The sequence below is a fragment of the Halomonas dongshanensis genome, assembly GCF_024790395.1.
In the GTDB taxonomy this organism is placed as follows: domain Bacteria; phylum Pseudomonadota; class Gammaproteobacteria; order Pseudomonadales; family Halomonadaceae; genus Vreelandella; species Vreelandella dongshanensis.
This window is the reverse complement of sequence record NZ_JAJISC010000004.1, coordinates 169871-227541: the sequence shown is the minus strand read 5'-3', so window position 1 is coordinate 227541 and position 57671 is coordinate 169871. Positions and strand designations below refer to the sequence as shown.

Here is a 57671-nt window from a genome sequence, read left to right as displayed (position 1 = left end):
GCCTGATCGGTTGGATCAAGCGCGAGTGCTTGGATGACATCAGAACCGCGCAGTCCTGGGGCGGACTGCACCAGGTCATGCGTGACAATGGCCTGGAACTCCGGGCGCGGGGGAATGGGCTGGTTGTCGTGGCCGGTGATGACGCGGCGGTCAAGGCGAGCACCTTGGGGCGGGAATTCTCCAAACCGAAGCTGGAGGCCCGTTTCGGCCCGTTCGAGCCTGACCAGGCACAACAGGCCAAACCCCGCCGCCAGTACCGCAAAGACCCGGTACGGCTGCGCGTGAACACTACTGAGCTTTACGCCCGCTTCAAATCAGAACAGCAGAGCGCCGCAGCCAACAAGACGGCGGCCCTGGGCAAAGCCCGGCGGCAGAAAGACCGCCGGATTGAGAACGCCAAGAAGAAAGGCAAGGCCCGGCGAGCGGCCATTAAGCTCACCAGCGGCAGGCTGACCAAAAAGGTGCTGTATGCGCAGGCTAGCAGCGCCCTGAAAGCCGACATTGACGCGATCCAGAAGCAGTACCGGGAGGAACGCCAGGCGATCCATGAGGCCCACGGACGCCGCTCCTGGGCCGACTGGCTCAAACGGGAAGCCTTGCAGGGCGATACCGGGGCCCTGGTCGCGTTGCGAGCCAGAGAGGCAGCCCACGGCCTCAAGGGCAACACCTTGAAGGGTGAGGGACAGGCGAAACCCGGCCATGCGCCGGTGATCGACAACATCACCAAGAAGGGCACCATCATTTACCGGGCCGGAGCCAGCGCCGTGCGCGACGATGGCGACCGGCTACAGGTGTCCAGGGAGTCCAACCAGGCAGGCATCCAGAACGCGCTAAGGATGGCGATGGAACGCTACGGCGAGCGCATCACCGTGAACGGTTCGCCGGAGTTCAAAGCGCGGGTGATCAAGGCGGCAGCGGATGGGCAGTTGCCTATACGGTTTGCGGACGCCGGGCTGGAACGTCGCCGACAAGCCTTGGCGAACGGCGAGAACACCGCCTCGGCCAAGACCCGAAGCAAACGGGCGGGAGTGCCGCCCATCGGTCAGCCGCCACCCCCGGTGCGCCGGAACCGGTTGCAATCGCTGTCCCAGGCCGATGTGCTTCACCTTGAGGGACAAGCGGGCAAGACTCCGACACCGCCCGCACGTGGGCCGAGCGAGCAAGAGCGCCGCAAAGCCAAGTTACGGGCAGAGATGGACGCCAAGAGGGCAAAAAGACAGCAAAAGGGACGCTCACTATAGTGCTTTCCCTTTGGAAGGCGGCAACAAACAGTAGATGCGATTAACCCTTGGGAAGCCTAACCGTTCCCCAGGACAATGACACCGATGTTCAACAACCATTGGCCGCGCGTTCTGACGGTGTCGCGCAGGTCGGACGCCGGGATAGTAAGTGACGAGCTATCCCTGTAGAGGTCCACACTTCACCGCTGGGTTCTCCGGGAGGGGTAGTGGCTCGCAATCTTCATGAGCGAGCCGCTACAGGTTGGTGAGTGCAACTTAGTCACGATGAAGCTAAGAGCACTCAATCATGAGAAGAGAAAGAATTTTAGCGGCTAAAATTCCTGTCGCGGTCATGTCCTTGGCGTTAACCGCGTCCATGCCTGCCCAAGCGGGCATCCCTGTCGTCGACGGCACCAACCTTCAGCAAAACGTTATGACGGCGATGGAGTCCGTCTCACAGACTCTTAAGCAGATCGAGCAGTACCAGACGCAGTTGCAGCAGTATGAAAACCAGTTGCAAAACTCCATGGCTCCAGCGGCCTATATCTGGGACAGGGCACAATCCACGATTAATGATCTGATCCAAGCCACCAATACGCTTCAGCATTATCAGAACCAGCTCGGCAGTCTCGATGCCTACCTGGGCAAGTTCCAGGACGTGGCGAATTACCGGAGTTCCCCCTGCTTCAATGGTGGCGGTTGCACGGATGCCGAACGTGCAGCGATGGATGAAAACCGTCGCCTGGCGTCTGAATCGCAAAAAGCGGCCAACGATGCGCTCTTCCGGGGGCTGGATCAGCAACAAGATAACCTGGTCTCTGATGCTCGACAGCTTGAGCGTCTGCAATCCGCCGCCCAGGGCGCGGATGGCCAGCTTGCCGCCATTGGTTACGCCAACCAGCTCGCCAGTAACCAAGCGAACCAACTCCTGCAAATTCGCAGCTTGCTGATTGCTCAGCAGAACGCTGAAGCCGCCCGTCTCGCCGCCGAACTGGATGCTAACGCCAGAGGGGAAGCGCGGGAACGGCAGATGCGTACCTGGAATTACCAACCTAGCTCAGCAGATCGCTATTAAGGAGGCTGCGATGAAGAAGATCATTCCACTTGTGGTAGCTGTTGCCTTGGTAGGTTGTGTGCAGGAAACGGTACCGGAGGCGAGTGCGATCACGTGCGCGCCAGTTGCGTTTCAGCAGACCATCAGCGAGCTGAGCCGCGAATCGAGCCGGAAAGCCTTTACCGAAGCCTGTCGGTTGTACGAGAAGGCCCACCGCATGCGGGAATGGGAGTTCGAACCCAGCTCCCCCGACAGATATTGAAGGAGGGCGTCGTATGAAACGATTCGTTTTTGGTGGTTTGGGCGTGATGGCCGTCGTCATGCTGTCCGATACCGCAATGGCCCAGGAGCTATCCAGCAGCAACATCATGGATGATGTGTTGGATCGCTTTCATTCCGCGGCATCAACGTGGGGGCCTGCCATAGAAGCGGCCGCCAGTCGGTTGTTCTGGACCCTGGTAGTGATCTCGATGGTATGGACGTTTGGAATGATGGCGCTGCGCAAGGCCGACATTGGTGAGTTCTTTGCTGAGCTTATTCGTTTCACCATCTTTACAGGCTTTTTCTGGTGGTTGCTGACGAACGCGACTCAGGGCATGAACATCGCGGGAACCATCGTACAGTCATTGCAAACCCTTGGGGCACAAGCCGGTGGCCTCTCCAACGGCAACTTGGGGCCGTCCAGTATCCTCGATATCGGTTTTGAACTGTACGACCAGACGGTGAAGGCTACGTCAGAGTTGAGCTGGAAACAGTTTGCCACTGCGTTGGTGATGGAAGGTATGGCCTTGGCCGTATTACTGGTGTTGGCGATCATTTCCGTCAACCTGCTCCTGTTGCTAGCCGCTAGTTGGATACTGCTTTATGCGGGAGTGTTTTTCCTGGGGTTTGGCGGCTCCCGTTGGACATCAGACATGGCGATCAACTATTACAAGGCTATTCTCGGCATAGCGGCTCAGTTGATGGCAATGGTACTCCTGGTCGCCATCGGTAGGGAGTTCATTACTCACTACTACTCGCAGATGAGCGAGAACATGGCGTCCCAGGAGTTGGTCGTAATGTTGGTCGTTTCGGTGATCCTGCTATTTCTGGTTAACAAGATTCCACCGATGATTTCCGGCCTGGTGTCGGGTGGCAGCGTGGGAGCAATGGGCATCGGGTCATTTGGTGCCGGTGCTGCGGTAGGAGCAGCCATATCAGCGGCAGGTATGGCCCTCACGGCGGGCAAGATGGCTGGGAGCGCGATGTTGGGTGGCGCGGCGAATGCAGTAGGTGGCGGGTCAGCCATCAAGGCTGCTTTCGAGAAGGCCCAGTCCAATATGTCGGGGTCTGGAGCTGACATGCCGAGCTTTGGCACTGGAGGTGACAGCAGCGGTGGTGGGAGTGGCAGCAGCTTCACCGGAGATGAAGCTGGCACCGGTGACACCCCATTTGCGCAGGCGGCTGGTTTCGCTGGTTCTGGCTCCCGATCTGGTGGCGGTAGCGGATTCATGCGAGCAGCATCCTTGGGAGCTGGAACGGCTGGCGAGCTAGCTAAAGGGGTTGGGTCGAAGGTGGCTGGGAAGTTCCAGGGCAAGGTTGATCAAACCGCTGGTGGCCGCATGGCGTCATCCATCCGCGCGAGCATGAAGCCGGAAGGGGATAGTAAGGTCGCAGAAGCGGATGATTCTGTTCCCTCGTTCGACAGCGACAGCTTGGGTGGTAGTGAACGTCAGCAGGATCGTAATGACGAGATAGCTAGCTTTGTGAACCGTGGCCAGCAGAATATCTAAGGAGAGCCCACGATGAAACAACGTCATTTTATGGTAGCCCTGGATATGCTCGATGAAGGGAGGGAGGCCTACACAGAAGCCGCTTTCGTACCTGCCGTCGAGCTATCGGTCGAGGGAGAGAGGAACTTTGGGGCAGAGATTGCCGCTTTCGTGAACCGTCCGGCCCACTCGGGCCGCGAGGAGGCACCACGCAGCACGCACACTAGCAACGATGTAGGAGCTGGAACCGGAAGAACCCCGTTTTCAGAGGCGGCGGGATTTTCCGATACTGGCTTCTAACATCATGGGAGCCATTGACCAGCAATAGCTCAGGCGGCCAATGGCCGCCTTTCCGCTAGGAGGGGAATATGGGAAAACAGACACGCCGGCAACGGTGGAAAGAGCTGGAAGACAAGGCCTTCGAACAGGTCGGTGAGACGCACCCAGAAAGCGGGGAGACAGCGGTTCGGTGGCTGACTCCCGAAGAGCTGGACGAACTGCGGCGGGACATGGCCGAAGCATCTGCTTGGGCGCGGGCTGAGCTGAGGCGGCGGCGAGATAGGCGTAGACTGCCTTGCACCTAGCCTCCTGTGTTGGGCCCTGGCCCCGTCTCTATGTGTCGCGTAGACCTTGCCACGTGCGGAGCTCGCGAGACCCCGTGTCGACTCAGTCTGGTGTGGGCTCCCCGGCTCACTCTCAAGTAGTAGAACCTGGCTGCAACGGCAAGCCCGTGCCGTGTATGATTCCCTAGATTACACATAATTAGCGTTTATTACGTGAGGGAAGCATTGTGGATGCTGGATATTGTGCACGGCAATTGGTCACAGTCGGCCCTCTGGGGTCAACGAAAGCATGTGGTACAGCCGCCGAGACCAGCTCAATGGCTTGCTGGACGAGGAGGAGGGTTGGGCATGACTACGGCATGTACTTGGCTAAATGAGTTGACCAGCTGCTACGTGCCCACATCGACACAGTGAGTATTCCTATGCAACAACCGGAACAACAAGCACGAACGAGAATCGACCGGCTGCTGACTGCCTCTGGCTGGGTGCTCCAGGATCGTGACTCCTTTGACCGCAATGCGGCGCTAGGGGTGGCGGTGCGAGAGTTTCCGTTGCCAGCCGGCTTCTGTGATTACCTGCTGTTCGTCGATGGCAAGGCCGCCGGGGTGATCGAGGCGAAGAAGGCCGGCGTTACCCTTAGCGGCGTGGCCGAGCAGTCGGCCAAGTACATGACAAAGCTGCCCGAACACCTAGCTTCTTGGGGCGAGTTGCTCATCTACGATTACGAGAGTACGGGCGAGGAGACGTTCTTCTGCAATCAGCGCGACCCCAAGGCCCGCTCGCGCCGCCTGTTTGCCTTCCACCGCCCTGAGACCCTGCACGAGTGGCTTCGCCAGTCGGACACCCTGCGCGCCCGGCTACGCAAGATGCCGCCACTGGAGACCAGTGGCCTGCGCGATTGCCAGATCGAGGCCATCCAGGGGTTGGAAAGGTCCCTGGCCGAGGGCCGGCCCCGCGCACTGATCCAGCTCGCCACCGGCGCGGGCAAGACCTTCACCGCCTGCTCCTTTTCCTGGCGGCTGATCAAGCACGCTGGGGCCAAGCGCATCCTGTTTCTGGTGGACCGCAATAATCTCGGTGACCAGACCCTCAAGGAGTTCCAGAACTTCCAGCCGATCGGCGCAGCCAACCGCTTCACCGATACCTACATCGTCCAGCACTTGCATACCCATCGCATCGATCCGGACGCCAAGGTGGTGATCACTACCATCCAGCGGCTCTATTCGATGCTGCGCGGCAAGGAACTAGACGAGGAAGCGGAGGAAACCTCCGCCTTCGAACAATGGACGGGCGATGAAGGCGAGCCGCTGCCGCTCACCTACAACCTCGAAATCCCCATCGAAACCTTCGACTTTATCGTCACTGATGAGTGTCACCGATCCATCTACGGCCTGTGGCGACAGGTTCTGGAATACTTTGACGCCAGCATCATCGGCCTGACCGCTACGCCGTCGAAACACACCCTGGGCTTCTTCAACCAGAACATGGTGGCCGAGTACCCCTATGAACGCTCCGTGGCCGATGGCGTCAACGTGGGCTACGAGATCTACCGCATCCGCACCCACGTTACTGAACAGGGCGGCAAGGTGGAAACCGACGAGGCCGGCTTCCAAGTACCGGTACGCGACAAGCGCACCCGAAAGCTGCGCTACGAAACCTTAGATGAAGACCTGAAATACACCGCTAAGGAACTGGACCGCTCCGTGGTCAACCCTAACCAGATCCGCACCGTGTTGCAGACCTACCGTGACCGCGTGTTCCCTGAGCTGTTCCCCGACCGCAGTGGCCAGTGGTTGCCTAAAACGCTGATTTTTGCCAAGGACGACAACCACGCCGAGGAAATTGTCCATGCTGTGCGCGAGGTGTTCGGTGAAGACAACGACTTCGCCAAAAAAGTCACCTACCGCAACGGGTCAGAAGATCCCAAGGCGTTAATCAAGGCTTTCCGCGTTGACCCCTTCCCCCGAGTCGCTGTCACTGTGGATATGATCGCCACTGGCACCGACATCAAGCCGGTGGAAGTGTTGATCTTCATGCGCGACGTGAAATCCGAGGGCTACTACGAGCAGATGAAGGGGCGCGGCGTGCGTACCATCCCCGATGCCGACCTGCGAGCCGTCACCCCAGATGCTAAAACCAAGACTCGCTTTATCCTGATCGATGCCGTCGGGGTCTCGGAAAGCAAAAAGAACGCCAGCCAGCCACTGGAGCGTAAAAACTCTGTCAGTTTCGATGCCCTGCTGGAGCAGGTCGCCATGGGTCGACGCGATGAGGACGCCATGTCCTCCTTGGCGGCTCGCCTCGCCGCCCTGAATCGCAAGCTGAACGACGAGGACCGCGCCTGCGTCGCCGAGAACACCGGTGGCAAGTCCCCGCGCGAGCTGGCCAACGACCTGCTCGATGCCATCGACCCCGATAAGCAACAGACCGCCATCTTTGAACAACATGGCACCGCGCCCTCTCCGGTGCAGGAACAGCAGGTGGTCGACATCTTAATCGACAACGCCTGCCGGCCCTTTGATAAGCCCCAGCTGCGTCAACTGCTGAAAGTCATCAAGCAGAGGACCGATATCGTTATCGACGAGGTCACCACCGACCAACTGGTGCATGCTGACTTCGACCATCAGCGGGCCGAGCAGACCATTACCAGCTTCAAGGCCTTTATCAAGGAACACCGCGACGAGCTGACCGCCCTGCAGATCCTCTACAACCAGCCGCTGGGGCAACAGCGGCTCACCTATGCCGCCATTCGTGAACTGGTCAACGCGATGTTGGAGAAGCCCCCTCACCTGGCGGTGGCTAACGTCTGGCAGGCCTACAAGCGCTTGGAAGCCTCCCGAGTGCGCGGTGCCCCGGTGGATGAGCAGCTCACCGAGGTGGTCAGCCTGGTGCGCTATGCACTCGGCCAGGCCGACACCCTGGAGCCCATCGATGCCGTGGTGGAGCGCCGCTTCAACCTCTGGCTCGGCCGCGAGAAGAAGGCCGGGCGCGAGTACAACGCCGAGCAGGAAGCCTGGCTGCGGGCCATCGCCGCCTATCTCGCCGCCAATGCCGAGATCGCCCCGCGTGATTTCATGGAAGTGCCCAGCCTGGCTGACAGGGGTGGTATCCTCCGCGCCAGACAGGTACTGGGCAACGGATTGAATGAGATGCTAAACGATCTGCAAGAAACGTTGGTGGCATAGATGAGCTTTGGCGAGGATATTGAAAATCTTGTAGAGTCAAGCCCTAATGCTTTGCATGGGAAACACTCTTCATGGTCGCGAGTGAAGCTGGGTGACGTAGCCTCGATCACAAATGGGTTTGCTTTTAAATCCAAATTCTTCAGTGACCAAGAAGGCGCGCCAGTTGTCAGAATTCGTGACATACTTAAAGGGGTGCCTGGTACTTTTTATCAAGGTCCTACTGATGATCCTAAAATGACCTCGATTGAAGATGGTTATGTCGTCATCGGTATGGATGGAGACTTCAATTGTCGCCTATGGGGAGGTGGAAAAGCCTTTCTGAACCAGCGTGTCTGTGCGTTGAAGGCAGATGAGAATTTCTATTCTCAGAGGTTTTTGTCTTTTGCTTTGCCAGGCTACCTGAAGCTAATTCATGAACATACGTCATCTGTGACGGTCAAGCACTTGTCTTCCTTGACGGTGCGTGAAATTCCACTTCCCCTTCCTCCTCTCAACGAGCAACGGCGTATCGTTGAAAAAATCGAGTCCCTTTTTGCCCAGCTCGATCACGGTGAAGCCGGCCTGCGTGACGTTCAGAAACTGCTGTCCCGTTATCGCCAATCTGTTCTCAAGGCCGCCGTCACCGGCCAGCTGACCGCTGAATGGCGGGCCGAGAACGCCGGCCGCCTGGAGCCTGGTCGTGACCTGCTGGAACGAATTCTTCAGGCCCGCCGCGAGAACTGGCAGGGGCGGGGTAAGTACAAAGAGCCCGTGGCGCCGGATACCAGCGACCTGCCGGAGCTGCCTGAGAGGTGGGTATGGGCATCGGTTGACCAGATATTGCGAGCAGGCTTATCTAATGGTCGATCTGTTCGTGATGCTCAAGAGGGCTTTCCGGTGCTTCGCTTGACGGCATTGAAGGATGGCGTAATTGATATTTCAGAGAGAAAAATAGGCGCGTGGGATGCTAAGTCAGCAGAACCATATCTTGTGAATAAAGGCGATATCCTTGTCAGCCGAGGGAATGGATCAAAGAAGCTCGTTGGTCGGGGTGGTTTGGTGGAGTGCGAACCTGATCCGGTTGCATATCCAGACACAATGATAAGAATTCCTATTCTACTGGGCAGTCTAAACCCAGAGTGGTTTTTGCAGCTTTGGAATTCTCCTTTCATGCGAAGCCAGATAGAGAAGTCTGCGAAAACAACGGCTGGTATATACAAGATAAATCAGACAGATATTCGAAGCTTCTGGGTGCCTCTGCCGGCTATTGAAGAGCAAGTGAAGGTCGTAGAAAAGGTATATGAGGCATTCGATAGAATTCGTAGCCTGGAAAAGTGGTGCACCACTGAACTCACCCGCTCCGCCGCTTTGCGCCAGTCCATCCTGAAGGATGCCTTTGCCGGCAAGTTGATAGCCCAGGACCCCGACGATGAGCCCGCCAGCGAGCTGCTGGCCCGCATTCGCGCCGAACGTGACGCCGCTGCCCCCAAGAAACGCACTCGCAAGAAGGCCACCGCATGAGCAACGAACAACTTGTCTCCAAAGTCTGGAACTACGCCCATGTGTTGCGCGACCAGGGCGTATCCTACGGCGACTACATCGAGCAGATCACCTACCTGCTGTTCCTCAAGATGGACGAGGAGCGGGTGGAGTACCTAGGCGAGGAGACTTGCATTCCCAGTCAGTGGCGCTGGGCCAAGCTGGTGGAGAAGGACGGCGATGACCTGGAACTGCAGTATCGCCATACCCTGGAGGCCCTGGCGCGCGAGAGCGGCCTGATCGGCACCATCTTCCGCAAGTCCCAAAACAAACTCTCCGACCCGGCCAAGCTTAAGCGCGTGGTCAGCCTGATCGACAAGGAAGGCCCCTGGGTCGGCCTGAACGTAGACGTGAAGGGCGAGATCTACGAGGGCCTGCTGGAGCGTAACGCCTCCGAGGTGCGCTCCGGCGCCGGCCAGTACTTCACCCCGCGCCCGGTGATCGACGCCATTGTGAAGTGCGTCAACCCTCGGATCGACGAGACTGTCTGCGATCCCGCCTGCGGCACCGGGGGCTTCCTGCTCTCCGCCTTCGAGCACATGAAGACCCAGAGCCAGGACCGCGAGAAGCTGCGTAGGCTCAAGCACAGCGCCCTGCACGGTGTGGATATTGTCGATGAGGTGGTGCGGCTGTGTGCTATGAACCTCTACCTCCATGGTATCGGCAACGGCGGGAGTCCCGTGCAGCAGGGTGACGCCCTGTCCGGCGATGGCGGTAAGCGCTTCGATGTGGTGCTGACCAACCCGCCCTTCGGCAAGAAGTCCAGCTATAAGGTGGTGGGGGAAGACGGCTCGGTAAGCACCGAGCACGAGAGCTACGAACGCGAGGACTTCAAGTTCTCCACCTCGAACAAGCAGCTCAACTTCTTACAGCACATCATGACCATCCTCGACACCCACGGCCGCGCCGGCGTAGTGCTGCCGGACAACGTGCTGTTCGAGGCCGGCCGGGCGGGTGAGGGAATCCGCAAGCGCCTGCTGGAGGGCTTCAACTTCCACACCCTGCTGCGCCTGCCCACCGGTATCTGGTACAGCCCCGGGGTGAAGGCCAACGTGCTGTTCTTCGATAAGCGCCCTGCCTCCCGGGAAGCCCAGACAAGGGAGCTGTGGGTCTACGACTACCGCACCAATGTCCACAAGACCCTGAAGACCAAGCGCTTGACCCACACTGACCTGGATGACTTCGTGCGCTGTTACCACGAGCGCCAGGAAACCGAGCGCTTCCGCCGCTTCAGCTATGACGAGCTGGTCCAGCGCGACAAGCTCAACCTGGATATCTTCTGGCTCAAGGACGATAGCCTGGAAGACATCGACAGCCTGCCGGAGCCGGAAGTGCTGGCCACCGAGATCGTCGAGAACCTGGAAGCTGCCTTGGAACAGTTCCGCAGCGTGAGCGCAGAGCTGGCGGGCGAGACAGAGTAAGGGTGCCGCGAGTTGGGGCAGTAATGGTGTGAACAGCACTTTCTGCTTAGCTTTAGCTTATGTTGGTTACTGTCTTGGTATCGAGCGGCTGAGACTCAGCCGCTCGATTTCGTTGAAGGTTTAGAATGAACAGCACCTGCACGGTTCGGAGCCTATCGCTGACCCAAGGAATAGAGATGCTGCAGCGCCCTCAGCGTACACACCAGTTTCCTGTGCTATCCTAAAATCTTTCAACCTATTTATCTAAAGGACTTTATCTTTCATTTGATTGCGATTCCTTTTGTTTCAGTAAGTTATTTTTTAAAGAATAATCATAAGCCGTGTGTAAGTTTTACCATCGGTCAGGCTCAGTGATGATGATTGCGGGCGGCCGCCGTGGTCCTGCAAAAGCCATGACACGGCCCCTACCGAAGTGGGAGCATTGGAGAAGCTAACGTGCAGTAGTTCCCAATGGCCAACTACGTGGCAATAGCTACCTTCTGGGCGATCGCGTTATAAAGGTCTACCTCTGTCTGCTCGGTTCGAATGGACACAACAAGGCTGTAGCGGGCAGGCAGGTCATAGCGTTCCAGCGCTGGGCGAGTTCTCCACCACCCTGCGGCGGGATACACTGCTAGAAAGCCACGGCTGGCCAGATCCGCAGCGGTGCCTTCCCATACGTCTTGGTGCAGCGAACCACGATGGCGCTGCCTATCCCCTAGGTACCAATTAGGGTCGGCAGGATTAATTGTGTCTCCATCATCTTCGCTCCGTGCCGCTGCATTGACTCGCGCCACGAAGTCCTCGGTGGATGCATCGAGGGGCCGCTGGACATCGAATCGTAGACGATGCGATGGGTAGTGATACTTAGAGATGCTGCCACGTGCTGAAGGGTTGGGCTCAACGAAGTATGACAGGGTGACCCGCATCTGCACCCACGTGTTCTGGAGAGCCTCCAGTTCCTCGCGCGGCCACGGCAGTGCATGCAGGTTCATATCGCGGCTCTCTGGGGACTTCCCTTTCTCTTTCTTGAAGGGGTGCAATGCATCCTCGACTACCAAGGTCAGTGAGTTTCCTGCACTCCATAGCGCCCGCTCCAAGTCAGGCTGACCCCAGCCGCAATGCCGGATCATCTGTGCATAGTCCGACTTGTTGGGCGCACCGTGGGGTAGGTACATGGCACGCATTGCGTCGGTCCACTCGGCTGAATGGACGATCAAAGCTCGAATAGTTTCGGGGCGCAACGCCGGGTACGCAGCAGCGATCTCGGCGGCCATCCGCGCGCACAATGCTGAAGCTGCACTGGTGGCATTGAAAGTGGTGAACAACCTATCCTGCGGTCGATTGTTCGTGGATAGAAGTTGCAGGCTGCTCATCCCAATCGGTCCGAATCCGTTATCACCCAGATTGCCACCTTCCAGCACCACATCAGGCTTCAATGGCCAAGTACTTTTCTCCCAAGTAGCCGAGGTCGTCGTGTAGGGGCTGAGCCCCCCCTCATCCGCTACAGCTTGGTAGCTCTGGTTCTGCGTGTTTGTCTTGCTAGTACACGCTCCCACAGTCAATGCGTTCCAAGCTTGACCCGGGTCATGGACGAGATTGGTAGACAAACTGGCTGGGTATTCGGCCCATGCCGACATTTCATCCGTGTTCCCCGCAGAAAGGACAAACAAACGGGGAAACTGCCCCGCACCGTCCGGGTCCGAGGCGAGGCTATCCACTGCAGCAGACCAGGATGAAGGGCGCCCCCTGTCCCGGTAGTCGGATGCCGTCACGGCCGAACAAAAGATTCGCTTACGGTTAGGTTGAGCGATTTCGGGCAATGCGACCGCATCACCAAACAACTGGGCGTGCAACGCGGCTGGGCCGACATTTGCACCACCTGCTGCAACAAGCCGTACCGACTCCAGCCGGTGCTCGACGCTGACCGGCTCTGTCGATGCGACGACATCGGTCAGATCACCATATGCGGCCAATCCGGCCATCCCCGTGCCATGATTAGCTGTATCGTCCGTCAATCCGGTCGGATCAACGGTATGCATATCGTCGGGAGCCAACAACGGCGACAGCAATGGATGACCACGGTTCACACCTGAATCGAGCAGGCAGACACGGGGCGCATCACCATCGGCGGCGTAATTTGCACGCAGCAATAGATCATCCTGCCATTCCCGCTGCTCCTCAACGCCCATCTCATCGAAGAAGTCCGCTGTCTCCTTTGCTTGGCGCAGTTCGGCGACACAGTTCAACGTTAGCACTGAGGCAGAGAATTGACGCTCTGAGCCATGCATCAGCATGACTGTTCTTTCCGGAAAATGGGCCTGCTGATCATCCACGCGGCATCCAGCAAGTTCGGCGAGCTTGCGGAAATCCTCCACGACTGCTTGTCGATCACCGCGAACCGGTAGCCATACCTCCCACCAGAAAGTCTCGTCGGGGTTATCTGGTAGCAGGTTGAGATCATCCGTCCAGAGCGCACGCAGTTCAGCTGCTCGGATAGACTCGATTGTATTCAGCAACGGCTTGTGGTCACGCGCCTTGCCGTTCTTGTCCTTTTTCTCTTCGAGGTACTCGGTTACATACTTCTCGAAGTGCTCGAGCTTGCCGTCAGGAACGAACACATTGGCATAGGTGTGTTCACCTTCCTGACGAATGCTCAGCAGTTCGATCTTCTTGCGGCTATCCTTGCTGCGTTCGTCTGCCAAACTTTGGAAAGCAAGTTCAACATTGGGCTGGCTCACGAACTGGATCTGTAGCCCGAGCCCACTTTCAAGCCCTTGCTCCTGTTGCACAGCTGCTGCGGTTGCGGCTACTGGTTTCAAGTCGGCGAGCTGACGCTGCAAGGCTTGTCCATGCTGCTGGCGAGGCAGATCGGGAATGGCCTTCTTGGCGCCTCCATTCGGGGAGTGAGCCGTAAACGCTTTGGCTGTGGATGTGTCTTGGAGCAGAAGGTGTGGACGTTTATTACGAGGTGGAGCCGGCATGGTTGGATGAAGCCTTTCTGGATATTTTTTGACTGAGTTGACTACGCTCGATCAATGCCTTACCCAAAGTCTCTGCTCTGACACGATCTTCGTCATGCATTATCGCTTCCTTTATAGCCTCGTCCACAGCACGGCGGATCTCCGCAAAGCTGAGACCTTCTGCCTTGCTAACGATAGCCTTTGGCCGAAAGGGTTTGGGGGCGAAATGCCCCAGACGTGAACGAATCAGGTCAGTAGCTTGGGATGGTGTTGGTAGGTGGTACTCGATCACGTCATCGAAGCGTCGGAACAGAGCGTAGTCCAGAATCTCTGGATGATTGGTCGCGGCAATGATCAGACTGTTCGACTGATCATGTTCAATCATCTGAAGAAAGCTGTTGAGAACGCGCCGAATCTCCCCAACATCGTTAGCCATTCCACGCTGCGATCCGATGGCATCGAATTCGTCGAAGAAGTAGACGCCTCGCACTTCCGTCACTGCGTCGAATACCTGCCGTAACTTAGCAGCAGTCTCACCCATAAACTTGGTAATCAGCGCGTCTAGCCGAACAAGAAAAAGTGGCAAGCCGAGTTCGCCAGCCAACACCGATGCAGTCATCGTCTTACCTGTCCCGGGCGGGCCAACCAATAACAGTTTGCGACGAGGAGTAAGACCATGCTCACGGATGCGTGCGAACATACGCTGTTCTTTCAGGATGCGCAGCAACTGCTCATGTACGCCGTCGTCGAGCACCATATCCGCTATACGATTTTCGGGATAGCTGACGTGAAGCAGATTCGCCACTTCACCACGAGGGCGCGCCAACGGCACAGCCCGACCAGTCTCCCCATGCAAGGCACGGCTCTTCGCTGCGTCGATCATTTTACGCAGTTCGATTGCCAGCTTGCCGTGCCCCACCTTCGCTTCGTGCGCAGCGACCTGCATAGCGATGGAATAGAACTTCCCATCGTCCTGGTCTATGTGGGACTTAACAAGCGCCTTAAGTTGGTCTGCGCTAGCCATGTTGTCCACCTATGTATAGTCGTTTCCTGCGCCTGCCGAGCACCATCCGCTCAACATCACACTCGAGGCCATTAGCCAAAATTTTAATCATTCGCAGCTTGCTTGGCAGGCACTCCCAGTGCAGCCAAAGCAGACTTCTCCAACTCGCCGGTCAGATGTGCGTCGATCGCCCCCATCTCCTCTTTGTCCGACGCCAGCACGAAGAGTACACCGACAGGAACACACAATGCCTGGGCAATCCTGATGATGGTTGATAGCGTTGGGTCACGCTTATTGTTCTCCAACAACGAGAGGTACGACACCGAGCAGTTCGCGCGGTGAGCGACCTCGCTCTGCGACGCACCGCGCTGTGTCCGACACCGGCGAATTGCTTGCCCCACGTTCATCGCTGCTTTCCTCGCTCGCTCTGCTGCAGCCAGCCTAGATGGTTAAGAATTTTACCACCAGTGAAATTCAGATGCATCATGGCCGGCCAGAATCAGTAGTAAGAACAGTCGATTCAAATGATGCGAGCCTGAATTGACCGCGTGCCGGTAGGGTGGCAACAAAGGGCTAATGCTCCTGCGAAGCAAAGGAGAAATTCGGTACACTCGCGGTACACACACTAGCTTCGTGTGCTATCCTCAATCTTCGCTAAGCTACTGATTCCGAAGAACTGTACCTTTCGCTCAATTACTGTCGCTTTCCCTTGAGTATCAGTATCTTATTGATTTAAAAGCGAACTCATAATCCCTTGGTCGTAGGTTCAAGTCCTGCTGGGCCCACCACTCCCATTAAGCTTTCGCCGCTACTTTCACACCTGAAGAAAGTACTGCTTAAAACACCGGCCCCTGGCATCATTCATGCATCCCCTAATACATTGATTCGTTCATTCAGTGGCCGGTCTTGCGATAGGTCTGGATACGAGGATACTTCATGCGTTCGCTGGCGATGCTCAGACCGGTCAAGTCAATTCTTTACAGCGTAGCGCTGTTGCTGCTGGGTAACGGGCTGCTCAATACGCTGCTGACCCTACGTGGCACTAGCGAGGGATTCTCCACCACGCTGCTCGGGATGGTGATGTCTGGTTACTTCGTGGGCTTCATTTGCGGGACCTGGGTCAGCGGACGGTTGATTCGACGGATGGGGCATATTCGCACCTTTGGGTTTTGTGCTTCCATTTGCGCCACGATGGCGCTGTTACACTTGGTGTTCGTCAATCCGTGGGTGTGGTTGCCCTTGCGCATCGTCTACGGGCTCTCTTTCATTACGCTGATCACGGTGATCGAAAGCTGGCTGAACAGCCAAGCGGCCAGTCACGAGCGCGGACGTATCTTTGCGATCTACATGGTGGTCAATCTGGGTGCGCTGGCCGTTGCCCAGCAGTTGCTGCGACTGTCGTCGCCGCAAGGGTTCTTACTCTTCGTAGTCATTGCCATTCTGATCTGCTGGGCACTTTTGCCCATTACCTTGACCCGCCGCGTACAGCCCAACATCTCGGATCGACCCAAAAGTAGTTTGCGGGCGCTGTTGGGGTTTGCGCCCCTGGCGGTAGCGTCCGCAGCGCTATCGGGCCTGGCCATGGGAGCGTTCTGGTCGATGACACCGGTCTACGCGACCCTGTTGGGCTTCGATATTGGCGGGGTGGGGCTGGTGATGAGCGCGGCCATCGTCGGCGGCGCGTTGCTGCAACTTCCTATCGGACGATTTTCGGATCGCCACGACCGCCCGCTGGTGATGATTTGGGTCGTGCTGGGCGCCGCGGTATTGGCGGCGGCCATGCCGTTCGCTCCAAGCCAAGAGGTACTGTTGGGGCTCTATTTCTTGTGGGGCGGCTTGGCGTTTTCGCTCTATCCGCTGGCGGTGGCACAGTTGATCGACCAGCTCCATCCGGACGAGATCGTGGCGGGCTCGGCGGATATGCTCGTCATGCACGGTGCGGGCTGCGCAGTCGCACCGCTAGCAGCTGGGGCGCTGATGCACGCGGTCGGTGGGCATGGCTTGCCGCTTTATATCGCGAGCGTTTTCATCTTGCTGGGCGGCTACGCACTTTATCGCCGCCGCCGGGTGCGGGCGCTGAAGACCCACACCGCGCACTTCGAGCCGATGGTACAAAGCAGTACCGAGGCGCTGAGCATGATGTTCGATGACGTCCAGCCGGATTTGTTCGACGACCCGAGCTTTTACGAGGCGCAGGAGCGCAAGCGACTTGCGTCATTGCTTCGCGAGGGGTAACGCGGTGGCCGCTTATGGTTTGTCGTAGCGACCACCAGACCCGCTGCAATCAGCATAAAGAGGGGAATCGACAAGCCGCCGAAGAAAGGCGTATAGGTAACCCCCCAGGCCACTAGCCAAGCTGCACCAGGGCAGCAATGATGAGTAGCGTTCGAGGGCGTGGCACGACAGGGCTCCTCGTGGCTATTCGAGAGTGCTTGTCAAAGCACCATCGCCGCCCCCCAAGCAAATAGCAGCATGCCGAGGTTGGCGTGCAGAAACATGGGGATGACGCTGTCGCGGATGTGGTCGTGTTGGCCGTCGGCGTTGAGGCCGGCGGTGGCGCCGAGGGTGATGGTGGAGGCGGGGGAGCCTGCATCACCTAGCGCAGCCGAGGCACCGAGCAGCGCTACTGTGGCCATGGGCGAGAAGCCCAGCGCTAACGCCAGCGGAATGTAGATGGGGGCGAGGATCGGGACGCTGGCGAAGGAGTCGCCGAAGCCGATGGTGATGAAGAGCCCGACGATCAGCATGAGTGCGGCGCCGAGCATCATGTTGCCGTCGAGCAGGGCGGCGGTGGCGGCGACCAGTGAGCCGATCTCGTCGGTGGCGCCGAGCACGCCGGAAAAGCCCGATGCCAACGTGATGATCACCGCGATCTGGGCCATCATGCGCATGCCCTGGGTAAATACGTCGTCCTGCTCGCGCCAGCGAAACACGCCACTCGCGCCTAGAATCACGAAGCCCACCATGGCGCCCACCAAGAGCGAGTCGAAGGCGAGCTGGCAGACCAGCGCAGCGCCAATGGCGGCCACCGTGGCGGCCAACTGAAGCAGGTTGGGTTTGAGCGGCGGTGTCTCGATGGCGATATCAGCCGCTGGAACGCTTTGGTACTCGCGCGGTTTGCGGTAGCTGTAGAACAGGCAGACCGCGGCACCGGCAAATAATCCCATGACGGGCCAGAACATGGCTTTAGGCACCATGTCGGCAGTGACGGCGAGGTTCAGGCCTTCGCCAATCTCGTTGACGTTAGTGAGCAGAATCTCGTTGAGATAGATCGCGCCAAAGCCGGTGGGCAACAGCAGGTAGCTGGCACTAATGAAGCAGCCCAGAATGCACGCCACCGCGCGGCGGTCGATGCGCAGGCGGTTCATTACCCCTAAAAGCGGCGGAATCAGGATGGGGATGAAGGCGATATGCACCGGCACGAGGTTTTGCGACATCACCGAGGCCACTATCAGGATGGCAAACAGGCCCCACTTCACCCCCTTGTTGGTAGCGCCCTCGCGCCAATCGAGCCGTGATGCGATGCGGTGGGCGAGAAGATCCAATAGACCGCTGCGCGCAATCGCCACCGCGAACGCCCCTACCATGACATACGTCATGCCCACCTGGGCGCCGGACAGAAGGCTGTCGTTGAAGGTGGTGATCGCTTCGCCCATCGAGAGCCCGCCGTGAAGCGCGCCGAGAAGCGCGGCGCTGATCAGCGCAATCGCCACCGGCATTTTCAACAGGCAGAGCACTACCATGAGCGTAATGGTGAGCACGGCGGTGTTGATATGGTAATCGAGGGCGAGCGCCGCTAGATAGACGCAGGTAAGTAGCCCAAGGGTGGGAAGCACGCGGCGCTTTAAAAACGCATCTTGATCAGGGGAGGAGTGTGGCAGCGAGGAGGTCATCGATTTTCCTGTTTTATCGTCACGAGCCAGACGTGAAGGCCGCGATGATAGCAGATCGAGCGAAAAGGCCGATGACGCAAAACGGCACCGGCTTGTCTCAGCTCGGTGCCGCTTTTGATTTTACGCTTTTTTTTCGATATCAAGTTTCGATATCAAGACGCCGCGCCCGTCATCTCCTCTTGGCTACATAGCGGTGAAAAAGCGACGCTCTCTTCGAGCAGCCTGACGACGAAGTCGTTAATGCTGGTGCCGTTGGCATCGGCACCATGTTGCAGACGTTGCAACAGATCGGGGTCGAGTGAGAGGGTAAGGGCGACGGGCGTGGCGTTCATTGTGTTTCCTCGGTGCTGAGACAGCGGGCGGTGAGAAGTGCCACGTTGATCATGCGATAGCGCCCCATTTTGACGGTAGGCAGATAGCCCCGACGAATATGGCCCTGAATGACACCTTCATCGAGGCCAGAAAGCTCGGAGAAACGTTCGATCGTCATGGTGGGTACGGTTACGGGAATCAGTGGGGTCGTGCTTGGCTCCATGCGCTGTTACCTGCCTTTGTTGGGCTGTGTTAGGCTTTGCCTTGTCAATCCTTCAACACCCTACTTCAACACGATCAGTTGCACTGTTCGTTGGCGTCCCGATTTTTCGGGTCATGTAAAGTTAGGGTCACCGAGAAGTCGGGACATGTCAAGCAAGCTAACTGCAAAAATCCGGCGAATTCGCGAAGTAGAAACGAGCGGCAGAGCGGAGTTTTCCCAACGTATTGGTATCCCCAAGAAAACCCTCGAAAATATCGAACTCACCGGTAGAGCGCCCAAGGGTGAAATGCTGGAAGCCATTTGCCGTCAGTGGCCACAGTACACTCTGTGGTTAATGACGGATGTGACCTGCGAAGATTGTGGTCAGATCGACCCGGATACCGAACAGGCGCGGCGGCTACAGCTCGCCGACCTCGACCCCCTCTCTGTCAGCGTGGAATCCTAGGCGATTTGCTCAAAAGGCACTTATCGCCCACAGGGGGGCCGCTCTGGGCTGGACTTATGGCGCCAGTGCCCCCAGCCCTAGCATCAAAACCCCATAGGTTGCGACAGCAGCGGCAACGGGCCACCCCATCGAGCGGGTGCGGCGCCACACTAAAAGCGCCACACCTAGCCCTATCGCCGTCGCCAGCCACGAAAGTGGACTGGGCTCGACCGGCACGATCGAGACGCCAAATACGGCGGCAATCATCAGCGGCCCCAGCACGGCCAGCCACTGCGGCATGGCGTTTAGTCCTTCTTCGCTGCCTATGCGTCGCTGCATCCATAGAAAGGGGACGACGCGCATCAATAAGGTGCCCAGCGCCGAGATCACCATGGCTATCCAGAGTGCGCTACTCATGCGGTTCTCTTCTTGGGTTGAAAGGGGACGAGATAGAAATACAGCGCCCCGCAGGCGGCGGCCAGCGGAATCGCCACGTTGCTCAGGCCATAGAGAGTGAGGAGAAGGGCTGCCGCGATAGTGCTGCCCAGCGCCAGCGCCCAGCGCTTGTCGGTAACGCGGGGTGCTACCATGGTGAGAAACAGAGCGGGCAGGGCAAAGGGCATGACTTCGCCCAGAAGCGGCCAGCGCGCGGTGACCGCCTCCCCAGCCGTGGCGCCAATCACGGTACCCACGACCCATACGCCCCAGGCAAGCAGCGCCGAGCCCGCGAACCAGCTAAAACGCACCTCGGCGGCTAGCTGCGGCAAGCGGGTATGCGCCAAGGCAAAGACTTGATCGGTCAGCCCGTGCATTAGCCAATACCAGTGGCGGCTTTGGGGCAGCCAAGCGGCGATGTTGGGCCCGTACACCACGTGGCGCACGTTGATCAAAAGCGTCATGCATACCACCAGCCACAGTGGTGAGCCCGCGGCGACCATGCCGACGAATAGAAACTGCGAGGCGCCTGCATAGATCAGCACCGAAATGACCGCCGCCTCCCAGGTAGAAAACCCTGCCTGCATCGCCACCAAGCCAAAGGAGAGGGAGACGGGTACGTAGCCTCCCAATAGCGGTATCGACTCGCGCACGCCCTGCATGGCCGAACGCCACGGCGAGTGGTCGGCGGCTGGGTTCATGGCGTTCGGCCTTCTATGTGATAGGTGATGGTCATGATCAATGTCGTCTCCTCGGCATGAGTGCGGTAGCAGTGCGGTTGGTCAGCGAGAAAGGTCGTGGTTTGCCCTGCGCCCAGAGGAACCAACGTGTCTATAGGGCCTACTTCCAGGCTACCGCTGATCACGGTTAAGGACTCTCGGGTACCCGGTGAGTGCGCTTCGGCTAAGCGTTGGGTGTACGGCGAGCACATCATCCAATACACGTCTACTTGCGGCGTATCCCGGCCTTGATCGATTAGGCGCACCTGCACGCCTTCTTCGGCGCCCAACGGCACGCTGATTGGCGCCACTAGTGTACCGAAGGGGAGCGCTAGCTGAACGGCTAGCCGCCAGACCGTATCCAGTGTCGGATTTCCCAGCCCTTGTTCTAGACGGCTTAGGTTCGATTTAGCAATGCCAGCTGCGCTTGCTAACTGCGATAGCGACAAACCGCGCGCCTGGCGCAGTGCTTGCAGATGCTGACCAAAGCTAAGAAGGGCGTCATCGTTCATGAGGAGCTGCCATATCGTTCGATATAGAGAGCGTTCTATATATCGAACAACGTAAAGTCAAGATATAAAGAGAGGTTGCTTGATCGAAATGTTTTTTTTATTTTTATTGACATGTCAAAAATGATTATTCAACCTATTGATCAATAATCACACAATCATCGGAGATTCGGCATGGCCGATACACCCTCTTTTAATCCTGAGTCGTGGGTAGCGATGCGCTCACCACGGTTTGAGGGTCAGCGTTTGTTTTCTCGCTACCTCACTATGCGCGATGGCGTTCGCTTGGCTATCGATGTGCATCTTCCGGGTACCCAAGAGCGCCCTGAATCCTTTCCCGTCATTACCTTTTTTACGCCTTATTATCGCCGGATGAAGTTAAAGCATGGCGCTCCCGACGGTATCGAGGAGTGTCCCAACATCGCCGTTTTTCGGTCGCTTCTGTTGGCTCGAGGGTACGCGCTGGTAGCAGTGGATGTACGAGGTAGTGGTGCTTCGTTTGGTGTGCGTACAGGCCTCCGCTCCCCCAGCGAACGGGAGGACTATCTCGAGATTGTCGACTGGATCACAGCCCAGCCGTGGAGTAATGGCGCAATCGGTGTCACAGGTATCTCTTATCTCGGCGCCGCAGCAGATTTCACGGCGTCGTGGGCACATCCGGCGGTTAAGGCCATCGTGCCGCATTCAGCAGTTTGGGACACTTGGTCGAACCAGCTTTACCCTGGCGGTGTCATGTGCCGCCGTTTGGTAAAAGAGTACGGTAACTTGATGGATGCACTCGACGACGATGTGGCCGAGGATCGTGACAAGTTTCCCTATTTTAAAGGGGAGCACTACGATGGGCCTGCACCGGTCGACGAAGATACCGAGGGCCATCTTTTGCAGGCTGCTCTCGAAGAACATCGCGCCAACTTCGACATGGCCGATTTCGTACATCAATTCGTTTATCGCGACCGCCCGCTGCATACCCAACCGGATTTTACCTCGGCCACCATTAGTCCTTACCACTACGCCAACCGCGAGGCTGATACGCAAACGCCGGTCTATACCATTTCGGGTTGGCTGGATGGCCATTATGCGCGAGGGGCTGCCCAGCGTTTTATGTGGCAGCGAAATGCAGGAAAGCGGTTGATGCTGGGTGCCTGGGATCACGGCGCCCGCAGTGGATCAAGCCCGTTTCAAACCGATTCTCGACCCCAGGGCAAGGCGCTAGCTGAAACGTTGCGCTTTTTCGATGAGCATCTTATGGGGATGAAAACCGGGCTTTATGACGAACCGCCGGTCCAATATTACACCGTAGGTGAAGAGTGCTGGCATTCGGCGCAGCAGTGGCCTCCTGAGACGACACGCTGGCAAACTCTGTATTTTCAGGCAAACCACCGATTGACGCATCAGCCGCCTACTATGGCTGATGCGTTCGACCGTTATGTCGGTGATTACCGCTGTGGTACTGGTAATCAAACGCGCTATAACCGGCTCTACGCGCAAAATGTCGAACGGTACTATCCGGATTGGCATGGCCGCGATCAGCGTATGCTGTGCTATACCCAGGAACCCTTCGAACACGATACTGAGGTAACGGGTCATCCGGTAGTGCGCTTGTACCTCAAAAGCGATACCCAAGATTGCGCCCTATTCGTCTACTTGGAGGATATCGATACTGAAGGTCACTCTACCTATGTCACGGAAGGCGTGTTTCGAGCGCTACATCGTCGCATCAGCCCGCCGATTGAGAACTTGCCCGTTATCGGGCCGCACCATAGCTATCGCGAACGCGATGCTCGTTACCTGATACCAGGAGAGTGCAGCGAGATTGCGTTCGACCTTTTGCCGACCTCGTGGTTATTCAAGGCTGGGCATCGCCTGCGGATTGCGATAGCGCTTGCTGACAGTGATCACTTTTCACGTATTCCCGATGGCGTTGTGCCGACCATCGAGGTAGGTCGTAGCGCCATCTTTGCGTCAGCGCTCGAACTCCCTGTCATCGACGGCTCTCGCTAATACCATACCGATCCTTACATCGATAGCGCCCCGTGTGCGGGGTGCTTCGACAAGCAATAACTGTTTCCAGTATTCCCAAACATAACACTTTTTAAAACAAGCGAATGGGGTTACCTAATGCAAACACTGACGCGGCTTTGTCTTAAGTTCGTTCAATCTTGCTTACCGAATGCCTTACTGTTGGCGATTGTGCTTAGCGTTGTCGTCTTCCTTCTAGGCATGGTGATCGAAGGGCAGTCGGCACATGTCATGCTTAATGGCTGGGGCGATGGCTTCTCCAATCTGTATCAATTTGCTATGCAAATGTCGTTGATACTGTTAACGGGTTTCATCATTGCAAAAACGCCTATCGTGGCTCGAATGATCGATAAGTTGGCGTCGATAACAAACTCACCGGGGCAAGCAGCCGGTATCATAGCAGTCGTTTCTATGGTCACCTTTTACATCAACTGGGGCTTTGGCATGATCGTTGGTGCCTTTTTAGCTCGAGAGATGGGGCGGCGTGTGCAAGGGCTGCACTTCCCTTTGGCGGTAGCAGCTGCCTATTCTGGCGAGATCATTCGGGGTACCACGGCCTCGATACCACTATTGATGGCGTCAGAAGGCAACTTCATGGAAGACGTCGTTGGCGTTGTTCCTATCACCGAGACGCTCTATGCCTGGTGGAACATCGCGCTATCGGTGGCGCTGCTGTTCCTGCTCTATTTCGTTTTCTCGCGCATCAAGCCCGAAACCAACGAGATCAAGCAGTACCAAGGTGAACCCCTCAATAATCGTGTCGAGAAAGTTGATACCCGTGGCATGCCTTGGGCAGAAAAACTTGAACACTACCGATTACCCAATCTCATACTGGCACTGTTACCGATAGGTTATCTGGCCATCAACTTTCATCAGCTTGGATTCACTCTCAATCTTAATCTGGTGATTTTAATTTTCTTGGCTATTGGGCTCGTTCTCCAGCCAAGTCCTGCAAGTTTGGGGGCTGCGGTAAAGGAAGGAATCTTGGCGTGTCGTGGCATCATTATTCAATTTCCGCTTTATGCTGGCATTGCCGGTATGGTCAAGGTCTCGGGTCTTGCAGATAGTATGTCGGCGTGGTTCGTGGAAATTGCTACGGTGCACACTTTCCCAATCATCACGTTCATTTCGGCTGGCATCGTGAACATCTTCATTCCTTCGGGTGGTGGGCAGTGGGCTATACAGGGGCCTATCATGCTCGAAGCTGCTCAACGATTAGGTGCCGATATTCCGCAAACGATCATGGCCTTTACCTGGGGGGATGCTTGGACGAATCAGATGCAGCCATTCTGGGCTTTACCGCTGCTTGGTGTGGCGGGCCTATCGGCACGTGACATCATGGGGTACTGCGTGATGTGGACGCTCATTTGTGGCGCCGCGATCATGGCGACCTTCGTCGTGCTCTCAATGCTATAAAAACGAAGTCGCGACGGTATAAACGTATAGAGTGGTTGAAGGGAGAGTACTCGCTTACTCGGTGACCACCGAGTAGATGCTAGAATGCGGCGGGGCACGATGGCACCATCGTGTCCCGCAACGCGTTTAATAAGGACGAACATATGGTGGCTACTCGAAAAGTCAGTCTTAACGAACGGGCCTTCGATACGCTCAGAAGCGATATTATCGCCTGTCAATTGGAGCCGGGAGCCACCATCAGCGAGGCTTGGCTCGCTGAACACTACGCCTTCGGTAAAGCAGCCATTCGCCACGCGTTGGCTCGCCTTACTCAACAAGGACTGACCATTAACCAAGGCCGGATGGGATACTCCGTTACCCCCATCACTATTAAAAGCATCCGCGATAGCTACCATGCTCGCTACTTGGTCGAACCCGAGCTTTGCCGAATGGCTGCTTCAAGACTGGATGCCGAGACCCTAGCGGCGCTTCGCGAGTGCTGCGCCGCCACCTTTGATCGGCACAATTCCGCAGAGATGATCGCCTACTCCCACGCTAATCACCGTTTCCACTGCCTAATTGCTCAGTTAGCGGGCAACCAGCGCTTAGCACGCTTGATCGAAGAGCTATCCGACGATCATATGCGCATTGCCTATGTCAGCATGGTCTATGGTCAATCGGAGAAGCAGTGGAGCGACGATCATACCCATATTACGGATGCACTTGAGGCCGGACAGGGAGAGCGAGCAGCTCAGCTAATGGCCGAGCATCTCGTGCAGGGCGAAAAAGCCATCATGCGCGCAGTACTGGAATTGCCTGAGCTACTCGAAACGTCTTTACACTCAGCCTGATTAACCTGCTTCCGATGCAAAGTGTAAGTCTGCACTGTTAGCGCCCGAGCACTATGGCTCGGGCGTTCGAAACTACCGCTTAGCGGCGCGGCGGCGCCGCAGTAGCCAGTAGCCCAGCAGTACGACCGCCACGATGCCCACTCCCATGCCGATGCGGGAAAGCAGGATCAGAGGGGAGCCTGGGCCGCCTTCGCGGATGGTTTGGACATCGTCGGCGGTGACCTCGACGGAAGCCTTGCCGTTTTCGTCCACTCGGCCGAAGTGGGTGAGCAGGTAGTTGGAAAGGTCGGCAATCTCGTCGTTGCTCAAGGCGTTGAAGGCGTTGGGCTGCTCACCGAAAGGCGGCATGAAGACGTGACCTTCGGCCTCGGTCTCACGCTCGACGCCATAGAGAATGGTGGCAATCAGGTTGCTCGCATTCTCGTCGCCCAGAATGCCGTTCTCGAACAGACGCGGATAGTAGCCATCCGCCGTGCCCCGACCATCCGGCTGGTGGCAGGAGGCGCAGTTGGCAGAGTAGATCTGAGCACCTCGGCTCTCGCCTTCGAGCCCTTCGGCGTAGCTATCGCCACGGAAATTCACCAGTTCATCGCTTGGCCGACCATGGCTGAAACGGTCGCCCTGTCTCTCTTCTCCGTCGGAGGGCCCGATGGGCGGCAGCGCTTCGATGTAGGTGGCAATGGCGCTGAGATCGTCGTCGCTCAGGTGCTGGAAGCTGTGGGTGATCGCCTCGGCCATGCTGCCTGCTGCCTGGGCTTGGTCCAGCTTGCCGGTGCGCAGGTAGGTAACCAGCTCATCGTGGCGCCAACTGCCGATACCGCCTACGTCGTCTGGGGTGATGTTGGGCGCGTACCAAGGGCCGACTTGGGCACCCGCCATCGCTTGATCGTCCAACTCCTGCATCATGAAGCCACGCGGCGTATGACAGCTGCTGCAGTGGGTGGGGCCTTCGACGAGATAGCGCCCACGGTTCCACGCTGCCGACTGCTCGGGGTCCTCTTCCAGCGGCGTGGCATCGTGAAACAGCAGGTTCCAGCCCTTCATCGCCACCCGCAGATTCATCGGGAAGGGGAGCTTGGTCGGGGGCGTTGGTACGTCAACCGGCGCCACGCCGTGCATGAAGTAGACATAGAGGGCGTGAATGTCCTCGTCGCTCATGCGCGCATAGGCGGTGTAGGGCATCGCCGGGTAAAGGTTGGCGCCGTCGGCGCGGATGCCGTGACGCAGCACGCGAGCGAACTGCTCTTCGCTGTAGTTGCCGATGCCGTGGCTCGTCGAGGGCGTGATGTTGGTTGCTACGATCTCGCCGACGGGTGAAGCGATGCGCAACCCGCCCGCCATCGACTCGCCGCCATGAGCGGTATGGCACGCCGTGCAGTCCGAGGCGGTAGCGAGGTAGGCGCCACGCGCGAGGGTCTCGTCATCGGCATCATTAGCCGTGGTTTGCGCGAGCAGCGGTAGCGGTGCGGCGAGCCAGGCAAGGGCCGCCATGACGCGGCTTAAGCGTCGAATCATCATACTCATGCTCTCCGTGCCTGGTCGATCAACGCCTCGGCGGCCTTGAATGCCAGGGCGACCATGGTGATGGTGCTATTGCCGCAGGCGGTGCTGGGCATGGCGCCGCCGCCGGGCAGGAAGAGGTTGGCGTGGTCGTAGGCGCGGCAGTCAGGGTCGACCACGGAGTTGGCCGGATCGGTGCCCATGATGGTGCTGCCCATCAGGTGCTTACTTTGGGCGAAGGCGCTCGGCTCCTTGACCTCGGTGGCCCCCATCGCCTCGGCGATTCGACGCGCGATCGGCATCGAGTAGACCTCGGCAGAGCGGCGGGTGTAGTCGCCCACGTCGTAGTAGATGTGGGGCTTGGGCAGGCCCAGCCAGTCCTTGTTGGCGGAGAGCGTAAGACGGTTGTTCGGATCCGGCAGGATCTCGTGCGCCGCCACGACATTGACCGTGCAGGCGGTACGGCGGCGAATCTCTTCGTCCAGCGCCCGGCCGACCTTGCCGGTTTTCAGCGCGTTGAACGTCTCGTAGCGATTACGCGCGAAGTTATTCATGCGAAAGTAAGCCCCAGCATGTTCGGCGCGGAAATCCCCTTGGGAGGTCTCCATGATACCGCTGTTGACCACCGGCCCCTGGCCCAGCCAGTAGGGCTCGTCCAGCGTCAGCGTCAGGGCGAGTTGGGGGTGGTCCATCATGTTGCGGCCCACTTGATCGGAGCTATTGGCGATGCCGTTTGGGTTGCGTGAATCGGCCGACATCAGCAAAAGTTTGGGCGTTTCGATGGCGTTACAGGCGACGACGAAGTGGTTGCCGGTCACCCTATGGCTCTGGCGCTCGGGGTCGAGATAGTGCACTGCTTCGATGCGGTTGCCTTCGCCAGTTTCGATGCGATGGGCCACGGCGTTGGAGAGAATCACCGCACCCTTGGCTTCCAAACGGTTGAGCGCGGTCGCGGCGTCGTATTTGGCCCCAATGGGGCACACCGGCACGCAGTTGTTGTTAGCGCAGCAGGCCGGGCGGTCGTCGTAGGGCATACCGCTGTTGCGCGCCTGGGCGACCGGCACGTTGGTGTAGCCCAGCTTTTCCTTCATCACGCGGGTGAACTTGTCTTCGCCTGGTGAGAATGGCAGATGCGGCATCGGGTAGGGGCGCGAGCGCGGCTGCGGCGGCCACTGCAGCGCCGGGTCGCTTGGCCCGCAAATACCTAGCGAGTACTCCGCGAGGTTGTAGTAAGGGTCGAGGGTGGCGTAGTCGAACGCCCAGTCGCGGCCCACGCCGTAAAGCGAGTTCAAGCGCATGTCGTCGGGCGTCAGCCGCCAGCAGGTACCGGCCCAGTGCCAGGTCGAGCCACCCGCGTAGCGGATGTAGGTCTGGGCGTAGGCGTCGGGGCCTTCGAGCTGGAGGTAGTCATCCTCCGGGTTGCCCGTGCTCGGCATCGGATGTGGCGCCCAGGGCTTGGGCGGGTAGCTCGAAGAAGCGCTGCCCTTGAGGCCTAGGGGCAGGTTGCGGAAGTTCTCGACGATTTCGGCGCGCGAAACACGTGGGCCGGCGTCGAGCATGAGCACGGAAAAGCCTGCGTCGAGCAGCTGTTCGGCAACGACGACGCCAACGACGCCGGTGCCAACGATGACGACGTCGGCAGAAGCAGTTTGAGTCATAGCTAGTCTGAGGTCTTTTTTGATTTAGAAGCGGGGAACGGGCAGCAGCGGCGCTGGCGGTCGGTTCCAGGCATTGGGGCCAGTGAGTCCGAAAGAGGGAATCGGCACGATGTCGAGCGTGGTCTGGAACGTCAACGCGTGCTCGTAGGTGAAGAGCTCGGCGTCGGCATCGGCGCTGGACGAGCCCGAATACCAGGCGGCAATGACCCAGTAGGCCAGATCGCGCAGCTCGCCTTCGGGAATCGCATCGAAGAACTGCTCAACCTCGGTGGCACCCTGCTGCTCGGCGATGGCGACGATGCTATCGATATGCTGATCGAGCTGGGCGTACTTCTGAGCCGCGAAGGCGCCGATGCGTAATCCCGCGCCCTCATCAAGATGATGGTTGATCAAAAGCCCCGAGAGCTGCATGAAGCGCTGATGCAGGGGCGTACCTTTGAAAGCCTGAGTCCAGGCGAACGTGGGGCCAGCGAAGGTGAAGTAGCCCAGAAGGCTGGCACCGCCGATCAACAACTGGCGGCGTGAAACGCCTGGCGAGGAATGACGGGTTTGCAAGCGGGTTCCCTAACGGTTCGAAGTCGATCATTTCTTCCCGAAGGTGCCAAGGCGGAGCAATCACCTCGGGTACGACACCCACGTGAAGGTCGTTTGGGCGCTAATTATATAGGCAACCCTTATGAAGCGTAAGTGGCTTTTCATGTGAGGAGAATATATGACCTGATATCAATAGCTTGAAGCTTGCCAGGAGACGTTTTGAGTCAAAGCGTGTGGCATTTTATAGACTAAGGTATAATCCGCGCCCTTTATAGCGCGTGATCGAGATTACGGCGCAAGATCAATCGTAACGTAGCCGATAGCTGGCGCCGCCGTACCGCCAGTGAATAGGCATGGGAAGGAACATGGTCAATTTTACTCGCCGCCGCGTCATCCAAATTGCGGGTGGCTTTGCGCTTACTGGCGTTGCCGGGCGCTGGCTGGCGGTGCCCGAGGCGTTCGCCGGGCAAAACGGCGTGCCTGCCGAAGAGGTGGATGATTTTCTCGCCGTGTCGCGCAAGCTAATAATGCGTGATGAGCTCGACGGCAATCTCGCCAATGCCTTGGTTCACGCATCGAAGCTGGCACTCGATAGCTTTACCGAACAGCTAACACGCCTCAAAGCGCTGCTGGCCGAGCAGCCTGCGCTGCTCGACGGCGAACAGCTCGATTTTGGCGCCGCGTTCGCTGCCGAAGAGGCGCTGGCTCGCAACGTGCTGAGCGGCTGGTACACCGGCGTGGTCGGAAGCGGTGATCAAGCTATCTACGTGACCCATATCAATGCGCTCTCCAATCAGGTCGTGGCGGACAAACTGGTGCCGACGAGCTTCTCCTACGGCCCCTGCGGTAGCTGGCACCGTGCGCCTTAGGGCAAAAGATACCCAGCACAGCTAACTCAGAAAACCTGATTCAGAAAACCTGATTCAAAAAACCTAGATCCGCGACGACTTAGATCGTCAAGCGGCCCAGCAGGCAGCGGTGTATATCGCTGCGCCGAAGGTGTCAGACCGTCGCTTTCAAAGAGAATATGTGATTCCCATGAGTAACGATAAAGTCGCCGACGTCGTCGTTGTCGGCGCGGGCATTTGTGGTTCCCTGCTCGCAACGCGCTTGGCACGTGCCGGGCGCTCCGTACTGCTGCTCGAATCGGGCCCGCGCAAAGGTCGCGGCGAACTGGTGCAGAATTACCGTGAATCGGCGTTCAAGTCCGATTACATGGCGCCTTACCCCTACTCCGAAATGGCGCCTCATCCGCGCTTTTCGCCAACGCCTAACGATTACCTCGAACAGGCAGGCCCCCACGCCTATCAGGCACAGTACATCCGCATGCTAGGCGGCACCTCCTGGCACTGGGCGGCGCAGATGTGGCGTTACGTGCCCAACGATTTTCGTACCCAAAGCCTTTACGGCGTGGGCGTGGATTGGCCGATCAGCTATGACGATCTGGAAGACTACTACTACCAGGTAGAGGTCATCACCGGCGTTGGAGGTGAGCCGGATAATGGCTCGCCCCGCACCAAGCCCTTTCCCATGGAGCGGGTGCCTGCGTCTTACCTGCAGCAGCGGGTCACCGAGCGACTGGCGCCGGAATATCGCGTCATCGATGACGCCACGGCGCGCAACAGCCGCAGCTACGGCGGCCGTCCGGCCTGCTGCGGCAACAACAACTGCATGCCGATCTGTCCTATCGATGCTCAGTACCATGGCGGCATCGCCGCGCAAGAGGCCGAGGCCGAGGGTGTCGAAATCGTCACCGAAGCGGTGGTCTATCGCCTCGAACACGACATTCAAGGGCGCATCAGTGCGGTGCACTACTACGACTGGGACAAGGTGAGCCACAAGGTGACCGCCCAAACCGTGGTACTGGCGGCCAACGCCATCGAAACGCCCAAGCTCTTGCTGATGTCGACCAGTGATCGATTCGAAAACGGCATCGCCAACGCCCGAGACAACGTCGGGCGCAACCTTTGCGATCACCCGGCCGTCGGCGTCAGCTTCGATGTCGACGAGCCGGTATGGCCCGGCCGTGGCCCGGTGAGCCCGTGCTCCATCGGCGATTTCCGCGACGGTGAGTTCCGCGCCGAGCACGCGCCGTTTCGCCTCGATATCTCCAATGGCTCCAAAGTCGCCTCGGTCACCAAGGAGCTTCTGGCCGAGGGCTATCACGGCCGCGCGCTGGAGGAGCAGGTGCGCTTTCGCTCGGCTCGCCGCCTGGCGCTCAAGAACGCCATGGAGCAGCTGCCGGACCCCAACAACCGCGTTACCTTGAGCGCTACGCGCGATGCGCTCGGTTTGCCCACCCCTCGGATGTACTGGGACATCGGCGCTTACGAGCGTCGCGGCGCGGAAGCCACGCGCGCGCACTATACGCGCATCGCCGAGATGCTGGGTGGCACCAACGTCAAGCACAGCAAAGAGGGCGCGTTCTCCAACCGTCAGCACATTACTGGCACGCTCTCCATGGGCAATGACCCTGCCACCAGCGTCACCGACGCTTGGGGCCGCGCTCACGACCATGAAAACCTGTTCATGGTCGGCACCGGCGTGATGCCCACGGTGGGTACCTGCAACGTTACCCTGACCGCCGCGGCCCTGGCGCTGCGTACCGCAGATCGCATCCTGGAGGAGACCCAGCATGGCTAAGCTCTTTACGGGTCTCGTGCTCGTTGCCAGCAGTTGGCTCGTCGCCCAGGGTGCGCAGGCGCAGGAGGCGGACGCTGCGCTTATCCAGCGCGGTGAAGCGGTGGCCATCGAAGGCGACTGCGCGGCCTGTCACTCCGAGCCGGGGCGGCCTGCCTTCAGCGGTGGCCATCCGATCAAAAGCCCGCTGGGGACGATCTACAGCACCAACATCACGCCTTCGCTCGAGGCGGGCATTGGCCACTATTCGCTCGAAGAATTTTCAGCGGCGCTGCGCCAAGGCGTGCGCGCTGATGGTGGTCATCTCTATCCGGCCATGCCTTATACCGCCTACGCCAAGCTAACGGATGACGATATCGAAGCGCTCTACGCCTACTTCATGCATGGCGTTGCGCCTGCCGATGTCGCCGCAGAGGAAACCGCGCTGCCGTTTCCGTTCAACCTGCGCTTCTCCATGGCGGGCTGGAACCTGCTGTTTCTCGATGATGCGCCTTTCGAACCCGACCCGGCGCGCTCCGAGCAGTACAATCGCGGCGCCTATCTGGTGCAGGGCGCCACGCACTGTGGCACCTGCCATACGCCGCGTAACTTCCTGATGGCCGAGCGCGACAGCGCAGCGCTCGAAGGGGCGTCGCTGGGCACCTGGTACGCGCCGAACATCACCGCCGATGTGCAAAACGGTATCGGCGACTGGAGCCACGCGCAGCTCGTCGACTACCTGCGTACGGGCCACGCCGACAACGGCGCCACCGCCGGTGGCCCCATGCTCGAGGCGATCGATCTAAGCTTCTCGCGCATGCCGCTTACCGACCTAGAGGCGATAGCGACCTATCTGCTACCCGAGGGCAGTGAGTCGGCGGCTCCGATTAACGCAGAGGCAAGCAGCCCAGACGCAGAGACAAGCAACGCCTCCGCGCCGCAACCGCTGAGCGACGACGACACTCCAGCGGCGCTTGCTGCCATCAGCCCCGGTGAGCGGGTCTATCGTAATCAGTGCGCGGCGTGCCATGCCCCCGATGGCGGCGGCCTGAACGGCCTACCGTCGCTGGTAGGCCATCCCGTTCTCGATAAGCCCAATGCGGATAACGTCGTCATGGCCGTGCTCGAAGGCGTCTGGCCCGAACATCGCCAAGGCATGCTGGGCTTTGCCGAGGAGCTCGATGACTTCCAGGTAGCGGATGTCACCAACTACCTGATGGATGAGTTCGGTGGTAGCGACGTGCGCATCGATACCGCGCGCGTGGCTGAGCTTCGCGCAGGTGGGGCACCATCAACGCTTTTGCTGCTTGCGCGCGTGGGCATGGTGGCCGGTGCCGTGGTGGTCGTTGCGCTGCTGGTCCTGATGTTTTGGCGTCGGCGTAAGCGCCTGCGTTAAGGCATAGGCGCGCTTTGCTGCGCCCGCAAAAAAAGAGCCCCGCTCCCTGATGAGGAGGCGGGGCTCGCGCGTTTAATAAGGCGTGGTTATGCCTCGCTAGGCTTGGCCCGGCAGGCCGCTGCGGTAAACAGCACATCGGTAGAGGAGTTCAGCGCCGTTTCGGTGGCGTCCTGCACAACGCTAATGACAAAGCCGATACCGACCGCCTGCATGGCGACTTCCGTGGGAATGCCAAAGAGGCTGCAAGCCATGGGAATCAGCATCAAGGAGCCGCCCGCTACGCCGGAAACGCCACATGCCGCCAGCGCCGACACGATGCATAACAGCAGCGCAGTGGCGAAATCCACCGGAATGCCCAGCGTGAAGGCCGTGGCTAAGGTGATGACCGTAATAGTGATGGCCGCGCCGCACATGTTGATGGTGGCGCCCAGCGGAATCGAGATGGCGTAGGTGTCGGCGTGCAGGTTCAAGCGCTTGCACAGCGCCAGATTGACCGGAATGTTAGCGGCCGAGCTGCGGGTGAAAAACGCCGTGATCGCGCTACCGCGCAGGCAGGTAAAGACCAGCGGATAAGGGTTCTGGCGCGTAGCGATGAACACCAGCAGCGGGTTGGCAACCAGCGCGACGAAGAGCATGCAGCCGACGATCACGCCCAGCAGGTGTAAATAGTGCACGATGGCATCGAAGCCTGATTCCACCAAGGTGCCCGCTACCAAGCCGAAGATACCTAACGGTGCTAGCCGAATCACCAGCGCCACCAAGCGCGACACCGCATCGGCAAGATCGCTCAGGGCTTGGCGTGTAGTGTCACTTGCCTGGCGCAGCATCAACCCCAGGCCCACAGCCCAGAGCAAAATGGCGATGAAGTTGGCCTCCATGAGCGCGCTTACCGGGTTGCTCATGGCGTTTAGTAGCAGGTTGCGCAGAATCTCGAAGATGTCACTGGGCGGGCTGCCATCGGCCTGCGGGGCGTTGAGCGTAAGCTCCGAAGGGAAGGCGAAGCTTGCGGCCACGGCAATCAGCGCCGCCCCCAGCGTGCCGACGATATACAGCACCAGCACCAAGCGAATGTGCGTTGGCTGACCGCGCCGATGTGCGGAAATCGCCGCTGCTACCAAAACGAAGACCAAGATGGGCGCTACGGCCTGCAGAGCCGCAATGAATAGCTGACCAAAAAGGGCGACCTGCTGCGCTGCCTCTGGCGCCAACAGTGCCAGTAGCGTAGCGGCCACGATGCCGATGAGGATCTGGGGGATTAGGCCCAGGCGAAGAAGAGGCCGTAACAGCCCTTGAACGGTAGCGAGCATGACGCAACTCTTGAGTCTTTGAAGGATAACGCGAAGGGAAGAAGCCCTGCGCGCAGTGGCAAGGGGCGGCATTCTACCAGTTGACGCCTAGCAGTGGGGAAAACGCTGTAATTGGCTGATATCGCTTTCGATAAAGGCAAGTTATAGTTCGTTGGCTTGATGCGTATGGCATTCGTCAGCCGCTTAAGTGATTGGGCACAAGCCCGATATCCCATCCCGATACTTAATAGAAGAAAGAGGACTACCCAATGCGCATGCGTATGAAAGGGTTGATCATGGGGGTGCTGTTAGCCTGCACTTCCCCTTTGCTGATGGCGGCCGATTACTACGTCGACGTGACGAATCGCACCGGATACACGATTTTCTATCTCTACGTGAGCCCAGGGAGCGCCAAAACCTGGGAAGAAGACGTACTGGGAAGCGATGTGATCATGAACGGCGATACCACTCGGGTGACCCTCACGGGCTATACCAACCCTTATTTCGACATCCAAGCGGTCGATGAAGACGGGGATAGCTATACCTTCTGGAACGTCAACGTAGCCGAGCAGGATCTGGTCATTACTCTGGACCATCTCGACTAATGAGCGCTAGAACCCGAGCGCGAATATCCAAACGTTAGATACACGTCGCCCCCACTACTAGGCTTTGTAACGATAGATACGCTATCTAACAAATGCTCAGTAGTGGGGGCGATGCTGCGGAAGTGCGCTTAGGTTGATCACGCAGCCGCGTGAGCCAAAGCAGCAACCGCAGGGCGATGGGTAGGCTTAGCAAGTACTTCGCTAGCCTTGGCATTGGCCTTCATCGACATCATTTGAGCGCGGCACTTGGACGTGAGCTCCAACACTTCGTCGGCGCTTCCCCACTTGAGCAGCATCTCGTCGAGAAGCTGATCGGCCTTGGAGAACTGGCCCCATTGGCACAGCAGGGTAGCAATGGCTTGATCACATTCCGGTGTGTCGTAAAGGTCATCGCGTAGCGCATCGATCGAGAGCTCAAGGGCCGCTTTGGACATATCGCTCAGTTGTACATTTTGCATACTGCACCTCCTTGTGAACGCAATAGATAGAAAATCGTACTGCTATCGTTTCGCTGTATACGTATCTTGTACATGGCTCAGCGTAATATAACTTTTCCCGCCGTGCAAACCCCTTGAGTACGCTTTCACGAGAATTTGATCAAACGGTAAGAATTGCATGTTGCCGAAGTAAACATAGGTATGAGGTGGCCGTTGGCACGCCGCCATGCCTTAGCTTGAACGCGGGCGTGTTGTTTTTATCCATGTTTTTCAACTTCTTAATATTTAACCTGCAATGATCTGCTCATTTATATTGATAAATAGACGCATTTTCTTTAACGCTAGGTGCGCTCAAACGGGCCTGTAACAGTATGGAAATGAGAAGGGCTGAACAACATGTATAAAATGTAAAAGTTGTACATAATGGTATTCTTGTAAGCCTTTTGAATAGATTTTGGAGTCTTGTGGCAGCTTGTCCTATCAGCAAATTTAACCTGTGTAATGCTAAGAAAGCGTCGCAGGGACAGCTGTTGTATAAGAAATTGTGTCGGTTCGTAAAATTAAATGCATCTAATTTATAAGACTCTAGTCGTTAGACTTTGGTTGTATTTTTTCACCTATCGCTGGACTAATAGGGCTGGGACGTGAATAAAGGGCGCCCGACGCTATCGGGTCAGCGCCGACTGATCTTGACGATTGACAACGAACACACGACCTTTTATTCATCCTGACTTGCAAGCGGTACCTTCCAATGCGCCTAACTGCCATGACGACCGTGTGGGACCACCTATGGCACTCCCACGATCAAGCCAAGAAACTGCTGATGTGTGCGCTGCCCACGACCAGTGCGCCTGGCGCAGCCCCCGCTGAAGCCGATAACGATGGTGCCTCTGCGCGTAACGGCGGCGCGGGTGGCCCAGCGCCGCGTCCGCCTGCCTATAACAAGCCGCAAACGGTGGGTCTCGTGCTCGGGCCGCTGCTGTTTGCTTTCGTGCTCCTGTTCTTCCATCCGGCCGACCTGAGCTTCGAAGGACGCATGGTGCTGGCGACCACGCTGTGGGTCGCGGTGTGGTGGATCACCGAAGCCATTCCCATCCCGGTTACGTCGCTGCTGCCGATCATTTTGCTACCGATCACCGGAGCGCTGGAAGGCAGTGCGGTAACGGCGGCGTATGGTAACCCGATCATCTTCCTTTTCCTTGGCGGCTTTATGATCGCTCTGGCGATGGAGAAGTGGGATCTACACAAGCGCATCGCGCTGACGATCATTTCCATTTTGGGTACCAGCATCAATAGCATCGTGTTCGGCTTCATGGCCGCCACGGGCTTTCTCTCTATGTGGGTCTCCAACACCGCAGCGGTCATGATGATGCTGCCTATCGGTACGGCCATCGTCTATCAGGTCAGCCAGGAGTTAGCCAAGCAGGGCGGCGATAACAGCGACGACATCGACAAGTTCAGCAAGGCGCTGATTTTTGGTGTGGGTTACGGTGGCACCATTGGCGGCTTGGGTACGCTGATCGGCACGCCTCCCAATATCATCCTGGCGGCAGTAGTGAATGAGCTATTTGGCTACGAGATCTCATTCGCCAGTTGGCTAATGTTCGCCTTCCCGGTGGTCGTGGTGCTGCTATTCGCGGGCTGGGCGATGCTTACCTATTTGATCTATCCGGTGAAGTTCAGCAAGCTCCCGGGTGGGCGTGAGCTGATCCAAAAAGAGAAAGCGGCCCTGGGTAAAATCTCCTTCGAAGAGAAGGCGGTCCTTGGCGTTTTCCTCTTTGCGGCCTTCTTCTGGATCACTCGCTCGTTTTTATGGCAGGGACAGATCATCAACATCCCCGGCATCAGCGATACCATGATTGCGGTAGCCGCCGCCGTGCTGCTCTTTTTGATTCCTTCGCCGAACAAGGGCGGTTGCCTGTTGGATTGGGAAATCGCCCGTGACGTGCCCTGGGGGATCCTGCTGCTCTTCGGAGGCGGTCTTGCGATCGCGGCAGGCTTTGGCTCCTCGGGCCTTGCCAACTGGATCGGTGCGCAGATGGGCGTGCTCGAAGGCGTCAATTTCGTCATGGTGATTTTGCTGGCGACCGGTATGGTGCTGTTCCTCACCGAGATTACCTCGAACACCGCGACCGCCACCATGATCCTGCCCGTGCTCGCCTCGCTGGCGCTGGCACTCGGCGTACATCCCTTCGCGCTGATGGTGCCTGCGGCCATGGCGGCCAACTGCGCCTTCATGCTGCCGGTCGGCACACCGCCCAACGCGATCATCTTTGCTACCGGCAAGATCAAGATCATCGAAATGGTGCGCAACGGTTTCGGCCTCAACATCCTCGCCATGTTCCTTATCGCCGGTGCGGTCTACTTCCTCCTGCCCATGCTGTGGGGCGTGGATCTGCATATCTACCCCGAGGCGTTTCGTAACTGAGTTTTTGTAACTAAGTTTTTTGTAACTAAATAGCTCGACAACATGGGTTGAATTTTGACCCATCTAATAAGGCTCTCATCACATGATGAGAGCTTTTTTTATAACGCTAGGCGTTACTTAGAGCGATGAGTGCCGCTATTGACTACTTTTCGACAAATCAGAACGAGTATCTATAGTGGCTAATGCAGTATGGACGAGAGGAGGCTTTCAGTAGTAATACGCAAAGGATGCGTTAGATGGCTGATATTCAGAGACTTATTGTTTAATCACCTAGTACTTAATCACCTAGTACTTAATTAACTAGTACTTACATCCCATAGCAACATCGTCATCCGCACCTAGGAGACCGAACATGGATCTGTTGGAATCAACCGTGCGATACCTTCAAGAGCACGAATTGACGCTTGCAACCGCTGAGTCTTGTACCGCTGGCCTAATCGTTTCCGAGCTTGCTCGTATACCCGGAAGCGGTCAATCGATTGACTGTGGACTTGCTGTTTACTCGCCTCAGGCCAAACACCGCTATCTTGGCGTCAGCTTTGAGACTATTGATACCTATGGCCTTACGAGCGAAGCGACGTCACGTGAGCTGGCATTAGGCGCTCTGGATAACAACGACGCGGATATTGCCGTGGCTAATACTGGCATCGCAGGCCCAAAGCCACATGATGACATTCCGGTAGGCACTGTTTGCTTTGCCTGGGCGCTTCGGCATGATGGTAAAACCTTTTTGTTTGTCGAAACACGCCATTTCCCGGGCGAGCGCAACGACGTTCGTTTGGCAGCGGCGCATCACGCGCTTAAGCAGATACCAACGTATCACGGCGCCGTCATTCGTAAAGAGGCATCTGCCTACGACATCGATCAGGACAAGGAGACAACATCATGAGCAAGCCGTTATCTTCGCAAGCCGACATTCAGCAAGCACTGGAGGTCAAGGCGACGATCGATCCGGCTGAGGAGAGGCAAAGGCGCGTCGATTTTCTCTGCAACCACATGCGTGAGTCGGGACAGCACGCCTTGGTGCTCGGCATCAGTGGCGGCGTCGATTCCACCGTGGCCGGGCGGCTGGCTCAGCTTGCCGTTGAGCAAGCCCGCGAGCAAGGCATCGAGGCCCGCTTTTACGCCATGCGACTACCCTATGGCACCCAGCATGACGAGGACGACGCCCAAGCAGCGATCGACTTCATCCAGCCTGATGAGGTGCTGACCGTAAACGTCCAGCCAGCGAGTGATGCCACGATGAGTGCTTTGGAAGCGGGCGGGCTTACGTTTCGCGACGATCATCACCGTGATTTCGTACTAGGCAACATCAAAGCGCGTCAACGCATGGTGGCTCAATATGCCGTAGCTGGGGCGAAGGGCGGGCTAGTCGTAGGAACCGATCAAGCGGCCGAGGCGCTAATGGGCTTTTTCACCAAATACGGTGACGGCGCCTGTGATGTGGCGCCGCTCACCGGGTTGACCAAGCAGCAAGTACGCATAGTGGGCAACGAACTGGGCGCTCCCGAGTCACTGGTCGCCAAGCAGCCTACAGCGGATCTCGAAACACTCAAGCCGGGTTTTGCTGACGAAGAAGCTCTCGGCGTCTCCTACGCAGATATCGATGCCTTTCTGGTCGGACAGAGTGTAAGTGAAGCCGCGCGCACCATCATTGAAGACACCTACGCGCGCACTGCGCACAAGCGGCAACTGCCCATCACACCCTGAAGGCTGGCATAATGCAGGTCACGCTCTAGCCACCTATAAGACGAGCCTGCCATGCGCCTTCTTCACACCGCCGACTGGCACTTAGGGCGGCTTTTTCATAACGTCTCGCTGCTCGATGAACAGCGCCACGTGCTGAATCAGCTCATCGATATCGTCGATCGCGAGGCGGTGGACGCCGTGCTCATCGCCGGGGACATCTACGACCGCTCGGTGCCCCCGGCGAGTGCCATCAAGCTGCTCGACGAGGTGCTCGTCGCGCTGTGTCAAACCCGCGGTGTGCCGGTAGTGATGATTTCGGGCAACCACGATGGCGCCGAGCGCTTGGGCTTCGGCGCGCGCCATTTGCGCCAGGCGGGGCTGCATATTCTCACCGACCTGAGCGCCTTCGACGTACCGGTCATGCTCAGCGTGGACGGCTGCGAGGTAGATATCTTCGGCATTCCCTACGCCGACCCCGAGAGCGTGCGCAGCCTGTTCAAGGTAGACGCACGGGATTTCGACGCTGCCCATCGCTACCTCGTCGAGCGTATCGAACACGCCCGGCGGCCCAAGCGCCCCACCGTGCTCATGAGCCACTGCTTCGTTGCTGGTGCCAGCGCCTCTGACTCCGAGCGCCCGTTGTCGTTGGGTGGCGCCGAGAGCGTGGCTTGGGAGCCCATGCAGGGCTTCGACTACGTCGCCCTAGGCCATCTGCACGGCCCACAGCAGCGCGGCGGTGAGCATGTGCGTTACAGCGGCTCGCCGCTCAAGTACAGCTTCTCCGAGGTGAGTCAGCGCAAGGGCGTAACGCTGGTGGATATCACCCCCGAGGGCGTCACGGCGATTCGCCACGTCGATCTACACCCGCGCCACGAGGTGCGTCTGCTCGAAGGCGAGCTCGACGCGCTCATCGAGGGGGCGGCCAACGATCCAGCGCCGGAGGACTACCTACTGGTGCGCCTTACCGACCGCCACGCGCTGCTTGACCCGATAGGCAAGCTGCGGGCGGTCTATCCCAACGTACTGCACCTGGAGCGCCCTGGCATGTTTGCCGCCCAAGGGGCAAGCGCGCTCGAGCGCCAGCGGCTCAAAATCGACCCGCTGGCCATCTGCCACGACTTCTTCGAGCAGGTGGGCGGCGAGCCGCTAAACGAAGCGCAGAGTGACGCCTTAGGCCAGCTCTTGACCTCGCTCACCCGCAGCCGCGAGGAGAACGCATGACGCCGCTACGCCTGACCCTGCAAGGGTTTGGCCCCTTTGCGGGCACCGAGACGTTGGACTTCACAGCCCTTGGCAAACATCCGCTGTTTCTCATCAACGGAGCCACTGGCGCGGGTAAAAGCTCGATTCTCGACGCCATCTGCTTTGCCCTCTACGGCCAAACCACGGGGGCCGAGCGCGACGCCAGCCAAATGCGCTGCGATCAATCGCCCGCTACGCTGCTCACCGAGGTGTGCTTCGAGTTTCAGCTGCGCGGTGAGCGCTACCGCGTGCGTCGTGTGCCGCAGCAGCCTCGCCCCAAGGCGCGCGGCGATGGCTTCACCCAGCAGCAGGCCGAAGCGCAGCTGTGGCGTTTGGACGCCAACGGCGAGGTGGAGAGCCTGCTGGTAGCGCGTAAGGTCAACGATGCCACCCAAGAGCTCGAACAGCTGATTGGGCTGGATGCCAAGCAGTTTCGCCAGGTCATGGTGCTGCCCCAGGGCAAGTTTCGTGAGCTGTTGCTGGCGGGCTCTCAAGAGCGCGAGACGATCTTCTCCCAGCTCTTTCAGACCCAGCTCTACCAGCGCATCGAAGAGCGCCTTCGTGAGCAGGCAAGCGGTATCGAGCAGGAGGTCAAGGCGCACCGCCACCGCCTGGCGGGCATCTTGGCGGCAAGTGATCTGGAAAGTGAAGCCGAGCTCGAAGACGCGCTCAAAGAGCTCACGCCTCAACGCGACGATGCCCAAAAGGCGCTCGATAGCGCCCGCCAAGCACGCCAAGCGAGCGAGCGGGCGCAGCAGGCGGGCAGCGCGCTCGCTGCGCTATTCGAGCAGCAGCGTCGCCTCGATGACGAGTACGCGCGCCACCAGGCCGAGCTTCCCGCCATCCAGGCGCTTTCCGAGGCACTGAAAGCCGATAGCCAGGCCCGCGCGCTCGCCGGAACCTTCGATGCTAAGCGCCAGGCCGAGCAGTCACGAGCCAAGGCGCAAAGTGCCGAGAAAGCGGCTTTCGAGCGCCTCGACGTGCTTACCCATGATGCCGAAAAGGCACAAACGGCCTGGCACGCCGCCGACGCCGAGGCGAAGCAGCTACCCGCCTGGCGCGAGCAGCAGCACCATCTACAGCATGCCGTGGCGCAGTGCCGCGAGCTTACAAGCGCGGAGACAGAGCGTAAGCGCCTGGAGCGCGACTGGCAGAGTGCCCGTGAGCATCTTGCTCAGGCCGAAAAGCAGCTGGTTCAGCTGCGCACGAAAGGGGAGGCCGAGCGCGACGTTCTAGCGAGTGCGCAGAAAGAAGCCGCTAACTTGGCAGGCAGCCATGAGCGCCAGCGCACCTTTATCGCCGTTTTCGAGCAGTTCGACGAGCGCGCGACGCTCCTGGGTGACATTGAACGTCAGCGCGCGACGTTAGTCAGCGCGAAGGCCGAGCTCGCCACACTACGCGAAGCCCAGCGTAATAAAGAGCATACCGCACTGGATACCGAAATGCGTTGGCACCAGGGCCAGGCGGCGCTGCTGGCGCGCACGCTCGAGACCGATACGCCGTGCCCCGTATGCGGTAGCCGCGAGCACCCGGCCCCGGCAAGTGATAAAGCGCCGCTGGTGACGCAAGAGGCGGTCAAGCGGGCGCGCGCCGAGCACGACGCCGCCCATGCGGCCTGGAGCGAGCAGCACCAACGCTGCGACCGCCTCGCTCAAACGCTCGACCACGCCCAAGCGCAGAGCGAAAAGCTCACCCAGCGTTTGGGCGAGTGGGGTGAACGGCCCCGCCAAGCCTTGGAGGCCGAAGCCGAACGCCTTCAAGCGCAGGTGGCGCTTGCCGCGCAAAACGCCGAGCGTATCAACGCGAAAGAGCAAGCGCTTGCTACGCTGCGCGATCAGTGGCGCCACGCCGAGGCGAGCGTTTCGCAGCAGCGCCCTGCGGTGGAGGCCGCGTATCAGCGCTTTACTCAGCTCGACGCCCGCTGCCAGTCGCTGCGCGCCGCTTTGCCCCAAGACGCAACGCTTGCCGAACTCGACGCGCGTTTGCAAGCGCTCACCACGCAAATAACCCAGGGCGAGCGCGCCTTTGAAGCAGCGCGCGAGCGCCACCAGCACGCCACCACCGAACTTGCCCGTGGGCAGGCCGTGCTCCAGCAAGCGCGTCTTCAACTCGACGAAGCCAAGACTCACGCCGAGGCCCAAGAAAAGCGCTGGCAGGCGGCGCTAAAGGATAGTCCCTTTACTGACGAGGCCGCGTTCTGCGCCGCCCGGCTCGATGCCCCCGAGCAGCAGCGCTTCGAGGCGCAGGTACAGCAGTTTCATCAGGCGCTGCAGCGCCTTGAAGGCCAGCGCGATGGCTTGCGCCAGCGGCTGGAAAACGAGACTCCGCCGGATACGCCCGCCCTCGACGCGCGGGTGGTAGAAGCCCAAGCCCAGGAGCGCGAGTGCGATCAGGCCCTGCAGGCGCTGGCGCAGCGCATCAACCAGCTGCTCGATACCCGAAGTAAGCTTGAAGCCGCGCACGCGGCGCAGGCGGCGTTGGAGGAGCGCTATCGCGTGTGGGGAACACTTAGCGAGGTGGCCAACGGGCGGGTAGGGCAGCGCATCAGCCTGCAGCGCTTCGTGCTTGGCGTGCTGCTCGACGATGTGCTGCTACAGGCATCGACGCGCCTCAACCGTATGAGCCACGGGCGCTACCGGCTGGTACGCCGCCAAGAGGCCACCGGCGGCACGCGTGCTTCGGGGCTCGAGCTCGACGTCGACGATACCTATAGCGGTAAGCAGCGCCCGGTGGCGACTCTCTCCGGGGGCGAGTCATTCATGGCGGCGCTGGCGCTGGCGCTTGGCCTTTCTGACGTGGTTCAGGGCTACGCGGGGGGCATCCAGCTGGATACGCTGTTCATCGACGAAGGCTTTGGCAGCCTCGACGCTGAGGCGCTGGAGCAGGCCATTGCCATGCTCAGCGAGCTGCAGATGAGTGGGCGCACCATCGGGCTGATCTCACACGTCAGCGAACTCAAGGCGCAAATGCCAGTCCGTGTAGAGGTGAGCGCCGCGCGAACGGGCAGCTCGATTCAGGTGCGCGGCCAGGCGAGCGCGTGAGCGATGGTCGATAATACTCAAAGGCCAACGCCAAACATCTGATCAACCCTAGTCCACACATTCGTATCAGTCGGAGAGAGCAAGCATGAACGCAAGCAAGATTTTGCAGCAGTTGATGCAGCAGGCCGGGGGCAAGAGCCAAGGCGGCAAGCCCGGTGGCGTAGACGTGAAGGGCATGCTCAGTGGGCTATCGCGACAGCTGGGCGGCGGTGCGGGCGGCGGCTCCTCTTCCGGCGGCGTGGATATGAAAAGCCTCTTGGGCGGTGGTGCGCTGGGCATGCTGGTGGGCTCGAGTCGCGGGCGTAAGCTGGGCGGCAAGGCGCTGAAGTATGGCGCCATCGCAGGTGTCGGGATGCTGGCGTGGAAGGCGTGGCAAAACGCTCAGGATAAAAAGGGTATGGCCGATGGCGCCACCAGCGCCGCTGGCCCCGAAGAGGCGGCCGCCGAGGGCGAGCGAGTCGATGTACTCGAAGGCGAATACCAGGAGCGGCGCAGCCTAGAGCTGTTACAGGCGATGATCATGGCCGCCCGCGCCGATGGCCATATCGATGCCGCTGAGCGCGAGTTGATCGCCCAACAGATCGACGCCCTGGGGGCCGATGACGAACTTCACCGCTGGGTGGAGCAGCAGCTAAACGCGCCGCTCGATGCTAATGCCCTGGCGCAGCAGGCCGATTCACCGCAGGCCGCGCGTGAAATGTATTTGATCAGCCTCGCCGTCATCGACGAGGAGAACCCCATGGAGCGCGCTTGGCTCGACCAGCTCGCTGGCGCCTTGAAGATTCCCCGTGACGTGGCGGGTGAGCTCGAACATCAGGCGCGTCACGCCGACTAGCTCAGAACGCCAACCGCCACGTCCATGACGTGGCGGTTGGCGTTTAGCGTGTGAAAGGCGTGGGTGAAACGTTACGAAGAGACCACGATCACCGACTTGGCGTTAACGAACTCGTGCATGCCGAAGCCGCCGTGTTCGCGGCCGTAGCCGGAGTCTTTTACCCCGCCAAAGGGCATCTCCGGGGTGGCCACACCAAAGCCGTTGATGAACACCATGCCGGTATCGAAGTGTTTGCTGGCCAGTTCGCTTGCGCGTTTCACATCGGTCGAAATGATGCCGCCGCCAAGGCCGTAACGGCTGTCGTTGGCGATACGCATGGCGTCTTCGTCATCCTTGGCGCGAATCAGTGCGGCTACCGGGCCAAAGAGCTCGTCGTCGTAGGCGGGCTGGCCAGGTTTGACCTCATCGAGCACGGTGACCGGGTAGAAGGCGCCTTTGCCACTGGGCTTCTCGCCGCCGCAAAGAATCTTGGCGCCTTTCTTGACGCTCTCTTCCACTTGCTCGTGCAGCGTATCGCGTAGATCCTCCCTCGCCATGGGGCCGAAGTCGGTGTCTTTGGCGCGCGGATCGCCAGTCTGCATGGTCTTCATCTTCTCGACGAAGCGCGAACGGAAGGCCTCGAAGTTCTTCTCGGTGACGATGAAGCGCTTGGCCGCCACGCAGGTCTGGCCCGCATTGTAGAGGCGCCCGGTAACGCAGGTGTCCACGGCGACCTCGAGATCGGCGTCGTCGAGCACCAGGTAGGCATCGTTGGAGCCCAGCTCCAGCACCGTCTTCTTGAGATGCTCGGCGGCCTTGGCGGCAACTTTACGCCCGGCGGTATCGCTACCGGTCAAGGTCACGCCGCGCACGTGCGGGTGGGCGATGACCTCGTTGGAGGTGTCGTGGTCGATCACCAGCACGCGGAAGACGTTTTCGGGAAGGCCCGCTTGGCGAAAGAGCTTCTCCAATAGCAGGCCACTGCCGGTGACGCACTCGGCGTGCTTGAGCAGTACCGTGTTGCCCGCCATGAGGTTGGCGACGGCGTAGCGCACTACTTGGTAGGCGGGGAAGTTCCACGGCTGGATGCCGTAAATCACGCCCATGGGCGAGTAGGTAATGAAGCCTGATTCGCCGTTGCCGGGCTTACGCTGCTCGTCGGCGAGCTTGGTTGGGCCGTGCTCGGCGGTGTAGTCGCAGATGCCGGTACACAGATCGACTTCGTCGGCTGCGCTCGAGGGCGTCTTGCCCATTTCGTCGACCATGAGTTCGACGATCTCGTCTTTATGCTCGGCAAGCGTCTTGCCCAGCGCCTTGATCAGCTTGGCACGCTCATCGAGCGGCTTGAGACGCCAGTCGAGAAAAGCGCGGTGACTGGCATCGATAATCTCTTTGGCCTTACCTGCATCCATCAGGTCGTAGCTTTTCAGGGTGGCGCCGGTGGCGGGGTTGACAGTCGTAATCGAGTTGCTCACAAGACCTCCTATCTTTTGATCAACGTAAAAACGGTGACTGTGCTGCTGCCAAAAGAGACTGGTCTATTGGCATGCCGTTACCACTGTAGCCAAGGTGATCGCGCTCTGCGTAATAATGTAGCGGTAATTCGGTGTGACAAAAGCGCCTGCCCACAAAGTCGAGTTGTGCCGTCAGTCAACCGCCTTATAAAAAGTAGGTAAGCGAGCGGCTGGCGAAAAGTAGCCAGCGCATAAAATCTGTTCATAAATAAAACCTAGCCATAAATAAAACCTAGCCATACCTACCCATAAGAGGCGAGCGGATGAGCGCAACGAATAACGACAAGCGTAGCTTCGACAAGTGCAGCTTCGATTACATCGTCGTGGGAGCTGGTACCGCAGGTTGCCTCATGGCCAACCGGCTCAGCGCAGACCCCAACAACCGCGTGCTCTTGATCGAGGCGGGCGGGCGCGACAACTACCACTGGATCCACGTGCCGGTGGGCTATCTCTACTGCATCAACAATCCGCGCACCGACTGGCTGTTCAAGACCGAGCCAGACGCAGGCTTGAACGGCCGCTCGCTGATCTATCCACGCGGCAAGACGCTGGGCGGCTGTTCGAGCATCAACGGCATGATCTATATGCGCGGCCAGGCGCGTGACTACGACCACTGGGCCGAGGTCGTCGGCTGCGGCGAGTGGCGCTGGGAGAACTGCCTGCCCGACTTCAAGCGCCACGAGAACCACTACCGCCTTGACGCTGAAGGCCATGGCGACGCCGCCCACCGCGACTTTCACGGCCACGGAGGCGAGTGGCGGGTAGAGAAGCAGCGCTTGAGCTGGCCGGTACTGGATGATGTGGCCGCCGCTGCCGAAGAGGCGGGCATTCCGCGCACCGAGGACTTCAATCGCGGCTGCAACGAAGGTGTGGCCTACTTCGAGGTCAATCAGCGCAACGGCTGGCGCTGGAACACCTCCAAGGCGTTTCTGCGCGGCGCGTTGAAGCGCCCCAACTTCACCCTCTGGCATTCGACCCAGGTCAATCGGCTCTGCTTTGATACAGCGGGCTTTAATGCAGGCCAAGATCAGCCACGCTGCCGGGGCGTCGAGGTCGTGCGCGAGGGGGCGGTGGTCGAGGTGGCCGCGCTCAAGGAGGTCGTGCTGTGCGCCGGCGCGATTGGCTCGCCGCATCTCTTACAGCTTTCCGGGGTGGGGCCAGCAGCGCACCTGCGCGAGCAGGGCATCGAGGTGGTGCATGACCTCCCTGGAGTGGGCGAGAACCTGCAAGATCACCTACAGATACGTTCGGTGTATCGTGTCAGCAAGGCCAAAACGCTCAACGCCATTGCCAGCACCCTATGGGGCAAAGCGGGCATTGGCTGGGAGTATTTAATGCGGCGTACTGGGCCCATGAGCATGGCGCCTTCGCAGCTTGGCGCTTTCACTCGCAGCAGCGAAGCCTACGCTCATCCCAATCTTCAATACCACGTTCAGCCCTTGAGCCTGGAAGCCTTTGGTCAGCCGCTGCACCCCTATCCCGCGATTACCGCCAGCGTGTGCAACCTTAACCCGTCGAGCCGGGGGAGGGTGCGTCTTAAAAGTCGCGACCCAGCGGCACCCCCTATGATCATGCCGAACTATTTGAGCACCGAGGAGGATCGTCAGGTGGCGGCCGACTCGCTGCGAGTAACGCGGCGTATCATGGGGCAAGCGGCGATGGCCAAATACGCTCCGGAAGAGGTCAAACCCGGACCCCAGTACCAGAGCGACGAAGAGCTAACACGCCTGGCGGGAGATATCGGCACGACGATCTTTCACCCGGTGGGCACGACGGCCATGGGGCGAAGCAGTGATCCCATGGCCGTGGTCGATGCGCGCTTGAGGGTGCACGGTATAAGCGGGCTGCGTATTGCCGATGCTGGTATCATGCCCACGATCACCAGCGGTAATACCAACTCTCCGACCCTGATGATCGCCGAAAAGGCCGCGCGATGGATTTTAGAAGCGTCGTCATGACGCTGACATTTTTTTCGAGTACAGTGTTGACGTGCGTTACAACAAGGCGCATGCTGCAAACAGTAGGTTAGCAAGTCGAACGTTGTCAGTACTATCGAAACGCCCGTAAGCGTTTGAGTCTGGTCCAAGTTTCTTGTTTTACCCACTGTAACTCGGGTATTTCCCCGGCTCTACTTAAAGCTAAATCGAGGATTTCGATCATGGCAACTGGTACCGTTAAATGGTTCAACGACACTAAAGGTTTCGGCTTCATCTCTCCGGACGACAACGGCGACGACCTGTTCGCGCACTTCTCCGAGATTCAAGCTGACGGCTTCAAAACTCTGCAAGACGGCCAGAAGGTTTCCTTCGACGTCACCCAGGGTAAAAAAGGCCTTCAGGCTTCCAACATCAAAGTCCTGGGTTAATTCCCACTTTGATGGAGGCATCGGCGCCTTCGCGCTGATGTCCTCGAAAAACCTCGCTTCGGCGGGGTTTTTTGTTGCCTGACGTTTGCCAAGCGAATACTGACTAACTCCTCACTCCTCACTCCTCACTCCTCACTCCTCACTCCTCACTCCTCACCATATTCCTTTGTCTTCTTAATTTGTTTCTAAAAATAACTTTTTAGCATATGTAAATCACGGCACAATGAGCCTAGTCGTCGCCTAACTCATTCGTGCGTTGCCGTTTTATGCTGAAAGGATCAAACCCTTATGTCGTTGGATGCCTGGATCGCTACCGGGGTCGTCATGACCATTTTTCCCCTGATGGCGCTGACGCGTTTGGGGGCGGACATGATTCTGCTCGGCGCCGTGATCCTGCTACTGACGTTGGGGGTGATCGATACCAACCAGGCGCTGGCGGGTTTCTCCAATAGTGGGCTATTCACCGTAGCCTTCATGTACGTGCTGGTGGCGAGCATTCGCGAAACCGGCGGTATCGATTTGATCATTCGCTACGTGCTGGGCCGTCCCACGCGCGAGCGCAGCGCCTTGGCGCGTCTTTTACTGCCGGTGGCGGGGCTTAGCGCCTTTCTCAACAATACGCCGGTGGTGGCGACCTACATTCCTGCGGTGATGAGCTGGAGCCGCCGTTTGCAGCTTTCGCCGCAGCGGCTTTTGATGCCGCTGAGCTTTGCCTCCATCCTCGGCGGCACGGTCACGCTGATCGGCTCGAGTACCAACCTGGTCGTCTATGGCCTCGTTACCCAGCGCTACCCTGAACTCAATCTGCATCTGTTCGATTTGGCCTGGGTGGGCATTCCCGTGGCGCTGGTAGGGCTTGGCTATTTGATACTCCTGGGGCCAAAGCTTCTGCCCGCGCGTGAAAGCGTGTCCGGCGTATTTGCCAACCCACGCGAGTTCACCATCGAGATGGAGGTCGACCCCGAAGGGGCGCTGGTGGATAAAACGGTAGAGGAAGCGGGGCTTCGCCACCTGCAGGAGCTCTTTCTGGTCGAGATCGAGCGTGCCGGTAACGTAGTCAGCGTGGTCGGCCCTGGCGAGCGTCTCAAAGCGGGTGATCGTTTGGTGTTCGTAGGCACCAGCGACGCGGCGGTGGAGCTTCAGCAGATTCGCGGGCTGATTCCCTCACGCGATGCAGGGTCAAGCCTGGAAAAGGAGTTCAAGGAGCGCCGTCTGGTCGAGGCGGTGGTGTCCGATCAGTGCCAGTTCATCGGCCAAACCCTGCGCGATGGCCGCTTTCGTACCCTCTACGGCGCCGCCGTGCTGGCAATTTGCCGGGGCGGCGAGCGGGTGCGGGGCAATTTGGGACAGGTACGTCTACAGCCCTCCGATGTGCTGCTGCTGGAAGCGCGCCCTCCCTTCATCGAGCGCCACCGCCAATCCAAGGACTTCTTGTTGATCAGCGAGCTCAACGGCTCGGCGCGCCCGGTGCACGAAAAAGCGCCGCTGGCCTGGGCTTTGCTGCTGGGGGCCATCTTTCTGGCGGCGACGGGCGTGCTCAGCATGCTCAACGCCGCCATGCTGGGTGCGGCCATCGCGGTGATGAGCGGCTGCTGTAGCGTAGGGGCGGCCAAGCGCAGCCAGGATACCCAGGTGCTATTGACCATTGCGGCCTCGTTTGGCGTTGGGGCGGCGCTGCAGAGTTCCGGCGCGGCCCAGGCCATGGCGGGGGGGCTTTTGGATCTGGTCGGCGGCAATCCTTGGCTATTGCTCTTGGGCACCTATCTGGTGGTGGCGCTGCTGACCGAGGTGGTCACCAACAATGCCGCTGCGGTGATCATCTTTCCCATCGTCATGGCCGGGGCCGAGAGCCTTGGCGTGAGCCCAATGCCCTACATTTTGACCGTGATGTACGCCGCCTCGGCGAGCTTTCTCACCCCGCTTGGCTACCAAACCAACCTGATGGTGCACGGCCCCGGCGGTTACCGTATCGGTGATTTTGCGCGCGTGGGCGGTGGGCTCAACGTGTTGACGGGCGCGGTGGTCGTGACCCTCGTGCCGCTTTTTTGGCCATTTTAATGCCAGAATGAAAAGCCCCCTGGGAAGAAGGGCGTTCGCACTCGCGGGGCGGGCGGCTTTACGCTAGGGTACGTCTTTTGGGGCGATTGCGTTCCCCCCGCTATTTTTGTCTGCACACAGCACGAGAGAACTCCATGAGTGAACCTGGCGAACTGATCATCGAACCTCAGCACGGCCGACCGGCGGATGCCTGCGTCTTCATCCTTCACGGCTTGGGCGCCGATGGTCACGATTTCGAGCCTCTGGTACCCGCCTTGGGGCTTCCGGCGCAGCTGAACGTGCGCTTCATCATGCCTCATGCGCCGCGCCTGCCGGTCACGGTGAACGGTGGCATGGTGATGCCCGCCTGGTACGACATCCTCGCCATGGACCTGGGCCGCCGGGTCGACGAAGTTCAACTCAAGAAATCCGCCGTGCGGGTGCAGGAGCTGATCCAGGAGCAGATCGACCAGGGCATCGCCAGCGAGCGCATCATCGTCGCCGGTTTCTCCCAGGGCGGTGCCGTCGCCTATCAGGCAGCGCTGACCTTTCCCGCGCCGCTGGGTGGCCTGATTGCCATGTCGACCTATCTTGCCACCGGCGAAAGCCTCGCGCCGAGCGAGGCCAATCGGGCGCTTCCCATCGAAATTCACCACGGTAACTTCGACCCCATCGTGCCCGAAAGCCTCGGGCGTGGCGCTTTGGACAAGCTCAAAGCGCTGGGCTATGCGCCCAACTTTCACCAATACCCCATGGCCCATGCGCTCTGCCCCCAGCAGATCCACGATATCGGCCAATGGCTGCGTCAACGCCTAAGCTGAGTTTTCAATGCACCACCGGGCGTTGAAAGCCCACGGTCGACACCCACGCCAAAGCAGGCCACAGTGAGCTAGCGTCAGAGAGGACGCAATGATGCTAAGGCGGATGGATTCGATGATGGTTTCTTTCGAGATGACCGAAACGCTGCTGGCCGTGGCCCTCACGCTGGCCGCGTTCGTCTGCCTGTTCGACCGCCACCTGCTGCGCGCGACGCTGTGCTTTATCGGCTTTGCGCTATTGCTGACTCTGGCGTGGTGGCGTCTGGCGACGCCTTGGCTGGCCCTGGCCGAGCTGCTCTTGGGCGCCATCGTCAGCGGGGCGAGCCTGCTCTTTGCCCTGGGCGTGCTGCCCACGGGAGCCGCCCTTAAGCCGCGACACGACCGCTTCCCCGTACCGCTCTCCCATGGCGTGACGCGTCTCGCCCTCAGCGTGCTTTGGCTCGTACTGATGGCCGCTGGCGTGCGCCATGCGCTGCCTGCCATGGCGCTTTCGCCCAGCGAGGAGCCGCTATTGATAGCGGCAGGTGTTTGGGTGGCCTGCGCGCTCGGCGCTTTTGCTTTGCATCGCCACCTCTTGCGCCGTCTGCTGGCCTTCAACGTCTTGGGTTCGGGCGTGTTCGTACTGCTGGCGGGCATGGCAGGGCCGATGCTAGCCGCCCAACTGCTGATTTTGGTGGGGCTCTGCATCGCCGCTTTGGGAACGCTTCTGGGGGCGCTATTGATTCGACGGCTCTACCACCTGGAGGGGCTCGAAGCCCTCGATCCTGATATCGATAAAACGGTGGCCCAATGAACTGGCGCTGGGGCTGGGAGGCCGCCACGTTTGCGCCCGAGCCGGGCGAGAGCTGGGCGCTGTTGGCCGCGTTAGTGCTGCCGTTGATGTTGGGCGGGCTTGCCGCGCTGCGTCCGCCACGCCGCGCTTGGGTCGTGCTGCTGGCGGCGCTGCCGCTGCTGGCATCGGGCGCGGCGCTGTTCCAGGCCGTACAGGGCGTAGCCTTGTTGACGTGGTCGGTGTCTTTCGATGACGTGACGCTGGCGCTGCGCCTCAACGGCGTGGCGGCGCTGCTGGTCGTCGTCACCCAACTGATCGGCGTGGTGGCGGCGCTATACACCGCCGGGCTTTGCCGCCTCGATGAGTCGGCGGGGCGCTCGCGCTGGCTGTGGCCGCTGTGGGGCGTGCTCTTGTCGAGCTTGAGCGTGATCTGGCTTGCTGCCGACCTGCTGTCGCTCTATCTCGGCCTCGAACTCATGGGGCTCACCGCAGTGGGCATGCTCTTGCTCTCGGGCAAGGCCGAGGCGCTGCTTGCGGGGCTACGTTACCTGCTGGTGGCGCTAGTGGGGTCGCTGCTCTATCTACTTGGCGTGGCGCTAATATTGGCGCACTGGGGCTCACTCGAACTCGCCCAGCTTACCGAGGTCGTCGCCCCCGAGCCCGTGGCGTGGCTTGCAGCGGCCCTGCTCGGCGCGGGATTGGCTACCAAGGCCGCGCTTTTTCCTCTGCATGCGTGGCTCACGCCGGTACACGCCAGCGCCTGGACGCCGGTTAGCGCGCTGCACGCAGCACTGGTGGTGAAGGCCTCGCTGTATCTACTGTTGATGCTCTGGAGCCTGCTGATTCCTGAGAGTCACGTAGCGCCTTTGCTGCTGGGGTTGCTGGGCGCGCTTGCCATCGTCTGGGGTAGCCTTGCCGCCTGGCGGGCCGACTCCTTGAAAACCTTGGTAGCGGCCTCGACCGTCGCTCAGCTTGGCTATTTGATGCTCGCTTTTCCGCTGCTGCTTGGCCCGGAGATGGCGCCCGAGGTGCAAACGCTGGCCTGGCAAGGCTTCTGGCTGCAGCTTTTGGGCCACGCGCTTGCCAAGGCGGCGATGTTCATGGCCGCAGGTAACCTGATTTTGGCTACGGGGGAGAGCACGCTGGCTGGGCTTGCCGGTACCAGCCGCCGTTTGCCGCTTTCGCTTCTGGTCTTCGGTATCGCGTCCGTCACGCTCATGGGGCTTCCGCCGAGCGCGGGCTTTACCGCCAAGTGGCAGCTGTTGCAGGCCATGCTACTGGCAGATCTCTGGTGGGCGATTGCCGCGCTGCTGCTGGGTACGCTGCTTAGCGCGGCTTACGTCTTTCGGCTATTTCGTTACTCGTTCATCGAATCGGCACCGCGTAAAACCTATCGACCACTGGCGCCGGGTATGGAGGGTGGCGCGCTACTGCTGGCGCTGGCGGCGCTGCTGCTGGGGCTCTGGGCGCACTATCCTCTGTCGCTGTTACAAGGAGCAAGCGCATGAACGCCGCCTGGTTGCCGCTGTTGGCGCTGGCGACGTCGCTCGTCGCCGCTGCCGTGATCTTCACGTTGCCCGAGCGCGCCTGGCGGCTGCGTACCGCGATCAACCTGGCGGCGGCCATCGCCAAGATCGCGCTGGTAGTGCTAATGGTGCGGCGTATTGCCGACGGCATCGAAGATACCCTGCGTTTTCAGGTCATCGGCGGGGTGGACTTCGTATTGCGCGGCGACGCGCTAGGCATCATGTTCGCCGGGCTTTCGTCGCTGCTATGGCTCTGCACCACGCTGTATGCCATTGGTTATCTCGGGCGCTCGCCCAACCAAAAGCGCTTTTTTGGCTTCTTTGGGCTCTGCGTGACCAGCACCTTCGGCATCGCCCTGGCCGACAATCTTTTCACCTTCTTGATTTTTTATGAGCTGCTCACGCTCTCCACCTACCCGCTGGTCGTCCACAAGGGAACGCCAGACGCGCTCAATGCCGGGCGTATCTACCTGCGCTATACGGTAACGGCGGGCGTTGTCTTGCTGCTTGGCGTGGCGATGCTTTATAGCCTGACGGGCGATCACTCCTTCTCTTCCGAGCGTGGGCTTGCGCCTTATCTCGACGACCATCGCGGACTGTTGACGCTAATTTTTGCTCTGCTGGTAGGGGGCCTCGCGGTGAAGGCGGCGATGGTGCCGCTACACGGCTGGCTACCCAGAGCGATGGTGGCGCCAGCGCCGGTAAGCGCGCTGTTGCACGCCGTGGCGGTGGTCAAGGCCGGGGCCTTCGGCATTCTGCGCGTTATCTACGATCTCTACGGCATCGAGCTTAGCGTGGCGCTGGGGGTGATGACGGGGCTGGCCGTGGCGGCCTCGATCACCATTCTCTACGGCTCGCTGCGGGCCATCGCCCAGACCGAACTCAAGCCGCGCTTGGCATTTTCTACCATCAGCCAGGTCTCCTACGTGGTGCTGGGGGTGAGCCTGTTCGGCCCCTTTGGCACCATCGGGGCCTTGGCGCATCTGCTGCATCAGGGGTTGATGAAGATCACGCTGTTTTTCTGCGCCGGGAGCTACGCCGAGGAACTCGGTATTCACCGTATCGACGAGCTCGACGGCGCAGGAAGGCGTATGCCGCTGACCAGCGTGGCCTTTACGCTGGGTGCTTTCGGCATGATCGGCCTGCCGCCCACGGCTGGGTTCATCACCAAGTGGTATTTGGGCATTGGTGCCGTGGAGGCCAACATGCTCTGGGTGGTGGCGGTATTGGTGGCCAGCAGCGCGCTGAACGCGGTCTATTTTTTGCCACTGATCTATCGCCTCTGGTTTCGTCCGGCGCCGACGGAAAGCGGCAAGGCCTGGCCCAATGAGCAGCGCCACGGGCGCTTGGAAACCAGCGCTTGGCTACTTTGGCCGGCCGTATTCACCGCCGCGATTAGCCTGGGGGCGGGGCTTTTCGCCGGGTTGCCCTATAGCCCGCTCGAGTGGGCCACGCGGGTTGCAGTCGAGGAGTATCTGCCATGACGACGCTGCTCTTCGTGCTCGCGCTGTTGTGGCCGCTTGCCGTGGCGGCGCTGACGCTGGCCGCGCGCCTGAGCCCGCGCCCTGAGAAAGCTCCAGGCGTTGCTAGTGACCTTTCCCTTCGTTTCAGCCGCGTGTTTAGGCCCTTCTCCTGGCTTTGGGTCAGCGCCTCTTGGCCCGCGCTCTTGCTTGCGGTGAGCGGCGAAGCGCGCTGGCAGTGGGAGGGGTTCATGCTCGGTGGGTTATGGGAGCTCACACCGCTGACGCGCCCTTGGCTGTTGTTCACGGCCCTTTTGTGGACGCTGGCCGCCGTACATGCCAAGGGGTATTTCAAGGGCGATCTCACAGCCGATTTCAAGGACGAGACACTGCCTGAACGCAGTGCCAGCGCTGAAAAGCGGCGGGGGACCTTTGTGTTGGCGCTGTTCTGGCCCCTGGCGTTTGCCGGTAATGCGCTGCTGATTTTGGCTCAGGATATCGCCAGCTTCTATTTTGGCTTTGCGCTGATGACCTTCGCTGCTTACCCCTTGGTGGTACAGGCAGCAACGCAGGAGGCGTGGCGCGGTGGGCGCGTCTATCTGATTCTGGCGGTGATGGGCGAAGCGTTCATTCTGGCCGGGCTTTTATGGGCAGCGGGGGCGGCGGAAACGCTGACGCTTTCGGGCGTGCGCGAGGGCATCGCCAGCGCCGATGCAGGTATATGGATGGCGCTTCTGCTGTTCGTCGGCTTTGGGGTGAAAGCTGGCGTAGTGGGCCTGCACGTGTGGCTACCGCTGGCACATCCGGTTGCCCCAGCGCCCGCCAGCGCCGTGCTGAGCGGGGCGATGATCAAGGCGGGGCTTTTAGGCTGGATCAACGTTTTGCCCCTGGGCGATGTTTCGACTCAAGGGGGGCTTGTGGCGTTGGGCCAGGGGATTCTCGCAGTGGGGCTCATCGCGGCCTTTGCGGCGGCGCTCTACGGGGTGTGGCAGCGCCACCCCAAGGCCGTGCTGGCCTATTCGAGCATCAGTCAGATGGGCATGCTGACGGCGCTGGTTGGCGTAGGGCTCGTCACGCCTGAGGTGTGGTCGCTGCTGTGGCCCGCCGTTGCGCTCTTTGCCGCCCATCACGCCTTGGCCAAAGGGGCGCTGTTTCTGGGTACCAGCATCAGCGAGCACTCACCGCGCTGGCCAGTGCCGCTTCTGTGGGCGCTTTTGGCGCTGCCCGGACTGTCGCTGACCGGGGCATTAGCGGCAGGCATGGTGAGTAAATGGAGCTTCAAGAGCGCGCTCTATGAGGCCGAACACGCGCTGCTCATCAAGTTATTGACCTTTGCGGCCATCGGCACGGCGGCCCTTATGAGCGTGGCGCTGTGGCGCCAGTGGCAGCGGCGTCAGGTAGGCGGCAGCGACGGCTACCAGCAGGGCGGCTGGCTATTGGCACTTGCGGCTGCGCTCACCGCTCCCTTATGGCTGCCGCTTCCCCAGGCAAGCCCGGTGCCGCCGCTCAAGGAGTGGTGGGGCCTCGTTTGGCCGCTGTTGGCAGGTGTATTCATGGTGGCGTGCGCGGTGGCGCTACTGCACCGAAGGCGGGGCCGCCTGCCGCCAGCGGGCGATGCCTGGTGGCTCTACGCGGTGGCTGCACGCGCGCTGTATCGGCCGCTTGCGCAAGTCGGCGAGCGTTTGGCGCGGATGAAGCAGGCTTGCGTCGAGCTAGCGCTTAAGTGGGAGCGCCGCGCCATGGCAGCGGTGCAGCGCTGCCTATTCGCCGAGGCGTGGCTGCGCCATCACGTCGGTGGGCTGATGATGGCATTGGCCCTGGTGCTTGCGGCACTGCTAATGTGGGAGGGAGGGGATTTTTGGCCAGGGAGATAAAGGATGCTCAAACGCGGACGTCGCGCCAAGACACCACGTGAAATACCCGCACGCGGCTGGCGCGATATCGCCTGGCGCGTGTTCAAGGAGATGCAGGAAGACCACATCACCATTCTCTCGTCGGGGGTGGCCTTTTATGCATTGCTGGCGCTGTTTCCTGCCATCGGGGCGGTGATTTCGCTGGCGGGGCTGCTCTTCGACCCGTTCGAGGCAGCCGTGCAGGTGCGCGAGCTGGTGCGCTTCATGCCGCCCGAGGCCGCCGGGCTCATCGATCAGCAGACCCAGGACGTGGTCGCCACCGCCGAGAGCCGTAATGGCCTAACGGCGATTGTGGGTACGCTGGTGGCGATTTTCGTGGCCTCCAAAGGCGTGCGCGGGCTGATCGTTGGGCTCAACGTGGTGTATGGCGAGGAGGAGAAGCGCTCGCCGCTAAAGCAACTGATGATGGTGTCGGCGTTGACGCTTGGGCTGATCGCCATGACGCTGCTCACGCTTGCCTTCATTGCCGTGGTGCCGTTGGCGGTGAGTTTCATCGGTATCCATAGCCCGCTGGATAAGATCATTGGCTGGCTGCGTTGGCCGGTGCTATTGGTGATCATGAGCCTAGGCATTGCGCTGC

The 57671-nt window shown here is 59.5% G+C and carries 47 protein-coding genes (2 of these 47 running past the window's edge); 32 read left to right on the top strand and 15 right to left on the bottom strand.

Annotated elements, in window-relative coordinates:
* The 8 genes from traI to LLY24_RS10090 form a co-directional block, all read left to right on the top strand.
* A protein-coding gene (gene traI / locus LLY24_RS10125; RefSeq protein ID WP_259036172.1) for a TraI/MobA(P) family conjugative relaxase crosses the window boundary here: on the top strand, positions 1–1241 show its 3' portion. Its footprint begins 541 nt before the window's first position; 1241 of the gene's 1782 nt are visible here — the last part of the coding sequence; its start codon lies beyond the left edge, outside the window; the stop codon is at positions 1239–1241.
* A gap of 286 nt (positions 1242–1527) precedes the next feature.
* Positions 1528–2295: a P-type conjugative transfer protein TrbJ gene (trbJ, locus tag LLY24_RS10120; protein ID WP_259036171.1), complete on the top strand. Its 768-nt coding sequence runs from the start codon at positions 1528–1530 to the stop codon at positions 2293–2295.
* Between the two features lie 10 nt (positions 2296–2305).
* On the top strand, positions 2306–2536 hold the full coding sequence (trbK, locus tag LLY24_RS10115) for an entry exclusion lipoprotein TrbK (protein ID WP_259036170.1): 231 nt from the start codon (positions 2306–2308) through the stop codon (positions 2534–2536).
* Between the two features lie 13 nt (positions 2537–2549).
* Positions 2550–4046, top strand: a complete 1497-nt coding sequence (gene trbL, locus LLY24_RS10110) for a P-type conjugative transfer protein TrbL (protein ID WP_259036169.1) — start codon at positions 2550–2552, stop codon at positions 4044–4046.
* A gap of 12 nt (positions 4047–4058) precedes the next feature.
* Complete coding sequence (locus LLY24_RS10105) at positions 4059–4325, top strand: hypothetical protein (protein WP_027947933.1); 267 nt, start codon at positions 4059–4061, stop codon at positions 4323–4325.
* Between the two features lie 685 nt (positions 4326–5010).
* A complete protein-coding gene (locus LLY24_RS10100) occupies positions 5011–7773 on the top strand; it encodes a type I restriction endonuclease subunit R (protein WP_259036168.1) in 2763 nt (920 codons plus the stop codon).
* The gene (locus tag LLY24_RS10095) at positions 7774–9273 is read left to right on the top strand and encodes a restriction endonuclease subunit S (RefSeq protein WP_259036167.1); all 1500 of its coding nucleotides are present in this window, start codon (positions 7774–7776) and stop codon (positions 9271–9273) included.
* A complete protein-coding gene (locus LLY24_RS10090; protein WP_259036166.1) occupies positions 9270–10712 on the top strand; it encodes a type I restriction-modification system subunit M in 1443 nt (480 codons plus the stop codon). The genes LLY24_RS10095 and LLY24_RS10090 overlap by 4 nt, the downstream gene beginning before the upstream one ends.
* 458 nt (positions 10713–11170) lie before the next feature.
* Here LLY24_RS10090 and LLY24_RS10085 read toward each other — a convergent pair whose 3' ends face one another.
* The 3 genes from LLY24_RS10085 to LLY24_RS10075 all read right to left on the bottom strand — a co-directional run bounded on the left by LLY24_RS10085 (position 11171) and on the right by LLY24_RS10075 (position 15064).
* The gene (locus tag LLY24_RS10085) at positions 11171–13534 is read right to left on the bottom strand and encodes a S8 family peptidase (RefSeq protein WP_259036165.1); all 2364 of its coding nucleotides are present in this window, start codon (positions 13532–13534) and stop codon (positions 11171–11173) included.
* Positions 13535–13655: 121 nt separating this feature from the next.
* On the bottom strand, positions 13656–14678 hold the full coding sequence (locus LLY24_RS10080; protein ID WP_259036164.1) for an AAA family ATPase: 1023 nt from the start codon (positions 14676–14678) through the stop codon (positions 13656–13658).
* An 83-nt stretch (positions 14679–14761) separates the two neighbouring features.
* Positions 14762–15064: a helix-turn-helix domain-containing protein gene (locus LLY24_RS10075; protein WP_259036163.1), complete on the bottom strand. Its 303-nt coding sequence runs from the start codon at positions 15062–15064 to the stop codon at positions 14762–14764.
* A 529-nt stretch (positions 15065–15593) separates the two neighbouring features.
* Between LLY24_RS10075 and LLY24_RS10070 the strand changes: the two genes are divergently transcribed.
* Positions 15594–16892, top strand: a complete 1299-nt coding sequence (locus LLY24_RS10070; RefSeq protein WP_259036162.1) for an MFS transporter — start codon at positions 15594–15596, stop codon at positions 16890–16892.
* A 200-nt stretch (positions 16893–17092) separates the two neighbouring features.
* On the opposite strand, the gene LLY24_RS10065 is transcribed toward LLY24_RS10070, so the two are convergent.
* The 3 genes from LLY24_RS10065 to LLY24_RS10055 all read right to left on the bottom strand — a co-directional run bounded on the left by LLY24_RS10065 (position 17093) and on the right by LLY24_RS10055 (position 19085).
* Positions 17093–18550, bottom strand: coding sequence for a Na+/H+ antiporter family protein (locus LLY24_RS10065; protein ID WP_267135278.1), 1458 nt, complete (start codon positions 18548–18550; stop codon positions 17093–17095).
* 152 nt (positions 18551–18702) lie between these two features.
* Positions 18703–18882 (bottom strand): hypothetical protein, encoded by a 180-nt coding sequence (locus tag LLY24_RS10060; RefSeq protein WP_259036161.1) that lies wholly within the window; start codon positions 18880–18882, stop codon positions 18703–18705.
* Positions 18879–19085: a DNA-binding protein gene (locus LLY24_RS10055; protein ID WP_259036160.1), complete on the bottom strand. Its 207-nt coding sequence runs from the start codon at positions 19083–19085 to the stop codon at positions 18879–18881. Before LLY24_RS10055 ends, LLY24_RS10060 begins: the two co-directional genes overlap by 4 nt.
* Before the next feature lie 145 nt (positions 19086–19230).
* On the opposite strand from LLY24_RS10055, the gene LLY24_RS10050 reads away from it, so the two are divergent.
* Positions 19231–19530: a helix-turn-helix domain-containing protein gene (locus tag LLY24_RS10050; protein ID WP_259036159.1), complete on the top strand. Its 300-nt coding sequence runs from the start codon at positions 19231–19233 to the stop codon at positions 19528–19530.
* A 54-nt stretch (positions 19531–19584) separates the two neighbouring features.
* On the opposite strand, the gene LLY24_RS10045 is transcribed toward LLY24_RS10050, so the two are convergent.
* From LLY24_RS10045 to LLY24_RS10035, 3 genes are read right to left on the bottom strand one after another with little or no spacing between them, the layout of a single operon-like run.
* A complete protein-coding gene (locus LLY24_RS10045) occupies positions 19585–19926 on the bottom strand; it encodes an AzlD domain-containing protein (protein ID WP_259036158.1) in 342 nt (113 codons plus the stop codon).
* Entirely contained in the window at positions 19923–20645 is a 723-nt protein-coding gene (locus tag LLY24_RS10040; protein ID WP_259036157.1) for an AzlC family ABC transporter permease, read from the bottom strand. Before LLY24_RS10040 ends, LLY24_RS10045 begins: the two co-directional genes overlap by 4 nt.
* The gene (locus LLY24_RS10035) at positions 20642–21175 is read right to left on the bottom strand and encodes a helix-turn-helix domain-containing protein (RefSeq protein WP_259036156.1); all 534 of its coding nucleotides are present in this window, start codon (positions 21173–21175) and stop codon (positions 20642–20644) included. The genes LLY24_RS10040 and LLY24_RS10035 overlap by 4 nt, the downstream gene beginning before the upstream one ends.
* Before the next feature lie 171 nt (positions 21176–21346).
* Between LLY24_RS10035 and LLY24_RS10030 the strand changes: the two genes are divergently transcribed.
* The 3 genes from LLY24_RS10030 to LLY24_RS10020 all read left to right on the top strand — a co-directional run bounded on the left by LLY24_RS10030 (position 21347) and on the right by LLY24_RS10020 (position 25437).
* On the top strand, positions 21347–23173 hold the full coding sequence (locus LLY24_RS10030; RefSeq protein WP_259036155.1) for a CocE/NonD family hydrolase: 1827 nt from the start codon (positions 21347–21349) through the stop codon (positions 23171–23173).
* 117 nt (positions 23174–23290) lie between these two features.
* Positions 23291–24607, top strand: coding sequence for a short-chain fatty acid transporter (locus LLY24_RS10025; protein ID WP_259036154.1), 1317 nt, complete (start codon positions 23291–23293; stop codon positions 24605–24607).
* Between the two features lie 110 nt (positions 24608–24717).
* Positions 24718–25437, top strand: coding sequence for a GntR family transcriptional regulator (locus LLY24_RS10020; protein WP_259036153.1), 720 nt, complete (start codon positions 24718–24720; stop codon positions 25435–25437).
* Between the two features lie 72 nt (positions 25438–25509).
* Here the strand turns inward: LLY24_RS10020 and LLY24_RS10015 are convergent, their stop codons facing one another.
* Genes LLY24_RS10015 through LLY24_RS10005 form a run of 3 tightly spaced genes read right to left on the bottom strand, consistent with a single transcriptional unit; the run spans position 25510 to position 29150 of the window.
* The gene (locus LLY24_RS10015) at positions 25510–26955 is read right to left on the bottom strand and encodes a cytochrome c (protein WP_259036152.1); all 1446 of its coding nucleotides are present in this window, start codon (positions 26953–26955) and stop codon (positions 25510–25512) included.
* Between the two features lie 2 nt (positions 26956–26957).
* Positions 26958–28595, bottom strand: coding sequence for a GMC family oxidoreductase (locus tag LLY24_RS10010; protein ID WP_259036151.1), 1638 nt, complete (start codon positions 28593–28595; stop codon positions 26958–26960).
* Between the two features lie 24 nt (positions 28596–28619).
* Positions 28620–29150 carry a sorbitol dehydrogenase family protein gene (locus LLY24_RS10005; RefSeq protein WP_259036150.1) on the bottom strand — a complete coding sequence of 177 codons (531 nt, stop codon included), beginning with the start codon at positions 29148–29150 and terminating at the stop codon, positions 28620–28622.
* 344 nt (positions 29151–29494) lie between these two features.
* Between LLY24_RS10005 and LLY24_RS10000 the strand changes: the two genes are divergently transcribed.
* The 3 genes from LLY24_RS10000 to LLY24_RS09990 all read left to right on the top strand — a co-directional run bounded on the left by LLY24_RS10000 (position 29495) and on the right by LLY24_RS09990 (position 33144).
* Complete coding sequence (locus LLY24_RS10000) at positions 29495–29998, top strand: sorbitol dehydrogenase family protein (RefSeq protein WP_259036149.1); 504 nt, start codon at positions 29495–29497, stop codon at positions 29996–29998.
* Between the two features lie 169 nt (positions 29999–30167).
* Positions 30168–31772 carry a GMC family oxidoreductase gene (locus LLY24_RS09995; RefSeq protein WP_259036148.1) on the top strand — a complete coding sequence of 535 codons (1605 nt, stop codon included), beginning with the start codon at positions 30168–30170 and terminating at the stop codon, positions 31770–31772.
* Entirely contained in the window at positions 31765–33144 is a 1380-nt protein-coding gene (locus tag LLY24_RS09990) for a c-type cytochrome (RefSeq protein ID WP_259036147.1), read from the top strand. Before LLY24_RS09995 ends, LLY24_RS09990 begins: the two co-directional genes overlap by 8 nt.
* A gap of 86 nt (positions 33145–33230) precedes the next feature.
* Here the strand turns inward: LLY24_RS09990 and sstT are convergent, their stop codons facing one another.
* Positions 33231–34451, bottom strand: coding sequence for a serine/threonine transporter SstT (gene sstT, locus LLY24_RS09985; RefSeq protein WP_259036146.1), 1221 nt, complete (start codon positions 34449–34451; stop codon positions 33231–33233).
* A 248-nt stretch (positions 34452–34699) separates the two neighbouring features.
* Between sstT and LLY24_RS09980 the strand changes: the two genes are divergently transcribed.
* Positions 34700–35035 (top strand): hypothetical protein, encoded by a 336-nt coding sequence (locus LLY24_RS09980; RefSeq protein ID WP_345799649.1) that lies wholly within the window; start codon positions 34700–34702, stop codon positions 35033–35035.
* 137 nt (positions 35036–35172) lie between these two features.
* On the opposite strand, the gene LLY24_RS09975 is transcribed toward LLY24_RS09980, so the two are convergent.
* A complete protein-coding gene (locus tag LLY24_RS09975; RefSeq protein WP_259036145.1) occupies positions 35173–35493 on the bottom strand; it encodes a hypothetical protein in 321 nt (106 codons plus the stop codon).
* 745 nt (positions 35494–36238) lie between these two features.
* Between LLY24_RS09975 and LLY24_RS09970 the strand changes: the two genes are divergently transcribed.
* The 6 genes from LLY24_RS09970 to LLY24_RS09945 all read left to right on the top strand — a co-directional run bounded on the left by LLY24_RS09970 (position 36239) and on the right by LLY24_RS09945 (position 44707).
* Complete coding sequence (locus LLY24_RS09970; RefSeq protein WP_259036144.1) at positions 36239–37900, top strand: SLC13 family permease; 1662 nt, start codon at positions 36239–36241, stop codon at positions 37898–37900.
* 352 nt (positions 37901–38252) lie between these two features.
* The gene (locus LLY24_RS09965) at positions 38253–38789 is read left to right on the top strand and encodes a CinA family protein (RefSeq protein WP_259036143.1); all 537 of its coding nucleotides are present in this window, start codon (positions 38253–38255) and stop codon (positions 38787–38789) included.
* Positions 38786–39610 (top strand): ammonia-dependent NAD(+) synthetase, encoded by an 825-nt coding sequence (nadE, locus tag LLY24_RS09960; RefSeq protein WP_259036142.1) that lies wholly within the window; start codon positions 38786–38788, stop codon positions 39608–39610. Before LLY24_RS09965 ends, nadE begins: the two co-directional genes overlap by 4 nt.
* Before the next feature lie 51 nt (positions 39611–39661).
* Positions 39662–40810: an exonuclease SbcCD subunit D gene (locus tag LLY24_RS09955; RefSeq protein ID WP_259036141.1), complete on the top strand. Its 1149-nt coding sequence runs from the start codon at positions 39662–39664 to the stop codon at positions 40808–40810.
* Positions 40807–43872, top strand: coding sequence for an AAA family ATPase (locus tag LLY24_RS09950; protein WP_259036140.1), 3066 nt, complete (start codon positions 40807–40809; stop codon positions 43870–43872). Before LLY24_RS09955 ends, LLY24_RS09950 begins: the two co-directional genes overlap by 4 nt.
* Before the next feature lie 85 nt (positions 43873–43957).
* Complete coding sequence (locus LLY24_RS09945; RefSeq protein ID WP_259036139.1) at positions 43958–44707, top strand: tellurite resistance TerB family protein; 750 nt, start codon at positions 43958–43960, stop codon at positions 44705–44707.
* 71 nt (positions 44708–44778) lie between these two features.
* Here the strand turns inward: LLY24_RS09945 and LLY24_RS09940 are convergent, their stop codons facing one another.
* A complete protein-coding gene (locus LLY24_RS09940; RefSeq protein ID WP_259036138.1) occupies positions 44779–46161 on the bottom strand; it encodes an NAD-dependent succinate-semialdehyde dehydrogenase in 1383 nt (460 codons plus the stop codon).
* Between the two features lie 302 nt (positions 46162–46463).
* On the opposite strand from LLY24_RS09940, the gene LLY24_RS09935 reads away from it, so the two are divergent.
* The 9 genes from LLY24_RS09935 to LLY24_RS09895 all read left to right on the top strand — a co-directional run.
* Positions 46464–48158 carry a GMC family oxidoreductase gene (locus LLY24_RS09935; protein WP_259036137.1) on the top strand — a complete coding sequence of 565 codons (1695 nt, stop codon included), beginning with the start codon at positions 46464–46466 and terminating at the stop codon, positions 48156–48158.
* 200 nt (positions 48159–48358) lie between these two features.
* Positions 48359–48565 carry a cold-shock protein gene (locus LLY24_RS09930; protein ID WP_054641278.1) on the top strand — a complete coding sequence of 69 codons (207 nt, stop codon included), beginning with the start codon at positions 48359–48361 and terminating at the stop codon, positions 48563–48565.
* A 288-nt stretch (positions 48566–48853) separates the two neighbouring features.
* Entirely contained in the window at positions 48854–50623 is a 1770-nt protein-coding gene (locus LLY24_RS09925) for an SLC13 family permease (protein WP_259036136.1), read from the top strand.
* 134 nt (positions 50624–50757) lie between these two features.
* Positions 50758–51423 (top strand): alpha/beta hydrolase, encoded by a 666-nt coding sequence (locus tag LLY24_RS09920; protein ID WP_259036135.1) that lies wholly within the window; start codon positions 50758–50760, stop codon positions 51421–51423.
* A 112-nt stretch (positions 51424–51535) separates the two neighbouring features.
* Positions 51536–52213, top strand: coding sequence for a hydrogenase subunit MbhD domain-containing protein (locus LLY24_RS09915; RefSeq protein ID WP_259036134.1), 678 nt, complete (start codon positions 51536–51538; stop codon positions 52211–52213).
* On the top strand, positions 52210–53700 hold the full coding sequence (locus LLY24_RS09910) for a complex I subunit 5 family protein (RefSeq protein WP_259036133.1): 1491 nt from the start codon (positions 52210–52212) through the stop codon (positions 53698–53700). Before LLY24_RS09915 ends, LLY24_RS09910 begins: the two co-directional genes overlap by 4 nt.
* Positions 53697–55202, top strand: coding sequence for a proton-conducting transporter transmembrane domain-containing protein (locus tag LLY24_RS09905; RefSeq protein WP_259036132.1), 1506 nt, complete (start codon positions 53697–53699; stop codon positions 55200–55202). The genes LLY24_RS09910 and LLY24_RS09905 overlap by 4 nt, the downstream gene beginning before the upstream one ends.
* Positions 55199–57052 carry a complex I subunit 5 family protein gene (locus LLY24_RS09900; protein ID WP_259036131.1) on the top strand — a complete coding sequence of 618 codons (1854 nt, stop codon included), beginning with the start codon at positions 55199–55201 and terminating at the stop codon, positions 57050–57052. The genes LLY24_RS09905 and LLY24_RS09900 overlap by 4 nt, the downstream gene beginning before the upstream one ends.
* A gap of 3 nt (positions 57053–57055) precedes the next feature.
* Positions 57056–57671: the 5' portion of a YihY/virulence factor BrkB family protein gene (locus tag LLY24_RS09895; protein WP_259036130.1), read on the top strand. Its footprint extends 350 nt past the window's final position; only the first 616 of its 966 coding nucleotides appear in the window; its start codon is at positions 57056–57058; the stop codon falls past the right edge of the window.

Bases quoted from the DNA above. Each gene is read 5' to 3' on its own strand.
- LLY24_RS09930 (WP_054641278.1), top strand. From the start codon at position 48,359: ATGGCAACTGGTACCGTTAAATGGTTCAACGACACTAAAGGTTTCGGC.
- LLY24_RS09950 (WP_259036140.1), top strand. From the start codon at position 40,807: ATGACGCCGCTACGCCTGACCCTGCAAGGGTTTGGCCCCTTTGCGGGC.
- LLY24_RS09970 (WP_259036144.1), top strand. From the start codon at position 36,239: ATGACGACCGTGTGGGACCACCTATGGCACTCCCACGATCAAGCCAAG.
- LLY24_RS10105 (WP_027947933.1), top strand. From the start codon at position 4,059: ATGAAACAACGTCATTTTATGGTAGCCCTGGATATGCTCGATGAAGGG.
- LLY24_RS10010 (WP_259036151.1), bottom strand. From the start codon at position 28,595: ATGACTCAAACTGCTTCTGCCGACGTCGTCATCGTTGGCACCGGCGTC.
- LLY24_RS09955 (WP_259036141.1), top strand. From the start codon at position 39,662: ATGCGCCTTCTTCACACCGCCGACTGGCACTTAGGGCGGCTTTTTCAT.
- LLY24_RS10050 (WP_259036159.1), top strand. From the start codon at position 19,231: ATGTCAAGCAAGCTAACTGCAAAAATCCGGCGAATTCGCGAAGTAGAA.
- LLY24_RS10060 (WP_259036161.1), bottom strand. From the start codon at position 18,882: ATGAACGCCACGCCCGTCGCCCTTACCCTCTCACTCGACCCCGATCTG.
- LLY24_RS09945 (WP_259036139.1), top strand. From the start codon at position 43,958: ATGAACGCAAGCAAGATTTTGCAGCAGTTGATGCAGCAGGCCGGGGGC.
- LLY24_RS09980 (WP_345799649.1), top strand. From the start codon at position 34,700: ATGCGCATGCGTATGAAAGGGTTGATCATGGGGGTGCTGTTAGCCTGC.
- trbL (WP_259036169.1), top strand. From the start codon at position 2,550: ATGAAACGATTCGTTTTTGGTGGTTTGGGCGTGATGGCCGTCGTCATG.
- LLY24_RS10095 (WP_259036167.1), top strand. From the start codon at position 7,774: ATGAGCTTTGGCGAGGATATTGAAAATCTTGTAGAGTCAAGCCCTAAT.
- LLY24_RS10040 (WP_259036157.1), bottom strand. From the start codon at position 20,645: ATGAACCCAGCCGCCGACCACTCGCCGTGGCGTTCGGCCATGCAGGGC.
- LLY24_RS10015 (WP_259036152.1), bottom strand. From the start codon at position 26,955: ATGATGATTCGACGCTTAAGCCGCGTCATGGCGGCCCTTGCCTGGCTC.
- nadE (WP_259036142.1), top strand. From the start codon at position 38,786: ATGAGCAAGCCGTTATCTTCGCAAGCCGACATTCAGCAAGCACTGGAG.
- LLY24_RS09975 (WP_259036145.1), bottom strand. From the start codon at position 35,493: ATGCAAAATGTACAACTGAGCGATATGTCCAAAGCGGCCCTTGAGCTC.
- LLY24_RS09995 (WP_259036148.1), top strand. From the start codon at position 30,168: ATGAGTAACGATAAAGTCGCCGACGTCGTCGTTGTCGGCGCGGGCATT.
- LLY24_RS10065 (WP_267135278.1), bottom strand. From the start codon at position 18,550: ATGACCTCCTCGCTGCCACACTCCTCCCCTGATCAAGATGCGTTTTTA.
- LLY24_RS10090 (WP_259036166.1), top strand. From the start codon at position 9,270: ATGAGCAACGAACAACTTGTCTCCAAAGTCTGGAACTACGCCCATGTG.
- LLY24_RS09920 (WP_259036135.1), top strand. From the start codon at position 50,758: ATGAGTGAACCTGGCGAACTGATCATCGAACCTCAGCACGGCCGACCG.
- LLY24_RS09925 (WP_259036136.1), top strand. From the start codon at position 48,854: ATGTCGTTGGATGCCTGGATCGCTACCGGGGTCGTCATGACCATTTTT.
- LLY24_RS10100 (WP_259036168.1), top strand. From the start codon at position 5,011: ATGCAACAACCGGAACAACAAGCACGAACGAGAATCGACCGGCTGCTG.
- LLY24_RS09900 (WP_259036131.1), top strand. From the start codon at position 55,199: ATGACGACGCTGCTCTTCGTGCTCGCGCTGTTGTGGCCGCTTGCCGTG.
- LLY24_RS09935 (WP_259036137.1), top strand. From the start codon at position 46,464: ATGAGCGCAACGAATAACGACAAGCGTAGCTTCGACAAGTGCAGCTTC.
- trbK (WP_259036170.1), top strand. From the start codon at position 2,306: ATGAAGAAGATCATTCCACTTGTGGTAGCTGTTGCCTTGGTAGGTTGT.
- sstT (WP_259036146.1), bottom strand. From the start codon at position 34,451: ATGCTCGCTACCGTTCAAGGGCTGTTACGGCCTCTTCTTCGCCTGGGC.
- trbJ (WP_259036171.1), top strand. From the start codon at position 1,528: ATGAGAAGAGAAAGAATTTTAGCGGCTAAAATTCCTGTCGCGGTCATG.
- LLY24_RS09905 (WP_259036132.1), top strand. From the start codon at position 53,697: ATGAACGCCGCCTGGTTGCCGCTGTTGGCGCTGGCGACGTCGCTCGTC.
- LLY24_RS10035 (WP_259036156.1), bottom strand. From the start codon at position 21,175: ATGAACGATGACGCCCTTCTTAGCTTTGGTCAGCATCTGCAAGCACTG.
- LLY24_RS09965 (WP_259036143.1), top strand. From the start codon at position 38,253: ATGGATCTGTTGGAATCAACCGTGCGATACCTTCAAGAGCACGAATTG.
- LLY24_RS09910 (WP_259036133.1), top strand. From the start codon at position 52,210: ATGAACTGGCGCTGGGGCTGGGAGGCCGCCACGTTTGCGCCCGAGCCG.
- LLY24_RS09915 (WP_259036134.1), top strand. From the start codon at position 51,536: ATGATGGTTTCTTTCGAGATGACCGAAACGCTGCTGGCCGTGGCCCTC.
- LLY24_RS09990 (WP_259036147.1), top strand. From the start codon at position 31,765: ATGGCTAAGCTCTTTACGGGTCTCGTGCTCGTTGCCAGCAGTTGGCTC.
- LLY24_RS10000 (WP_259036149.1), top strand. From the start codon at position 29,495: ATGGTCAATTTTACTCGCCGCCGCGTCATCCAAATTGCGGGTGGCTTT.
- LLY24_RS10075 (WP_259036163.1), bottom strand. From the start codon at position 15,064: ATGAACGTGGGGCAAGCAATTCGCCGGTGTCGGACACAGCGCGGTGCG.
- LLY24_RS10045 (WP_259036158.1), bottom strand. From the start codon at position 19,926: ATGAGTAGCGCACTCTGGATAGCCATGGTGATCTCGGCGCTGGGCACC.
- LLY24_RS10030 (WP_259036155.1), top strand. From the start codon at position 21,347: ATGGCCGATACACCCTCTTTTAATCCTGAGTCGTGGGTAGCGATGCGC.
- LLY24_RS10080 (WP_259036164.1), bottom strand. From the start codon at position 14,678: ATGGCTAGCGCAGACCAACTTAAGGCGCTTGTTAAGTCCCACATAGAC.
- LLY24_RS10025 (WP_259036154.1), top strand. From the start codon at position 23,291: ATGCAAACACTGACGCGGCTTTGTCTTAAGTTCGTTCAATCTTGCTTA.
- LLY24_RS10070 (WP_259036162.1), top strand. From the start codon at position 15,594: ATGCGTTCGCTGGCGATGCTCAGACCGGTCAAGTCAATTCTTTACAGC.
- LLY24_RS10055 (WP_259036160.1), bottom strand. From the start codon at position 19,085: ATGGAGCCAAGCACGACCCCACTGATTCCCGTAACCGTACCCACCATG.